The organism is Kitasatospora griseola, assembly GCF_044999035.1.
Classification (GTDB): domain Bacteria; phylum Actinomycetota; class Actinomycetes; order Streptomycetales; family Streptomycetaceae; genus Kitasatospora; species Kitasatospora griseola.
Window position 1 is genome coordinate 223,656 of sequence record NZ_CP173360.1, and the last position, 54,363, is coordinate 278,018.

57 protein-coding genes and 2 pseudogenes (1 of these 59 cut by a window edge) are annotated in these 54,363 nt (G+C 72.7%); 27 read left to right on the forward strand and 32 right to left on the reverse strand.

All coding sequences use genetic code 11. From position 1 onward, the window contains the following. From ACI1MP_RS01085 to ACI1MP_RS01110, 6 genes are all read left to right on the forward strand, one after another. On the forward strand, window positions 1–1,095 hold the 3' portion of the coding sequence (locus tag ACI1MP_RS01085; protein WP_404867396.1) for a universal stress protein. Its footprint begins 24 nt before the window's first position; the window shows 1,095 of its 1,119 coding nt (coding positions 25–1,119); its start codon lies off the left edge, out of view; the stop codon is at window positions 1,093–1,095. A gap of 138 nt (window positions 1,096–1,233) precedes the next feature. After that, complete coding sequence (locus tag ACI1MP_RS01090; RefSeq protein WP_404867397.1) at window positions 1,234–2,280, forward strand: trypsin-like serine peptidase; 1,047 nt, start codon at window positions 1,234–1,236, stop codon at window positions 2,278–2,280. 253 nt (window positions 2,281–2,533) lie between these two features. Beyond that, window positions 2,534–3,109 carry a flavodoxin domain-containing protein gene (locus ACI1MP_RS01095; RefSeq protein ID WP_404867398.1) on the forward strand — a complete coding sequence of 192 codons (576 nt, stop codon included), beginning with the start codon at window positions 2,534–2,536 and terminating at the stop codon, window positions 3,107–3,109. Window positions 3,110–3,455: 346 nt separating this feature from the next. Beyond that, a complete protein-coding gene (locus tag ACI1MP_RS01100) occupies window positions 3,456–3,875 on the forward strand; it encodes an Hsp20/alpha crystallin family protein (protein ID WP_404867399.1) in 420 nt (139 codons plus the stop codon). A 41-nt stretch (window positions 3,876–3,916) separates the two neighbouring features. Further along, window positions 3,917–4,366, forward strand: a complete 450-nt coding sequence (locus tag ACI1MP_RS01105; RefSeq protein WP_404867400.1) for a universal stress protein — start codon at window positions 3,917–3,919, stop codon at window positions 4,364–4,366. A 115-nt stretch (window positions 4,367–4,481) separates the two neighbouring features. After that, window positions 4,482–4,949, forward strand: coding sequence for an OsmC family protein (locus ACI1MP_RS01110; RefSeq protein ID WP_404867401.1), 468 nt, complete (start codon window positions 4,482–4,484; stop codon window positions 4,947–4,949). A 123-nt stretch (window positions 4,950–5,072) separates the two neighbouring features. Here the strand turns inward: ACI1MP_RS01110 and ACI1MP_RS01115 are convergent, their stop codons facing one another. Next, the gene (locus ACI1MP_RS01115) at window positions 5,073–7,199 is read right to left on the reverse strand and encodes a vWA domain-containing protein (RefSeq protein WP_404867402.1); all 2,127 of its coding nucleotides are present in this window, start codon (window positions 7,197–7,199) and stop codon (window positions 5,073–5,075) included. A gap of 396 nt (window positions 7,200–7,595) precedes the next feature. Here ACI1MP_RS01115 and ACI1MP_RS01120 point away from each other — a divergent pair, with 396 nt between their 5' ends. Beyond that, a complete protein-coding gene (locus tag ACI1MP_RS01120; RefSeq protein WP_404867403.1) occupies window positions 7,596–8,177 on the forward strand; it encodes a hypothetical protein in 582 nt (193 codons plus the stop codon). A 268-nt stretch (window positions 8,178–8,445) separates the two neighbouring features. On the opposite strand, the gene ACI1MP_RS01125 is transcribed toward ACI1MP_RS01120, so the two are convergent. The 6 genes and pseudogenes from ACI1MP_RS01125 to ACI1MP_RS01150 form a co-directional block, all read right to left on the reverse strand. Further along, a complete protein-coding gene (locus tag ACI1MP_RS01125; protein WP_404867404.1) occupies window positions 8,446–8,856 on the reverse strand; it encodes a hypothetical protein in 411 nt (136 codons plus the stop codon). A 101-nt stretch (window positions 8,857–8,957) separates the two neighbouring features. Further along, entirely contained in the window at window positions 8,958–9,560 is a 603-nt protein-coding gene (locus ACI1MP_RS01130) for a hypothetical protein (protein ID WP_404867405.1), read from the reverse strand. Window positions 9,561–10,337: 777 nt separating this feature from the next. Further along, a complete protein-coding gene (locus tag ACI1MP_RS01135) occupies window positions 10,338–11,024 on the reverse strand; it encodes a GNAT family N-acetyltransferase (protein ID WP_404867406.1) in 687 nt (228 codons plus the stop codon). Window positions 11,025–11,131: 107 nt separating this feature from the next. Then, on the reverse strand, window positions 11,132–11,680 hold the full coding sequence (locus ACI1MP_RS01140) for a hypothetical protein (RefSeq protein ID WP_404867407.1): 549 nt from the start codon (window positions 11,678–11,680) through the stop codon (window positions 11,132–11,134). 144 nt (window positions 11,681–11,824) lie between these two features. Beyond that, window positions 11,825–12,271: a universal stress protein gene (locus ACI1MP_RS01145; RefSeq protein ID WP_404867408.1), complete on the reverse strand. Its 447-nt coding sequence runs from the start codon at window positions 12,269–12,271 to the stop codon at window positions 11,825–11,827. Between the two features lie 11 nt (window positions 12,272–12,282). Next, a pseudogene (locus ACI1MP_RS01150) lies at window positions 12,283–12,522 on the reverse strand (hypothetical protein); the annotation flags it as partial. Between the two features lie 215 nt (window positions 12,523–12,737). Between ACI1MP_RS01150 and ACI1MP_RS01155 the strand changes: the two are divergent. The 3 genes and pseudogenes from ACI1MP_RS01155 to ACI1MP_RS01165 form a co-directional block, all read left to right on the forward strand. Next, entirely contained in the window at window positions 12,738–13,277 is a 540-nt protein-coding gene (locus ACI1MP_RS01155; RefSeq protein ID WP_404867409.1) for a helix-turn-helix domain-containing protein, read from the forward strand. Continuing rightward, window positions 13,274–13,747, forward strand: a complete 474-nt coding sequence (locus tag ACI1MP_RS01160; protein WP_404867410.1) for a hypothetical protein — start codon at window positions 13,274–13,276, stop codon at window positions 13,745–13,747. The genes ACI1MP_RS01155 and ACI1MP_RS01160 overlap by 4 nt, the downstream gene beginning before the upstream one ends. Window positions 13,748–14,187: 440 nt before the next feature. Then, window positions 14,188–14,292, forward strand: a pseudogene (locus tag ACI1MP_RS01165) (hypothetical protein); the annotation flags it as partial. A gap of 285 nt (window positions 14,293–14,577) precedes the next feature. Here the strand turns inward: ACI1MP_RS01165 and ACI1MP_RS01170 are convergent. Beyond that, window positions 14,578–14,910, reverse strand: coding sequence for a hypothetical protein (locus tag ACI1MP_RS01170; RefSeq protein ID WP_232733716.1), 333 nt, complete (start codon window positions 14,908–14,910; stop codon window positions 14,578–14,580). A gap of 89 nt (window positions 14,911–14,999) precedes the next feature. After that, window positions 15,000–15,680, reverse strand: a complete 681-nt coding sequence (locus ACI1MP_RS01175; RefSeq protein ID WP_189272958.1) for a heme oxygenase (biliverdin-producing) — start codon at window positions 15,678–15,680, stop codon at window positions 15,000–15,002. A gap of 143 nt (window positions 15,681–15,823) precedes the next feature. On the opposite strand from ACI1MP_RS01175, the gene ACI1MP_RS01180 reads away from it, so the two are divergent. Together ACI1MP_RS01180 and ACI1MP_RS01185 are read left to right on the forward strand one after the other, a co-directional pair. Next, window positions 15,824–16,597, forward strand: coding sequence for a methyltransferase domain-containing protein (locus tag ACI1MP_RS01180; protein ID WP_380330800.1), 774 nt, complete (start codon window positions 15,824–15,826; stop codon window positions 16,595–16,597). 219 nt (window positions 16,598–16,816) lie between these two features. After that, window positions 16,817–17,995 carry a serine hydrolase domain-containing protein gene (locus ACI1MP_RS01185; protein WP_404867411.1) on the forward strand — a complete coding sequence of 393 codons (1,179 nt, stop codon included), beginning with the start codon at window positions 16,817–16,819 and terminating at the stop codon, window positions 17,993–17,995. Between the two features lie 67 nt (window positions 17,996–18,062). Here ACI1MP_RS01185 and ACI1MP_RS01190 read toward each other — a convergent pair whose 3' ends face one another. Then, complete coding sequence (locus tag ACI1MP_RS01190; RefSeq protein ID WP_404867412.1) at window positions 18,063–19,091, reverse strand: methyltransferase domain-containing protein; 1,029 nt, start codon at window positions 19,089–19,091, stop codon at window positions 18,063–18,065. A gap of 138 nt (window positions 19,092–19,229) precedes the next feature. On the opposite strand from ACI1MP_RS01190, the gene uppS reads away from it, so the two are divergent. Continuing rightward, on the forward strand, window positions 19,230–20,006 hold the full coding sequence (uppS, locus tag ACI1MP_RS01195; RefSeq protein ID WP_387998952.1) for a polyprenyl diphosphate synthase: 777 nt from the start codon (window positions 19,230–19,232) through the stop codon (window positions 20,004–20,006). A gap of 20 nt (window positions 20,007–20,026) precedes the next feature. On the opposite strand, the gene ACI1MP_RS01200 is transcribed toward uppS, so the two are convergent. Continuing rightward, window positions 20,027–21,664 carry an alkaline phosphatase gene (locus ACI1MP_RS01200; RefSeq protein WP_100584199.1) on the reverse strand — a complete coding sequence of 546 codons (1,638 nt, stop codon included), beginning with the start codon at window positions 21,662–21,664 and terminating at the stop codon, window positions 20,027–20,029. A gap of 136 nt (window positions 21,665–21,800) precedes the next feature. Then, window positions 21,801–22,292 carry a DUF1877 family protein gene (locus ACI1MP_RS01205; RefSeq protein WP_404867413.1) on the reverse strand — a complete coding sequence of 164 codons (492 nt, stop codon included), beginning with the start codon at window positions 22,290–22,292 and terminating at the stop codon, window positions 21,801–21,803. A 73-nt stretch (window positions 22,293–22,365) separates the two neighbouring features. Here ACI1MP_RS01205 and ACI1MP_RS01210 point away from each other — a divergent pair, with 73 nt between their 5' ends. After that, window positions 22,366–22,956, forward strand: coding sequence for a hypothetical protein (locus tag ACI1MP_RS01210; protein ID WP_404867414.1), 591 nt, complete (start codon window positions 22,366–22,368; stop codon window positions 22,954–22,956). A gap of 186 nt (window positions 22,957–23,142) precedes the next feature. Here ACI1MP_RS01210 and ACI1MP_RS01215 read toward each other — a convergent pair whose 3' ends face one another. Beyond that, entirely contained in the window at window positions 23,143–23,349 is a 207-nt protein-coding gene (locus tag ACI1MP_RS01215) for a hypothetical protein (RefSeq protein ID WP_404867415.1), read from the reverse strand. 112 nt (window positions 23,350–23,461) lie between these two features. Here ACI1MP_RS01215 and ACI1MP_RS01220 point away from each other — a divergent pair, with 112 nt between their 5' ends. Next, a complete protein-coding gene (locus tag ACI1MP_RS01220) occupies window positions 23,462–24,262 on the forward strand; it encodes a GNAT family N-acetyltransferase (RefSeq protein ID WP_387998938.1) in 801 nt (266 codons plus the stop codon). A 115-nt stretch (window positions 24,263–24,377) separates the two neighbouring features. On the opposite strand, the gene ACI1MP_RS01225 is transcribed toward ACI1MP_RS01220, so the two are convergent. Further along, window positions 24,378–25,160 carry a class I SAM-dependent methyltransferase gene (locus ACI1MP_RS01225; RefSeq protein ID WP_387998936.1) on the reverse strand — a complete coding sequence of 261 codons (783 nt, stop codon included), beginning with the start codon at window positions 25,158–25,160 and terminating at the stop codon, window positions 24,378–24,380. 563 nt (window positions 25,161–25,723) lie between these two features. On the opposite strand from ACI1MP_RS01225, the gene ACI1MP_RS01230 reads away from it, so the two are divergent. Further along, a complete protein-coding gene (locus ACI1MP_RS01230; protein WP_404867416.1) occupies window positions 25,724–26,335 on the forward strand; it encodes a hypothetical protein in 612 nt (203 codons plus the stop codon). Window positions 26,336–27,215: 880 nt separating this feature from the next. Here ACI1MP_RS01230 and ACI1MP_RS01235 read toward each other — a convergent pair. After that, a complete protein-coding gene (locus tag ACI1MP_RS01235) occupies window positions 27,216–28,043 on the reverse strand; it encodes a class I SAM-dependent methyltransferase (RefSeq protein WP_404867417.1) in 828 nt (275 codons plus the stop codon). Between the two features lie 22 nt (window positions 28,044–28,065). Continuing rightward, a complete protein-coding gene (locus ACI1MP_RS01240; RefSeq protein ID WP_404867418.1) occupies window positions 28,066–28,563 on the reverse strand; it encodes an FBP domain-containing protein in 498 nt (165 codons plus the stop codon). Window positions 28,564–28,649: 86 nt separating this feature from the next. Between ACI1MP_RS01240 and ACI1MP_RS01245 the strand changes: the two genes are divergently transcribed. Further along, the gene (locus ACI1MP_RS01245) at window positions 28,650–29,219 is read left to right on the forward strand and encodes a TetR/AcrR family transcriptional regulator (RefSeq protein WP_404867419.1); all 570 of its coding nucleotides are present in this window, start codon (window positions 28,650–28,652) and stop codon (window positions 29,217–29,219) included. Window positions 29,220–29,333: 114 nt separating this feature from the next. Here ACI1MP_RS01245 and msrA read toward each other — a convergent pair whose 3' ends face one another. Beyond that, window positions 29,334–29,840, reverse strand: coding sequence for a peptide-methionine (S)-S-oxide reductase MsrA (msrA, locus tag ACI1MP_RS01250; protein WP_404867420.1), 507 nt, complete (start codon window positions 29,838–29,840; stop codon window positions 29,334–29,336). A 210-nt stretch (window positions 29,841–30,050) separates the two neighbouring features. Continuing rightward, window positions 30,051–30,629, reverse strand: a complete 579-nt coding sequence (locus ACI1MP_RS01255; protein WP_404867421.1) for a YbaK/EbsC family protein — start codon at window positions 30,627–30,629, stop codon at window positions 30,051–30,053. 146 nt (window positions 30,630–30,775) lie between these two features. Here ACI1MP_RS01255 and ACI1MP_RS01260 point away from each other — a divergent pair, with 146 nt between their 5' ends. Then, on the forward strand, window positions 30,776–32,041 hold the full coding sequence (locus ACI1MP_RS01260; protein ID WP_404867422.1) for a YhgE/Pip domain-containing protein: 1,266 nt from the start codon (window positions 30,776–30,778) through the stop codon (window positions 32,039–32,041). Window positions 32,042–32,077: 36 nt separating this feature from the next. Here the strand turns inward: ACI1MP_RS01260 and ACI1MP_RS01265 are convergent, their stop codons facing one another. Next, window positions 32,078–32,647 (reverse strand): maleylpyruvate isomerase N-terminal domain-containing protein, encoded by a 570-nt coding sequence (locus tag ACI1MP_RS01265; protein ID WP_404867423.1) that lies wholly within the window; start codon window positions 32,645–32,647, stop codon window positions 32,078–32,080. A gap of 43 nt (window positions 32,648–32,690) precedes the next feature. Further along, window positions 32,691–33,065 (reverse strand): VOC family protein, encoded by a 375-nt coding sequence (locus tag ACI1MP_RS01270; protein ID WP_404870748.1) that lies wholly within the window; start codon window positions 33,063–33,065, stop codon window positions 32,691–32,693. Between the two features lie 285 nt (window positions 33,066–33,350). Between ACI1MP_RS01270 and ACI1MP_RS01275 the strand changes: the two genes are divergently transcribed. Next, a complete protein-coding gene (locus ACI1MP_RS01275) occupies window positions 33,351–34,076 on the forward strand; it encodes a class I SAM-dependent methyltransferase (RefSeq protein WP_404867424.1) in 726 nt (241 codons plus the stop codon). A gap of 105 nt (window positions 34,077–34,181) precedes the next feature. Here ACI1MP_RS01275 and ACI1MP_RS01280 read toward each other — a convergent pair whose 3' ends face one another. The 6 genes from ACI1MP_RS01280 to ACI1MP_RS01305 all read right to left on the reverse strand — a co-directional run bounded on the left by ACI1MP_RS01280 (window position 34,182) and on the right by ACI1MP_RS01305 (window position 39,532). After that, window positions 34,182–34,589: a DUF6193 family natural product biosynthesis protein gene (locus ACI1MP_RS01280; protein ID WP_404867425.1), complete on the reverse strand. Its 408-nt coding sequence runs from the start codon at window positions 34,587–34,589 to the stop codon at window positions 34,182–34,184. A 110-nt stretch (window positions 34,590–34,699) separates the two neighbouring features. Next, window positions 34,700–35,470 (reverse strand): MerR family transcriptional regulator, encoded by a 771-nt coding sequence (locus tag ACI1MP_RS01285; protein WP_380330866.1) that lies wholly within the window; start codon window positions 35,468–35,470, stop codon window positions 34,700–34,702. Beyond that, entirely contained in the window at window positions 35,467–36,351 is an 885-nt protein-coding gene (locus tag ACI1MP_RS01290; protein ID WP_404867426.1) for an alpha/beta fold hydrolase, read from the reverse strand. The genes ACI1MP_RS01285 and ACI1MP_RS01290 overlap by 4 nt, the downstream gene beginning before the upstream one ends. Before the next feature lie 50 nt (window positions 36,352–36,401). Beyond that, window positions 36,402–37,343, reverse strand: coding sequence for a sigma-70 family RNA polymerase sigma factor (locus ACI1MP_RS01295; protein WP_404867427.1), 942 nt, complete (start codon window positions 37,341–37,343; stop codon window positions 36,402–36,404). Window positions 37,344–37,353: 10 nt separating this feature from the next. After that, entirely contained in the window at window positions 37,354–38,568 is a 1,215-nt protein-coding gene (locus tag ACI1MP_RS01300) for an NAD(P)/FAD-dependent oxidoreductase (RefSeq protein ID WP_404867428.1), read from the reverse strand. Window positions 38,569–38,647: 79 nt separating this feature from the next. Beyond that, window positions 38,648–39,532 carry a helix-turn-helix domain-containing protein gene (locus ACI1MP_RS01305; RefSeq protein ID WP_404867429.1) on the reverse strand — a complete coding sequence of 295 codons (885 nt, stop codon included), beginning with the start codon at window positions 39,530–39,532 and terminating at the stop codon, window positions 38,648–38,650. A gap of 124 nt (window positions 39,533–39,656) precedes the next feature. On the opposite strand from ACI1MP_RS01305, the gene ACI1MP_RS01310 reads away from it, so the two are divergent. Beyond that, entirely contained in the window at window positions 39,657–40,499 is an 843-nt protein-coding gene (locus tag ACI1MP_RS01310; protein WP_404867430.1) for an aldo/keto reductase, read from the forward strand. Window positions 40,500–40,952: 453 nt separating this feature from the next. On the opposite strand, the gene ACI1MP_RS01315 is transcribed toward ACI1MP_RS01310, so the two are convergent. Then, complete coding sequence (locus tag ACI1MP_RS01315) at window positions 40,953–41,117, reverse strand: hypothetical protein (protein ID WP_404867431.1); 165 nt, start codon at window positions 41,115–41,117, stop codon at window positions 40,953–40,955. Window positions 41,118–41,152: 35 nt separating this feature from the next. Between ACI1MP_RS01315 and ACI1MP_RS01320 the strand changes: the two genes are divergently transcribed. After that, window positions 41,153–41,863, forward strand: coding sequence for a hypothetical protein (locus ACI1MP_RS01320; RefSeq protein WP_404867432.1), 711 nt, complete (start codon window positions 41,153–41,155; stop codon window positions 41,861–41,863). Between the two features lie 15 nt (window positions 41,864–41,878). Here the strand turns inward: ACI1MP_RS01320 and ACI1MP_RS01325 are convergent, their stop codons facing one another. Continuing rightward, complete coding sequence (locus ACI1MP_RS01325) at window positions 41,879–42,487, reverse strand: TetR/AcrR family transcriptional regulator (RefSeq protein WP_404867433.1); 609 nt, start codon at window positions 42,485–42,487, stop codon at window positions 41,879–41,881. Window positions 42,488–42,596: 109 nt separating this feature from the next. On the opposite strand from ACI1MP_RS01325, the gene ACI1MP_RS01330 reads away from it, so the two are divergent. Continuing rightward, window positions 42,597–43,034: a DUF4345 domain-containing protein gene (locus ACI1MP_RS01330; protein ID WP_404867434.1), complete on the forward strand. Its 438-nt coding sequence runs from the start codon at window positions 42,597–42,599 to the stop codon at window positions 43,032–43,034. A 96-nt stretch (window positions 43,035–43,130) separates the two neighbouring features. Here the strand turns inward: ACI1MP_RS01330 and ACI1MP_RS01335 are convergent, their stop codons facing one another. Continuing rightward, window positions 43,131–43,481 (reverse strand): 5-carboxymethyl-2-hydroxymuconate Delta-isomerase, encoded by a 351-nt coding sequence (locus ACI1MP_RS01335; protein ID WP_404867435.1) that lies wholly within the window; start codon window positions 43,479–43,481, stop codon window positions 43,131–43,133. Window positions 43,482–43,591: 110 nt separating this feature from the next. Between ACI1MP_RS01335 and ACI1MP_RS01340 the strand changes: the two genes are divergently transcribed. From ACI1MP_RS01340 to ACI1MP_RS01350, 3 genes are all read left to right on the forward strand, one after another. Then, window positions 43,592–44,671 carry a hypothetical protein gene (locus ACI1MP_RS01340; RefSeq protein ID WP_404867436.1) on the forward strand — a complete coding sequence of 360 codons (1,080 nt, stop codon included), beginning with the start codon at window positions 43,592–43,594 and terminating at the stop codon, window positions 44,669–44,671. 393 nt (window positions 44,672–45,064) lie between these two features. After that, the gene (locus ACI1MP_RS01345) at window positions 45,065–45,913 is read left to right on the forward strand and encodes an ABC transporter ATP-binding protein (RefSeq protein ID WP_404870749.1); all 849 of its coding nucleotides are present in this window, start codon (window positions 45,065–45,067) and stop codon (window positions 45,911–45,913) included. 93 nt (window positions 45,914–46,006) lie between these two features. Then, a complete protein-coding gene (locus tag ACI1MP_RS01350; protein ID WP_404867437.1) occupies window positions 46,007–48,583 on the forward strand; it encodes an FtsX-like permease family protein in 2,577 nt (858 codons plus the stop codon). Window positions 48,584–48,746: 163 nt separating this feature from the next. Here ACI1MP_RS01350 and ACI1MP_RS01355 read toward each other — a convergent pair whose 3' ends face one another. After that, window positions 48,747–50,147, reverse strand: a complete 1,401-nt coding sequence (locus ACI1MP_RS01355; protein WP_404867438.1) for an oxygenase MpaB family protein — start codon at window positions 50,145–50,147, stop codon at window positions 48,747–48,749. A 246-nt stretch (window positions 50,148–50,393) separates the two neighbouring features. Beyond that, complete coding sequence (locus ACI1MP_RS01360) at window positions 50,394–51,254, reverse strand: DUF4253 domain-containing protein (RefSeq protein WP_404867439.1); 861 nt, start codon at window positions 51,252–51,254, stop codon at window positions 50,394–50,396. A 182-nt stretch (window positions 51,255–51,436) separates the two neighbouring features. Here ACI1MP_RS01360 and ACI1MP_RS01365 point away from each other — a divergent pair, with 182 nt between their 5' ends. Both ACI1MP_RS01365 and ACI1MP_RS01370 read left to right on the forward strand, forming a co-directional pair. Beyond that, complete coding sequence (locus ACI1MP_RS01365) at window positions 51,437–52,186, forward strand: transposase family protein (RefSeq protein ID WP_404867440.1); 750 nt, start codon at window positions 51,437–51,439, stop codon at window positions 52,184–52,186. A gap of 149 nt (window positions 52,187–52,335) precedes the next feature. Next, a complete protein-coding gene (locus tag ACI1MP_RS01370; protein WP_404867441.1) occupies window positions 52,336–53,373 on the forward strand; it encodes an NlpC/P60 family protein in 1,038 nt (345 codons plus the stop codon). A gap of 35 nt (window positions 53,374–53,408) precedes the next feature. On the opposite strand, the gene ACI1MP_RS01375 is transcribed toward ACI1MP_RS01370, so the two are convergent. Continuing rightward, window positions 53,409–54,356, reverse strand: coding sequence for an EamA family transporter (locus ACI1MP_RS01375; RefSeq protein ID WP_404867442.1), 948 nt, complete (start codon window positions 54,354–54,356; stop codon window positions 53,409–53,411). Between the last annotated feature and the right edge of the window lie 7 nt (window positions 54,357–54,363).

The following is a 54,363-nucleotide window of genomic DNA, read 5'->3' on the forward strand; positions in this document are numbered from 1 at the left end:
TACCTCGGGGCGGCCCCGGGAGTCGGCAAGACCTACGACATGCTCGCCGAAGGGCAGCGCCGCGCCGCGGAGGGCACCGACGTGGTGATCGCGCTGATGGAGGACTACGGGCGCCTGCCCACCCGCCGGATGGCGCAGGGCCTGGAGACCGTCCCCCGCCGCACGCTGACCTACCGCGGCGCGGAGTTCACCGAGATGGACCTCGACGCGACGCTCGCCCGCCACCCGCAACTCGCCCTGGTCGACGAGCTCGCGCACAGCAACGTCCCCGGCAGCCGTCACACCAAGCGCTGGCAGGACATCGAGGAACTGCTGGCTGCCGGGATCGACGTCATCTCCACGGTCAACATCCAGCACCTGGAGTCGCTGAACACGGTGGTGGAGCAGATCACCGGCATCCGCCAGCAGGAGACCGTGCCCGACGACGTGGTCCGCCGCGCCGACCAGATCGAAGTGGTCGACATGTCCGCCGAAGCCCTGCGCCGCCGCATGGCGGACGGCGACATCTACCCGCCGGAGCGGATCGAGGCCGCGCTCAGCCACTTCTTCCGGGCCGGCAACCTCACCGCGCTCCGGGAGATCGCCCTGCTCTGGGCGGCCGACCGGGTCGAGGAGGCGCTGCTGCGCTACCGCCACGACCACGGCATCCAGCACCCGTGGAGCACCCGGGAACGGGTGCTGGTCGCACTGTCCGGCGGCTTCGAGGGCGAGGCGCTGATCCGGCGCGCCAAACGCATCGCCTCGCGCGGGGCGGGCGGCGAGTTCCTCGCCGTGCACGTCGCCCGCGACGACGGGCTCGCCGGCGCACCCCCGGAACAACTCGCCCGCCAGCGCGCCCTGGTGGAGGAACTCGGCGGGACCTGGCACACCGTCAGCGGCGACGCCCCCGCGAAAGCCATCGTCGCCTTCGCCCGACAGGCCAACGCCACCCAGATCGTCATCGGCGCCAGCCGCCGCGGCCGGCTCAGGAGCATCTTCCGGCGGGGAACCGGCGAGGCCGTCGTCGAAGCCTCCGGCGAGGACATCGACGTCGACATGGTCACCCACCCCGCAGCCACCCACGGCCACCTCCTCAACCGCCGGCCACGCCACTGAGCGCCTTCCGGTAGGGCCGGGGGCCTCCGCCGGTCGCTCCACGGACGGTTGTCGGGCTGTCGTCGGGGAACGCTGCTCCACGGAGGGTCGCTGACGCGCTCCCCACGCGAATTCCATGACACGGCACACCGTTGCCAATTGCACCGGGCCACAGATGCCGCCGGCTCACGCCCGGCCCGCCCGGGGTCAAGCAGAGCAGCAGAAGAAATACATGCCAGATCGCTGGCAGAGAAACCTGACAGGACATGTCATGGCTACGGGAAAAACATCGAGTCGTTCTCCGCTCAAGAGCGGCAGGAGACACTGGAGTACTGGACCGACGAGCGCCTGAGGAGGGCGAAGCCGGTCGAGTCCCCGACGGCCCCTGCCGAGACGCCGCGGCGAATCCACGAGGAAAAGGAATCGGGGCAGGGCTCGACGGACGCGTCCGCCCCGCCTGCGGAGGAGGCCGAGGCGATTTCGACCGAAAATCCTGAAAAGGTCGATCCGAACGTCCGCCCCTTTTGGAACTGCGGAAAATTCTTCCTCACGCAGGTGAACCCGGCCGGGGGCACGCAGGACTACCAGGGAAGCGCCGCCTTCGTCGGGGACCCGAAGGTCGTGATGACCGCCGGTCACTGCGCGAGCGCCGGCACCTCGGGCCGGATCAACACAAAATTCCTCTTCATCCGGTCCGCCTGGAGCTCGATCTTCGGATGGGTCGGACAGAAAATTTCGTTCTCACACTGTGCGGTGCCCGACGAGTGGTCGGTCAACGGGAACTACGCCTACGACTACGCATTCCTCCAGGCCCACGAGAGATCCGAAGCCGGCTGGCTCGGCCTGGACTGCCGGCCGCAGAATTCAGGAATCCCGTCCATCTCCGTCGGCTATCCCCAGAACTACGGGAACGCCAATGACATGTATGCCGTGAGAGGGACTGCCGATTACGACATCGAAGGCATTGACAGGATGCCGCAGAACCCGTTCTCGCACGGCTGCAGTGGAGGACCTTGGATCATCTACTGGAGCAACCAGTACGCCCCGGACAACAACAGGGCGATCAGCCTGAATTCCTTCGGCGTCGCCGGGTATCCCGGTGTGTGGGGACCCCGCTTCGACGGGCGTACCTTCGACCTCTTCCGGGCGACCAGGGACTATCAGCCGCCATCGGCCGGAGACCTGCACTCAGCGGCGGGCGGATGAACCAGTAGGGGACCAGCACCTGCCCGGTCGCCGCCCCGGCCTCGGCCGTCAGCGCCGCGGTCGCGCCCCCCTCCACTGCCAGACCGCCACCCAGATGGCCGCCCACCCCGAAGGCCGGCTCGAAGGCCCGTCTTCTCAGGCAGGGCACACGTCGGTGGAGCGGGACGGGGCGGCCTGACACCGCGCGGTGGACCCGGCCGCGTCAGGGTGCGCGTGGTCGCGGCCGGACACCCGGCCGATGAGACTGGTGAACGTGACCACTGCCCCGGGGACCGCCGATCGGCACGGCGCCGCCCGTGTGCTCGTCGCGTACGCCGGCGTCCACGGCTCGACGCGGAGCATCGCCGAACGCCTCGCGGCACGCCTGCGGGAGCAGGAGTGCGAGGTCGACACGCTCGCCGTCGACGTCGTCACCGATCCAGCCGGATACGACGCTTACGTGGTCGGCAGCGCCGTTCACGACATGGTGTGGCTCCCGCCCGCGTCGCGCTTCGTCCGCGCGAACGCCGGCCTGCTCGCGGGCCGGGATCTCTGGCTGTTCACCGTGGGGATGCCGGATGCGCTGCGGGGCCCGTGGCGGGCGCTGGCCGCCCGCGAGGAGGAGCACGTGGTGGGCGACCTGATCGCCGAGCTCCGGCCTCGCGGGCACCGCCTGTTCTCGGGGGTCGTCGAACCTGAGCACCTGACGCGCGCCGGACGCGTGAAGTTCCGGGCGATGGGACTGCGGTACGGCGACCACCGGGACTGGTCCGCGGTCGACGCCTGGGGGCGGGAGATCGGCCGGAGCCTGTCGGGGCGTGGCGAACATGCCGGCGGCACGCCGGGATGACCGGGCCCTGTTCCCGCCGCCCGAGGTGGGCCGAGCTCCCCTGAACGGCTGCGTTGCCAACAACACAGCCCGCTTCACGCAGGGAGATCACCGAGGCGATCGCCACCACGTGCCTCTGATGACGGTCGGATCCGACCCGGACCGGCCCCCACGGTGTGCGGCGGGCGCTCCAGGGTGTCCACCGCCGGGCAGTCCCTCGCCGGTCCGCCTCGCAGGCGTCCTCCGGCGTCTGCTCCGCACGGCAAGGGCCCAACGGCCCATACGCCGACCCCCGGGCGGCCCATGTCCACCCACCGCCCCGGCCGCGAGGCTGGGAGGAGATGGAACAACGTGCGAGGAGGTTGTGATGGCCGGCGATCCTACCCAGCAGCGGCGACACTGGTGGCCGTTCCCGGACCTGTTCGAGGACTTCCCGTTCGACCTTCGCCCGTCCTCGGGCGATCACATGATCCGCGTCGAGGAGTGCGTGGAGGACGGCACCTGGGTGGTACGCGCCGAACTGCCCGGCATCGACCCCGACAAGGACGTGGAGATCACCGTGCAGGACGGCGTACTGCGGATCAAGGCCGAGCGCACCGAGGAGAAGAAGGACAAGCACCGCTCCGAGTTCCGCTACGGATCCTTCGAGCGCGCCGTCCGGCTGCCCGGTGAGGCCAAGGAGAAGGAGATCACCGCGAGCTACGACAGAGGCGTCCTGACTGTCCGTGCCCCCCTCGGCACGACCGACAAGCAGCCACACACCGTGCAGATCACCGGCGGCAGCTGACAAGGGGCCCGGGACCCGGGCCGGATCGGAAGGACGGAGCCATGGCCGAGGAACCGGCCATCGACGGCAAGATCGTCGTCGGGGCGGACGGATCGGAGCAGTCGAGGAGGGCCCTGCGCTGGGCGGTGCGGCAGGCCGGGTTCACCCATGGCGTGGTGGAGGCGGTGATGGCCTGGGAGCCGCCGTTCTCCGGGTGGGGCAGTGCGGTGCCGGCCGGCGACGAGGCGCGCTTGGGGCAGCTGGCACGAAAGGCCCTTGCCGAGAACGTCGAGAAGGCCGTGGGCGCTCGACCGCCGGTCGATGTCCGGCTCAGGGTCGAGGAGGGCACCCCGGCCTGGGTCCTGCTGTCCGCCGCCCGGGAGCGGGCGTCCCTGCTGGTCGTCGGGCACCGTGGCCTCGGCGGTTTCGAAGGCGCCCTGCTGGGCTCCGTCGGACAGTACTGCGTGCAGCACTCGCCCTGCCCCGTCGTGGTCGTACGCACCGCCGAATGACGGCGCACCGCCCGCCGCTCGGGACGAGCCGCTCCACCGGCCCGCCGTCGCCGTGCGCCCCCAGCCGAAAGTCCCGATGAACGCACCTCTGCCCGACCGACCTGTGGAGAACACCGTGTCCGACGTCGAACCGCCCGTCCGAACCCCCGGGACCGACACCGCCCTGCCACCGGGGCGCATCCGGGTGGACCACCTGTCGGGGGACGCCTACCAGGTCGCGGTCCGCGGCCACCGGCTGGTGGTGGACCAGCCGTCCGACGCGGGCGGCGACGACACCGGTCCCACGCCGACGGAGCTGTTCGCGTCCTCCCTCGCGTCCTGTGTGGCGTTCTACGCCGGCCGCTACCTGGCGCGCCACGGCGTGGCCGCCGACGGCCTGCGGGTGGAGGCGCAGTTCACCATGGCGACCGACCGGCCGGCCCGGGTCGCGGAGGTCACCGTGACGGTCGACGTACCGCCCGGGCTCGACACGGCGCGCCGTGACGCGCTGCTCGCGGTGGCCTCGAACTGCACGGTCCACCATTCCCTCCAGCAGCCGCCGACCGTGCGCATTGCGCTGGGACCGGCCCTGGACGAGCGGTGAACACCATCACTCTGCGTGAAAAAGCTGCTGCGCCCGTGGCCCCCCAGGGGGCGGGTGGATGCGGTGACGGCCGGGTCGTAGGGCCCGCGTGGCGGGCCCCGTCGTCCGGCGTGTCACAAGCGCCTACCGCCGGCTCCGGCGACGGACGGTGGCCAGGCGCAGGATCGTGCCGCCGAGGGCGGTGGCAGCGGCGGCCCATCCGATGAGGGAGGGCAGGGCGGGGGTTCCGGTGGCCGGTAGCGCGCCCGCGGTGGCACCCGGCGGACGGATGGGCGGGGGCTCCGGTGCGGTGGGCGGCGGTGTGGGCTCCGGTGCGCAGTCGACCACGTTGGTGACCTCGGCCGTCAGGTGCTCGCCGGTCAGTTCCTCGGTGTCGGGGAGGGGGAGGTCGGCGGGGGCGCCGTCGAGGCGGGTGAGTCGGGACGAGACGAGGGTGCACCCCGGGCGGTCGACGGTGGCGGTCTCGGTGATCGTGATCTGTTCGCCGATCCGGTAGCCGGTGCGGGCCGTGTTCCACGGCTGCGGGGTGGCATCGGCTCCCCCGGGGCCGGTGAGCCGGAGTGCCGCGCTGAGACCGGCCGGTTGCTGCCCGTCGGGCAGGAGCCGGCCGTCGACCTGCCAGGTCTTGGTGACGGTGACGTCGGCCGGTCGGGCGGGGCGGTTGTGCACCAGGCAGCTGATGGCCTCGTTGCTCTGCGCGGTGACGGTGAAGGCGGCGCCCTGGTCGGTGACGGCGGCGGGCGCCCCGGTGTTCAGGTTGGTGCAGACCGCGTTCCGGCCGCCCTGGGTGACCAGTTCGTAGCCGTCCTGCTGGACTTCGGCGATGGTGACGGGGCCGCTGTCGGTGCCGGTGAAGGTCGGCCGGAAGGCGACCGAGCCGGTGCCGTCGTCGGTGGTGGTCGCGGTGGCCGGGAGGCCGCCGATGCCGGGGTCGTCGGTGGTCGCGTCGAAGGTCCAGCCCGGCCCCGCGTTCACCGAGCCGGTGACGTCCTCGCCCGTGGTGTCGGCCGGCGCGATCTGCTTGACCACCGAGATGCTGCCCTGGCAGCGCGACAGTGCGAGATCGTGCAGGTCCTGGCCGGCGGAGGGGAAGTCGGCGGTCTGGAAGTAGTCGGCGCTCAGCAGGTTCGTCCCGTCGTACCGGGTCGGACCGGACAGTGCGCGCAGGTTGAGTCCGGACACGCCCTCGACGCCCTTGCCGACGCCGACCGCGATGATCCGTGCGCCGGTGGCCTTGACGGCGTTGGCGGAGAAGATGCCGTTCTCCACGTCCCGGAAGTGCGTCCGGGAGCCGTCGCCCTGCGCGTCGTCGGCGAACCGGGTGGGGTTCCCGTCGGTGATCACCACGACCGCCTGGTACCGCTCGGTGGCGGCGGCCACCGCCGCCAGGCCCTGGTCCCAGTTGGTGCCCTTGCCCAGCGTCCACCCGGCGTAGAGCTGCTTGAAGGCGTCGGCGCCGGCCTTGGTGGAGACCGGGACCAGCTCCGGGTGGTTGCGGTCCACGGTGGTCGCGGGGGACGCCTGGTCGAAGGAGAAGAGGGCCATCCGCGACGGAGTGCCGGTCAAGGCGTCGGCGAAGGTGTCGGTGGCCGCCTTCAGCTGCGGGAGCGCGCTGCCCACGGAGGCGGACAGGTCGAGCACCACGGCGACGTCCAGGCCGCAGCCGACGGTGGGGACGGGGTTGGTCCGGGAGTCCTGCCACACGCCGCCGGAGGCGGTGTAGTTGGTGCCGTAGGTGTCACTGATCATGAAGCCGTCGGGGCCGGTGTCGGTCGACGAGTACGTCCGGCCGGCCGCCAGGGCCGGAGTCCGGAAGGTGTAAACAGAGGCGATCGAGTCGCTGCCGCTGCCCGGCCCGGTGCGCAGCACCGGGTTGGCGAACCAGCCAGCGGGCACGCCGTCCGGGAGCTGCCGCACCCAGAAGCGCGCGCCCGCGTTGGCCCCGCCGTCTGCGGTGTCCGGCACGACGAAGGAGCAGTCCCCGTCCGCGTCGGCGACGCAGACGCCCCAGCCCGGGTCCACCGGGACGTCGGACGCCTCGTCCGCGTACAGGCCCAGTCGTACGCCGGCCAGTGGGGCCACCGCCTGCGCGGCCGTCCGGTCCCCGCCGGTCCGCACCGTCACCACGGAGGTCTCCACCCCGGGCGGTGGCACCGCGCGGTCGGCGAGAGGAACGGCGGCGACCGCCGAGGCACTCAGGAACAGCAGGACCGGCACGGCGAGGAACGGCCGGCGACAGGAAGCACACATATCGGACACCACGCCATATTGACCAAGAACTGGACGATATTGGTCGATTTCCTTCCAGGGACACGCCGACGACGATCCGGACACCCCTGCGAAAGTGGCAACACCGGGCAGCGCACCCCGCACCGCCCGGTCGACGAGCCCGCCGTCCGGCAGGCTCCACAGGACGATCTCCTGGCGGGGGCGGCCTGCCCTGCGCGGGACGGAACGTTCATCGCCGAGCGGTTCGACCAGCGGCGGTCACCTCGCAGTGGTTCCTGCTCCGGCCGGGGACGCGTCCCGTCGATCAGCGCGGGGAGAGCGCAACGGTGTCACTCGAACGGTGGAAACCGCTCAAGTGATTCGTGAACGAATCCGACGAAAGACGCAGGAGACCCATCACACGAACGGAGTCACCCGATGCGCCGGATCAGCACCGCGCTCACCGCCCTCGCCGCAATATCCACCGCCCTCCTGCCCGCCACCACCGCCGCCGGCACCGACCGTCCGACGGTCCGGACGACTGCCGCGCCGAACCCGAACTTCACCGTCCGCTGCATCACCACGATCAGCGGTGTGCAGCAGACCGAGAGCTGGCTGTTCCAGCCCGGGCCGACCACCGCGGGCCGCACCGTCTCGGCGACCCACCGCACCAGCTACCGCGGCTGCTCGGGCAGCGCGAGCAGCACCCTCAACCAGAACGCCCCCGTCATCTGGGACTCCACCTGCCAGGACCCGTTCCCGGGGTTCAGCACCGAGACGGTCACCTACACCTGGGACACCGGTGACACCACCACCGTGGAGTACCGCCAGGTGGTCGCGACCCACGAGGCCCGCGGCAACCTGATCCGCACCCGGATGAAGAGCGACGGCGTCGTCACCGCCGGAAGCGGCCTCGGCAAGACGGTCACCCGAAGCACCCTGTTCGACCCGGTCGGCAGCGGCTGCAACCGGGACACCACCGAAGTGTTCGGCGTCACCAACGACTTCAGCATCGCCTGACGAACCCGCCCGGCCCGTGCCCGCCCCGCTCCGGGGTGGGCACGAACGCGTCCGCGGAATGCCCGACCCGGGGGCCGCCCCTACCACCGGTGTCGACGCCCGCCTCCGGGGGGCCGCCCCGGCTCCCGGCCGCCGCCGAGGACCGCCCGGAGGGCCTGGTCCGCGCGCCTCCGCCCGCACCAGGCACGGCGGGTGTCTCACCGGTAGCGCCAACAGCCGTGTGCCCCACCGCCCGGAAGCGCTGGGGCACACGGCCGCGGTGCGACTGTCAGCCGTTGAACGGGAGGGAGGGCTTGAACCAGGCGGACCAGTTGCCGTTGTGGTCGCGCTCTCGGCCCCAGGTGTTGTTGTCCGTGCCCATCGCGATGATCAGGAAGTTCCACGGGTCACTGGTGGGCGTCAGAAACGACACGCTGCTGCGCACGTTGCCGCCCATCGAGATCCACGGACCCCAGACGTTATTGGTGTCGGTCCACCGGGTCCACACCGCGTAGTCGGCGCCGACCACGAAGTTCTGCTTGGTGTTGTTCGGGAGGTTGTACGTGGCCACCTTGTACTCGCAGATGTACTCGCGTCCGGCGGAGGAGCAGACGCTCGCCTGGGCGGGTGCCGACGAGACGGCAACGCCCGCGGCGACGGCCGCTGCGACGACGACGGCCTTCAACTTGCGGATCGACATGGTTTCCTCTCGATGGTCGCGCCCCGGCCTTCCTCGGCCGGGCGCGCTGAATGTCTGCGGTCTGGCACGACCGTGCCGACGCCCCGGCAGGGGGCGCGCGGTCACGGGTGGTAGAGCTGGGTCGCGGTGGTGATCCGGCCCTGCGCGTCGAGCTTCAGCGCGAGCTGGTTGCCGTAGCAGTGCTGCAGATCGGGCGCCGAGTTCGGGTCCTTCGCGCAGGCCTTGACGAGTGCGGCCAGGGCCTGCGGGGTGGCCTGCTTGGGCTTGAGGTCGATCAGGACGAATGCCTGCGCGCCGGACGCGAACTCGTAGGTCTTCGCATCCCCGGCAGCCTCGAAGTAGCCCTCGCCGGGCACGTCCGGCCCGCAGACGAACTTGGCGGCCCGAGCCTTCAGGACGGTCTTCGGGCTCTCGGCAGCATCGACCGCGACAACCACCGTGCCCAGGGCGGCGGCGCCCGCGGCGCAGTCAGCGGCCGGCGGGGAGGCCTTTGCGGTGCCCGCGCCGGACTTTCCCGGGCTCTCGGCTCCGCCGGCCGGCTTGGACGTGGCGGGCGACGGGGCCGCCGCGCCGCCGGCGGTGGGGGCGGCGGCGGAGGCCGTACCGGGCGCGGCACCGACGGGGCTGCCGTCCGGATCGCAGGCCGCGAGGGCGAGGGCGGACGCGGCCAGGACTGCGGCCGTGGTGAAGCGGTTGAGACGCATGGTGAAAATCCTCAGTGGATGGTGGGTGGGCATGACGAACCGAGCCGTGAATTCGTCGGCGCCCCCGCGGCCCGACCTTCACTTCCAAGATCCATCGGATGGACATCCTGCCCGGTTCGATGAACCCCACCACGCCGGTTCGGCCCTTGACCGTTCCATGTGGAACCAACTCGTGACACCTGTTGCATACCCCGCCCGGTATATTGCGGACAGGCAACAGGTCTGTACCAACGCCACCGAAAGCACCCCCACCCGCCACCGCCCGTCCCGCAACAGGCCGTCAGAGCACCCCCGGCCGACGACCGTTCACCACCTTCCCCCCAAACACCGACCCACCCCTCCGGACAGCCCGACCCCGGGCGACCGCGCTCGCGGAGGACCGGAACATCGCACAGGTCGCGGCGAGCAGCACGGGTTTCCGCTCCTGGCGACGGACGCGATCGGCATGGTCGCCGTAGTCGGCCAATGCCGCCAGGCCAAGGACAACGCGGCGACCCACCACGCCTACGCCCACCAGGGCAGCGCCGACCGTCCTGCTCGGCGGCGCGGACGTCGGCCCCGGGAACGGAGGCCGAGCCGGGGAAAGCGTCCTCCAACTCCCCGTCGCCACGGCCGGGCGAACTCCAGGGGGGACTGCCGCCGGACATGCTCGGCCTCCGTTCCCAGGGCCATCGCTCGCCCGGGCCGGCCGTTCGCGGTCTCGGCTGCTGAAAGGCGGCGACGGCCCCCGGAGTCACTCCCGGCTTCTGGGGTCCTCCAGCGCCATGTCGCGATCATCTACGGTTGGCGTGAGTACGACGCGAGTCGACCGATTTCCCGGAATCCCCGTGCGCCGAGCAGGTGGCTTGCGGCGGTCGTGTCGCACTGCTGGCCACCGGGCGTTGCGTCCTCGTCCAGGTAGGCGATCACCTCGTGCGCTCCGTTGGCGGCCAGGACGCTGCAGCACTGCTCGGCCAGGTTGGCCCCGAGCCCGCGGCCGCGGTGCTGCGGGTCGATGGCGATCCACCAGAGCACGCCGATCCCGTCCACCGGCTCGCCGACCACGGCCTCGCCGACCGGCGCGCCGTCGGGCTCGCGCAGGCGCAGTCGCCGGTCTGTAGGGCAGCTGGTGGCGGTGACCTCGGCGATCGGGTACGTACGGACCTCACCGGCGTCCCCGCGGTGGGGCAGGCTCCGGTGGAGGTAGCGCCACTGGCGACCGGTGGAGAAGCCTGCCTCCTCCAGAGCCTTGCGGGTCACCGGGCGGCTGCGCACCGGGAGGCCCCTCATGCCCAGCGACAGGGGGATCGGCAGCTCGAACGCATGCACTGTTCTCCTGCCCAGGCGGTTGAGCGCGAGTTTGACGAGTGCGCGGGTGGCGGCCAGGTCCTCGCCGGCATGCAACCACAGAATGAGTCCGGCCTGGTCGGTGCGTCGTGTCGCACAGTTGACGGCCCCGAGCACCTGCCCGGTCTCATCGCACACGACTTCGGTATGCGGGGTGTCCAGCTCCGCCCACCGTTCGGCGTCCACTGGGGAACGTCCTTCGAGTGCCTCGGCGAGCATCGCCGGGGTCGTTTCCGGCTGGCCCGTCAGTCGGGGCCGGCCCGAGCAGCGCGGTGGGCCAGTGGCAGTGGCGGACGTGGTGGTCGACGTCGACGGGGAAGGCCCGGCTCCGCCGGCGTGCGCGAGGGACCGTGCCGACCGGGGTTTCGGGCTCGCTCTCCAGGACGCCGGGGCAGTGGCGAAAGCGCGCATGCCTGAGCGGCATCGGGGCCGGGTTTCTCACTCTCAGTGCTTTCCGAGGAGATTCCGAGTTCCACCACTTGGGCGCGGAGCTGGTCGAAGGTGTTGATGAGAGGGTGGATCTTGTCGTAGGTGGTGGTTCCGTTCTGCAGTTCGTACTGGGCGTCGAGCAGGTCGCCGTAGACGGGGCCCATCTGTCGGCTGAGCTGGATGAGCAGGCTCTGACGCTCGCGGATGCCTAGAGCGGTCGGTACGGCGCCGAGTGCAGCCGCCAGGAACGTGAAGACGCTCGTCACGACCTGCGCCCAGAGTTCGGAGCTGTGGGCGATGAGGGGCCAGACGCTGACGCTGGTGACGGCGCTGACGAGGACGGCTGCGACGTTGTAGCGACGCATCGTCACAGTGGTCCGGTAAATTTCTTCAGGTAGGCGGTGGGTCCATTTCCTGGCCGAACAGATGCATGCCGAAAGGTTCCTGGGAACCGGAGGGGGAGTGTGTTCAAGGGTGCCTCCCATGGGTTGTGCCTCTTTTCGGGCTCATCAACTGCAGGGACCGACCGCGACGGGGCAGCGGGCGTGATGCGGAGCTGCCTGGGTGACGGGGCCGAGGTGCGGTCCGCTCGGGACGTGGCGGGTCCGCCGTCCAAGCGCCAGTGGTTCGGCCTCGTCGGCGGCTTCGACCACGACGAGGGTCCGCGGGCCGCGGATGGCATAGGGCGTCACCGGAACGTCCGGGTGACGCCGCTGCGCCGGCTCCAGCGCCTCGATGGGCCGCCGCTGCGCGTCGCCCTCCAGCTCCGTTGGCGCGGCGGCGCTTGCCGTCTCCAGCGCTTTCGCCGAGTCCTCGGGGACATGGACGGCGGACACCTCGACGCCCGACAGGCCGCCGCGGAGTTCGGCCCCCTGCCGGACCAGTTGCTGTCGCGCCCAGCGCTCGGCGCTCGGCGCTCGGCGTCGGAGGTGGCGAGGGTGTGGGGGCCGCGCCACGGCCAGACCTGAAGAAGTTCCAGCGGCAGGCCGCGCGGTGCCGCTTCGCGGGCGGCCCAGTGTGCGGCCGCCGCGCTCTCGGCCGTGCCGTCAAACCCGACGACGACGGGCGCGTTCATCAGCACCTCCTCCGCTGGCTCCCGCAGAATCGGCCGTTGCCGGGTCACCGTCCGCGCCACGCGGTCGGTGGGTGTCCACAGGTCGAGCGGGGGCGGGGGCGATCCGGTCGGGCGCAGTGCCTCCTCCTCCATGAGGCGACGTCTTCATCCTCCCGGCTCGCCCGCCGGTCGCTCCCTGCCGCCACGCGGTCCGTCCCCCGCCCGGCCGCCTGTTCCCGCTGATCCGGGTGCGGGCACCGATCACTTGGCGGAGACGTCGGCTCGAACGGCCGGCTCCTGCGGTCGGCCCCGGCCGACTCGTCCTTGTCGGAAGGCACGCCTCCTGCGCGTCGTCCGGGCCGTTCCCGATGGACCGGTGCGCGCGCCGTACGGATGCTGGTCCGATCAGGGCACGGAGTTGGGGGGACATCAGGGTGGGGGCGAGGCAGTGCGGGCATTGCGGCCGCGGGCATTGCGGCTGTGCGCTCAGCAGGTGCAACATCAGCGACAGCGTGTGCGGCCCTGCGCGCGAGCGGCCTTCGGGCCGCCGTCCGAGGCAGTGCCGGCGTGGGTGTGGCGCGACGCGCTGGTGCGCTACAGCCCTCGCCGAACTGGACTTCGGCGGGTTGAGCAAACGCCTGCGCGACCTCCTCCAGCTTCACCAGGACGAGGTTGCATACATCATCGGGGTGACACAGGGCTACCTGTCCCGGCTTGAGTCGGGCCGAGCGAGGCTGACGCACATCGATCGGATCGTCAGCTACCTCGCCGCGGTCGGAACCCCGCCCGATCTGGCCCGTCTTCCCCTCCGCGCTGCCGACGAGCGCGCCGCCGCCCGCGGACCGCCTCTCGTCCCTGTGTCGAACGCGGCCCGGTCTCGCTGCGGCCGGCTACGGTCGCCGACATGACGCTCGCTGACACGGACGGTCGGCCGGTGGGCCTTCGGAAGGAACCGGTCGATCACGTCCTCGAACTGGTCGAGGAGCGCCTCGGTACGGCCCCGGACCGAGGCCGCCTTGTCTGCAAGCGCAGGACGGTCGGAGCGCCCACTGATCGCTCGACCTGGGTACGGATCGAGCGCCGCCTGTGGAGCAGAGCGCGCGAGCAGGGCTGGGCCGGTGCCGAGACTGCCGCCGTGCTGACCGGTGTGGTCATGCTCCGGTGGACCGGTTCGGTCGCCTGGCCGGAACCGGGCGACGGGGCGATCTGGCGGGCGGACGAGACTTCCTTCCTCCCGGGCGCGCCGGTCGGCACAGCGATCCTGGCCGCCGAGCCAGGCCTTCCCGACAACTGGTTCGTCGTGCACACCGCCGCAGTCAGCGGCCCGAAGACGTCCAAGTGCGGAATCTGCCGTGCGGGACCGGCCGCGCGCTCGTAGGCGGTGAGGAACTCGGCGGGTGCCCGGAGTTCCACCAACTCCCGCGCGGGTCGAGTGCCGGCATCAGTCGCTCGGCGGGCCCGAACACCACCATCAGCAGCCAGTCGGACTGAGACACGACCAACCGGCAGGTCGGCTCCGCCGTCGCTGTCCCTCGTGGCTCGGTTTGCGGCATTGCCCTGACGTCCACGAGTGGACGCGAACAATGGGGCGCCCGCCACCCCCCCCCCTCTGCGGGCGCGGCGGTGACCGGTGCGGGGGTTCCCGCTCGTGTGGTGCGGGCGTGTCCGTTGTCATCGCGGGCGGCCACGGCAGGGTCGCGCTTCTGACGTCCCGTCTACCGGCAGACCGGGGCCACCGGGTCACAGGGATCGTCCGGCGCTCCGACCACGCCGACGCGGTGCCGGTCGTCGCCGACCTCGCCCGCGCAGCTCGCACCGGTGCTGGCGGGCGCACACGCCGTGCTCTTCGCCGCCGGCGCAGGTCCGGAGACGCCCCGGGACGGGCGAACCCGGTCGACCGCAACACGATCCTCGCTCGCGGACGCGGCCCGACCGCCCGGGGTGCGGCGTCTCGTCGTGCTCTCCGTCACGGGCGCGGATCCCACCCCGATCCGCCGGCGGAGGCCTTCCTCCGGGACCTGCCCTCCCGCCCGGACCTGGACTGCACGGCGGTACGCCCGACCTCGCCGAACACACCGGCCCCGGCCAGATCGACCAACCCCCCCGCCCTGGAACCGATCTCCGGCTCGACCCGCGTCCCCGAGGCCGTCGAACGCGTCGCCTGGCACTCCGGCACCGCCGACGACGGAAGACCACGAGGACGGCCGCTCAACTCCCCTGCCGGGACGCCCCTTCCGGGGACTGGCGCTCGACGGCGAGGACGGCGAGTTCGCGGAGGCGGGTGAAGTAGTCGCAGGCCTCGGCGTCGTCGGCGAGGGCGGGGAGGATGCGGTGGACGGCGGCGATGCCGTGGTGGAGGGCCTCGCGGCGGCGCCGGTCGAGGGGGCCGGTCAGGGCGGCGGACACGCAGCCGGCCAGGTGGCTGTCGAGCAGGACCAGGTCTTCGCCGGCGGGGGCCTGCCGGTAGCAGCTGCGCGGGAAGGGCAGGGCGAGGAAGTCCTGCCACAGCCGGGCCAGCCGGTCGGGGTGCGTGTCGCTCATGGCGTCGATGATGCCCGAGCGAACGTCGGGCGCGTCACCCCGTCCCGGCCTGCGGAAGAACGACCGGTGGAGGAACTGCCGGCGAGCGCTCAGGCCTGCCGGGACGCCGGGTGGCGTTCGGCGAGCTCGGCGAATATCGCCCCGTTGAGGCCGAAGGCCGCCTTGCACTCCTCGGCGACCCGGTCGCGCTCCGCCCCGTCCATCAACTCGCCCGCGGCGTCCAGCTTGGCGCGGTAGTCGCGCTTGAACGCGGCGGGGTTGTCGATCTCCTCGAAGACGTAGAACCGGACGCCGTCGCCCTTGCGCGCGAAGCCCCAGGTGCGTTCGGCGACGCCGCGGATGATCTGACCGCCCGACAGGTCGCCGAGGTAGCGGGTGTAGTGGTGGGCGAGGTAGCCGGCCGGCCAGTCGGTGGCGAGGGTGCGGATCCGCTCGGCGCAGGCCGTGGTGGCCGGCAGCGGGGCGAGGGTGTCGCGCCAGTCGGGGCCGGCCAGGTGGTCGAGGTCGCGTTCGATGGCGGCGGTGCGCAGCAGGGCGCGGTCGGCGAGCGGTCCGGCGACGGGGTGCTCGGCGAGGGTGTCGAGGTGGGCCTCCAGGGCGCGGTAGACGTACCAGAGCTGGCCGGTGAGGTCGGTGTAGGCCTCGATGCCGAGCCGTCCGCCGAGCAGGTCGCTCATGAAGGAGGACTGCTCGGCGGCCTGGTGTTCCTCCGCGCTGGCGGTGCGGAGCTGGGCCGAGAACGGATTGACGACGGCGACGGACGCGGACATGGGCGGGCCTCCAGAGATCGACTTCCCCTGATTATTTAGGTGAGGCTTGCCTAAGTCAAACCCTTGCCGACACCCTGTCGGGAAAATCTCGGACGCGTCAATTCGCTCGTCCGCACCGCGTCCCACGTGCTTGGATTCCCGACATGAACAGCTCATTCGACGATCTTCTCGCCGAGGCCGAGGCCGCCCCGGTCGACGGCTGGGACTTCTCCTGGCTGGCCGGCCGGGCCACCGAACAGCGCCCGTCCTGGGGGTACCAGCGGCTGCTGGGCGAGCGGCTGTCCGCGGCCTCGGCCGCGCTCGACGTGCAGACCGGCGGCGGCGAGGTGCTGGCCGGCGCCGGGGCGGCGAACTTCCCGCGCACCATGGTCGCCACCGAGGGGTGGCCGCCGAACGCGGCGAAGGCGACCGCCCTGCTGCACCCGCTCGGCGCGGTGCTGGTGACCGTCCCGGAGGACGCCCCGCTGCCGTTCGCCGACGGCGCGTTCGACCTGGTGACCAGCCGTCAGCCGGCCGTTGTGCACTGGGCGGAGATCGCCCGGGTGCTCGCCCCGGGCGGCAGCTACGTCGCGCAGCACGTCGGCGGGCGCACCAATGTCGAGCTGAGCGCGTTCTTCCTCGGCCCGTTCGAGGTGGGCGACACCCGCGAGCACGAGGTGGAGGCGGCGCGGGCGCGGGCGGCGGGGCTGGAGGTGGTGCAGCTGCGCAACGAGCGGCTGCGGCTGGAGTTCTTCGACGTCGGCGCGGTGGTGTGGTTCCTGCGCAAGGTGATCTGGACGGTGCCGGACTTCTCCGTGCAGCGCTACCGTGAGCGCCTGCGCGAGCTGCACGAACTGATCGGGCGCGAGGGCGTGTTCGTCTCCACCATGTCCCGCACCCTGATCGAGGCCCGCCGGCCCGCCCGGCCCGACGCCTGACACCTGACACCTGACACCTGACACCTGACACCTGACGCCTGACGCCCCGCCGGCGCTCCCCGCCGATCGACGGGGGGACCTCGAATCCCGTTACCTCCGGAGAAGGATCTTCCGGGTCGGGGGCTCCTCCCGACGAGCGATGCCGCAGGGACGACCGAGCCGTGAGGCTTGCGGTCGACGAACCCCCTGATCAGAGAGCGTTTGTCGAAGGAGACTCGTGTGAAGAACTACCGATCCGCACTGCGGCTGGCCGCCTCCCTGGTGGCGGGTGCGTCCGTGTTCGCCCTCGCGCCCGGCGCGGGGGCGGCCACGCCGCCGTCCGTGCCGGTGCCGCAGCGGGCCGCGCTCCAGCAGGGCCTGGACGCCCTGACCGGGCGGGCGGGCGCCAGTGGCGCGATCGCCGAGGTGCGTGACCACGGGCGGGCGGTGTGGCGCGGCACGTCCGGCGTCGCGGACCTCGCCACCCGGCAACCTGCGCCGGTGGACGGCGAGTTCCGGGCCGGCAGCATCACCAAGACCTTCGTGGCCACCGTGGTGCTCCAGCTGTCGGCGGAGCACCGGATCGACCTGGACGAGCCGATCGAGCGCCACCTGCCCGGCGTGGTCCCGAACGGCGGGAACATCACGGTCCGTCAGGTGATGAACCACACCGCCGGCCTGGCCGACTTCCTGGAGGACCCGCGGTTCGCGTACGAGTCGGACGACGCGCTGCGCCGACTCCTCGCGGTGGACCGGTGGAAGACCCTCCGGGCCCGGGACTTGATCGCGATCGGCGTCTCGCGGCAGCCGTACTTCCCGCCGGGCCAGGGCTGGCACTACTCGAACACGGACTACCTGGTGCTGGGCGAGCTGGTGCAGCGGGTGACGGGCAATGACTGGCGCACCGAGGTGAACCGCCGCGTCCTGCAGCCGCTGGGGCTGCGCCACACCTTCCTGCCCGGTACCGCGACCGGCGTTCCCGGGCCGCACAGCCACGGGTACCTGGCGCTGTCCGACGGCCCGGCCGACATCACCGAGCTGAACCCGTCGATGGCGGGCGCGGCCGGCGAGTTGATCTCCACCACGGACGACCTGGCGCGCTTCGACGCGGCGCTGCTCGGCGGCCGGCTGCTGGCCCCGGCGCAGCTCGCCGAGATGACCACCACGGTGGCGGCGGACGAGCAGCCGCCGACCCGTTACGGTCTGGGCCTGATGCAGCTGCGGACCTCCTGCGGCGAGGTCTGGGGCCACCCGGGCGGGATCCACGGCTACGTCACCTACCTGTTCGGCGACCGCTCCGGCACCCGCCAGATCGCCGTTTCGGCGAACCCGTACGACCCGCAGAAGGGCGCCGAGTTGACCCCGGCGGTCCTCGACCTGATCGATCTCACCTTCTGCGGCCCGAAGTCCACCTCCTGACCCTTCCCGCGCAGACACCGCCGAGGCCGCCCCGCTCCCCGTCCGAGCGGGGCGGCCTCGCCGTCCGTCAGCGCCGGGGTTTCTCGGCGGTCACCACGTGCAGGGTGACGGAGGCCAGGAACGGTCCGCGGGCGAGGTGGTCGAGGAAGTCGTCGGCCTGGCTGCGGGTCAAGTAGCCGCCGGCGACGGCGCGTTCGGTGTTGCGGTGCAGCCCGAGCACCTGGTCGGCGGCACGCACCTCGCGGTACACCGAGGTGACGGGGACGACGGCGCGCACGTCGAGGCCGGACTGCGCGGCGAGCCGGGGCAGTTGACGGCCGATCACGGGGTTGCGGACGATCCGGTCGGCGAGGTGCCTGCTCCAGGCGCGGGCGATGTCGAGGTCGGGGTGGTCGACGGCCAGGGTGTCCCAGTCGGGTTCGGCGGCGACCAGCCGCCCGCCGGGGCGCAGCACCCGGTGCGCCTCGGCGAGCGCCCGGGGGACGTCGGCGAGGTGCTGCAGCAGCCGGTCGGTGCGGACCCGGTCCGCGCTGTCGGCGGCGAGCGGGAGCCGGTGCACGTCGGCGTGCAGGACGTGGGCGAGCGGGAGGGCGCCGGCCCGCCGGACCATCTCCGGGTCGTGGTCGATGCCGAGCACCCGGCCGCGGGCGGTGACGGCGCGGGCCAGGGCGTCCAGGTCGGTGCCGGGGCCGCAGCCCCAGTCGAGCACGAGGTGTCCGGGGCGGGCGTCCAGGGCGTCCAGCAGGACCTGCTTGTAGGCGCGGACCTGGTCGGTGGCGGCGAGCCGCTCCTGGTAGGCGATCCGGTCGGGGACGACGGTCTCGAAGAGCCGGCCGGTGACGTCGGCGAGCGCGCCCAACTCCCGTCCCAGCGCGGCCCGTCCGTCGTCGGTGAGCCGGACCGGGCGGCGTCGGCCGTCGCCGTCCAGGTAGGCGATCAGGCCTTTGCCGTGCAGTCGGGCGAGGGCGCCGGAGAGGCTGCCGCGGCCGAGCCGGGCGCCGGTCATCCGCTCGATGGCGGTGTTGACGGCGTAGCCGTGCAGCGGGCCGTCGGCGAGCGCGGACAGCACGAGCATCTGGGCGTCGTTGGTGCGCACCTGATTCCTGTTCCGGTGGCCGGCCTCCCGGTCGGCCTCTCCCGTTTCTCGATGACACGCGTCGCGTGCTATTCATGTCCCAGTATGCACCGGGCGGGCCGCCGCCCGTCACCCGTCCCCTCCCTGAAGGGCCGTCACATGCGCCTCACCGCCCCGCTGTACGCGCTGTACACCCGCCGCCTGCGCCGTCGGCTGGCGGGCGCCGAACTGCCCCGGCACATCGGCCTGATCATGGACGGCAACCGCCGCTGGGCCCGCGAGCGCGGACTGGCGGACACCCGCCTCGGGCACCGCTTCGGCGCCCAGCACGTGGGCTCGGTGCTGGGCTGGTGCGAGGCGCTGGGGGTGCGGCACGTGACGGTGTTCGTGTGCTCGGCGGAGAACCTGCAGCGGCGCGGCGACGACGAGATCGCCTTCCTGATGCGGGTGATCGAGGAGGTGCTGACCGCGCACCTGGCGGTCCCCCGCCCGCGCTGGCAGGTGCACCTGGCAGGCGATCTGGACACCCTGCCGGATTCGACGGCCCGGGCCCTGAAGCACGCGGTGGAGGCGACGGCCGACTGCCCGACCGGCGCCCAACTGACCCTGGCGGTCGGCTACGGCGGCCGCCAGGAACTGGTCGACGCCGTCCGCGACCTGCTGCACGAACAGGCCGACGCCGGACGCCCGACGCGGGAGATCGCCGACGCCCTGACCGCCGAGGACATCGCCCGCCACCTGTACACCGCGGGCCGCCCGGACCCGGACCTGGTGATCCGCACCAGCGGCGAGCAGCGGATGTCCAACTTCCTGCTGTGGCAGAGCGCCTACGCGGAGCTGTACTTCTGCGAGGCCTACTGGCCGGCCTTCCGCGAGCTGGACTTCCTGCGCGCGGTGCGCGCCTACGCGGCCCGCCGGCGCCGCTACGGCGCCTGACGGACCGCCAGGGGCGCGGATCAGGCGGGCTTGACGCCCGGGTTGCCCGCCTCGGTGACGAAGGAGGCGGCGGTGAGCAGCGTGCCGTCGGGGCGGGTGATGTGGCTGACGGCCCGGTAGTCGGCGCGGGCCTGGTGGCGGTCGAGGGTGACCACGGTGTAGCCGCGCCGCCCGTCGTAGAACTTCATGTGCGGGTTGGCGGCGGTCAGGGTCGCCCAGTTGGACGGGTGGGCCGCGCCGTCGCCGTCGCTGCTGATCGAGGTGCCGACGAACTCGACGCCCACGGTGCGGGAGTTCGGGTCGTCGAAGTTCCGCTTGACGTCCAGCGCGTAGGCCACGTGCACGTCGCCGGTGAGCAGCACCAGGTTCTTCACGCCGGCCTGCTCGACGGCCGTCAGGAAGCGCTCGCGGGCGGCCGGGTAGCCGTCCCAGGCGTCCATGGACAGCTTGGAGCTGGCGGCGGTGGTGTTCTTGCGGCGGGAGAACACCACCTGCTGCGGCACCACGTTCCACACCGCCTTGGAGCGGCGCAGCCCGTCGGCGAACCAGCGCTCCTGGGCGGCGCCCATCAGGGTGCGCTTCGGGTCCTCGGACTCGGGCGTCGGGTACTGCCAGCCGTCGCCGTTGGCCTGGTCGTCCCGGTACTGGCGGGTGTCGAGGATGTCGAACTGCGCCAACTGCCCGTACTGGAAGCGGCGGTAGAGGGTCAGCTCGGTGCCGTTGGGCTTGGGCGTCCGCAGCGGCTGGTTCTCCCAGTAGGCGCGGTAGGCAGCGGCGCGGCGGGCGACGAACGGCGCCGGGTCCTGGTTCTTCTCGGGGATTCCGTTGGCGTAGTTGTTCTCCACCTCGTGGTCGTCCCAGGTGACGTACCACGGGTGCGCGGCGTGCGCGGCCTGCAGGTCGGGGTCGGTCTTGTAGAGCGAGTACCGCAGCCGGTAGTCCGCCAGCGTGGTGGTCTCGTGGTTGAGGTCCGCGGGCAGCACCCGGTCGGTGTACTGGCGGTCGCCGCCCACCGAGTCGATGCCGTACTCGTAGATGTAGTCGCCGACGTGGAACACCGCGTCCAGGTCCTCCTGCGCGAGGTGCCGGTAGGCGGTGAAGTAGCCGTCCTCGTACGCCTGGCAGGACACCAGCCCGATCCTGGTGCGGTCCAGCTTGCGGCCGTGCGAGGGCGCGGTCCGGGTGCGGGCGGCCGGGGTGCTCCACTGGCCGACGGTGAACCGGTACCAGTACTCGCGCCCCGCCTCCAGCCCGTCCACGTCCACGTGCACCGCCCAGTTGAACTCGGCGTGCGCCCGCGCGCTGCCGCGCCGCTCGACCCGCCGGAACCGCTCGTCCCGGGCGACCTCCCAGCCCACCTTCACGTTCCCCGCCGGCGGCATCCCCGCCCCCGGCTCCAACGGACGCGGCGCGAGCCTGGTCCACAGCACCACCGCGTCCGGCAGCGGATCACCGGACGCCACCCCCAGCGTGAACGGGTTCTCGGTGAGGGTGCGCGGCGCGAGCTCGTTCTCCTCGGCGTGCGCGCCGGGCAGATTGACGCCGAACGCGAGCGCGGCGGCGGCCGAGGTGACGGTCAGGAACCGCCGGCGGTCGAGCCGGGCGGCGGCGGCACGCAACTGCTGGTCGGGCGTGGGACGGTCGGCACTGCTGCTCATCGAACGGGCGCCTCTCACTGAACGGGTCGGTGTGCGAAGGAAATTCGAACCGTCCTGGTGGTCTGCCCGTGGTCATCGTCCCGGCAAACGAATGATCATTTGATGGCAAAGTCGTGAAGAGCCGCCCCGAGAACGCTCATTGATCGACCGTGAACACCACCGCCCGCCCCTCCTCGGCCGCCCGCCGGTAGAACTCCCGCAGATCCGGCAGGAAGCAGACCGTGTACGCCAGATCCTCCTCGCCGCGCACCCCCTGATACTCCTCGAACTCCAACTCCGCGTACCGCCTCCGCACCCACCCCTCGTCGACCCGCCCCAACGCACCCGCCACCGCCCGCACCTCCCCCGGCTCCACGTAACAGACCACGTAGTCCTCCCCCTCGTACATCGCCCGCCCGCCCAGAATCACGTGCGACAACGGGAACTCCCCGTTCCCGTACTCCAGCCGACCGTCCGTCAGACACCGGTGCAACGCATCCCACGCCTTGTCCACCTCACACACCCACGCCTCGTCCCACGCCTCCTCCACCTCCTCGACCAACGCCATCACCTCCCCGTCGCCACCACACCCCAACAGCCGCGCCCGCTCCCCCTCCGCCAACGCGAACAACACTCCCCGACCCGCCATCCCGACGCCTCCTCTCCGTTGCCGGGATTGAAGCCCAGGGCACTGACAGCGGCCACTGACAGGATCAACCCCCATGACGAACAGCGCAGGCCTCTCCCCGAACGGAATCCCGGGCTACGAGGGCGGTCCCCTCGCCCACCTCCCCGAACTCCTCGACGAACCCCTGTTCTGGCTGGGGCACCTCGCCTCCTGCGCACATGACGAGGAGGTCCAGGAACTCCTGCTCGACGCGGACTACGACGCCGCCGAGGACTTCCACCGCCGGCTGGTCGAACGCCCGGACTGGCCGACCTTCACCATCCCGTCCACCCTGGGCCGCCTGTACATCGTCTACCGCAACCTCGTGGGAGACATCGGGACCGACTACCTCCTCCAGCACCCCGACCGGACCCACGCCCACCTGCTCGCCACCGATGACGTCCACTCCCCCGGCCCCGGCCTCACCTGGCCCGAGCTGACCACCATCGCGGACAACGGCCCGCCCGGCGGCTCGACCACCGACCCCGACAGCCGCCTCCTCCTCCTGCTCCCCGCCATGCGCGACACCGCCATCCCCCCGACCGCCACCCCCCGCCTCGCCGCCGCCCTCCGCACCCACACCGCCGCCGAACACCCCGAACGCCTCGCAACCGCCCTGCTCCACCCCCGGGACCTGACCCGATGAGGCACCGAATCGCAGGCCTGCGCGGGGTCCGGTCACTTCCCGACACCAGGTGCTGCCGGAGCGCCCGAGGCCCCTGTGGCCGAACCGGCGAGAGTAAGAGGCGGTTCAACGCGTGACGCGCGCACGGTGTCCTGAGTAGGCCTCGCTGGATCCGGCGTTCGCATGGTTCCGTGCCGGCGGTGACCGTTACGCGGTCACCACGGGTATGCCGTCCGGGCCGTCGGTGAGCAGGGCCGCGATGTGGTCCGCGCAGTGGAGGGCCGCCGCGGCCATGGCGGTTCCGGTCATCCCGGCGACGTGCGGGGTCAGCAGCGCGTTCGGCAATCCGGAGAGCGGTGAGGCGAAGGCGGCGTGCCGCCGACGAGCCTCGACCGTCGACGAACGCGCGGGCATCCGCCGAGCGCCACCGGCGCACCGTCACAGGGACGCCGGGCTGTGTCACCGTCAGGTCTTGATCTTGCAACAGCGCCGTGCGGACACGCACCGTCCCCGTACGCTCCTCCGCATGAGCCTGTCAGTTGCTGATGTCGCCGCCGCAGGTGCGGCCTGGGTGTGGATGCCGGACGACGCCGAGGTCGTCGCCGACGAGGAGTACACGATCCTCCGGCTGCCCGACTATGTCGCCTTCGACCTCTCGGTGGTCTCCTTCACGCCGACTCGCCCGCTGGGTCAGGCCGTTGACGCAGTGGTGGAGCGGGCCCGCGCCTTCGGGCTGCCCACGCTCGACTGGCAGGTGCTGCTCGGCGACCCGGCGGGGCTGCCCGCCGAACTGGCCGCCCGTGGCGGGCAGGTGAAGATCGAACTGGAGATCGTGGCCGCCGACCTGAGCGAGGGCGCGCCGGCTCTCCGGCCTCCGACGGTGGACGTCTCGCTGCGCTGGGCCACGGACGTGGCGACGGCCCGGGACGGGCTCGCCATCGAGGCCGCCGGCTTCCGGGGTGAACTCCCGCCCGCCGAACGGATCGAGGCGGTCGCGGCCAGGAACGCGGAGACCGTCCCGGCCGGCCGCGGCGGTCTGATCGTCGCCTACGTGGACGGCGAGCCCGCCGGCACCGGCGGCGTGGCGATCGTGGACGGCGTGGCCCGGCTCTCGGGCGGCGTGGTGGCGCCGCACTGGCGCGGACGCGGGGTGTACCGGTCGATACTCGACGCCCGGCTGTCCTACGGAGTGGCGAACGGCGCGACGATGGCGCTGGTCAAGGCGAACCCGACCACGTCCGGCCCGATCCTGCGCAAGGCGGGCTTCACCGGCTTCGGCCCGGAGCCGGTCTACGCCGTCCCGCTGAACGGCGACCAGCCCCAGTAGTCCTCCAACTCCCGGGTAAACATGGGCACAAGGCCGGTTTCACGGGCTTCACCCCGGGAACCGGCCTGGCACACCCGTACCGACCCCGGCCGCCCGCAACCGTCCTGACGGCCCGTCACAGCCGCCGGGCCCGCAGCACGCCCGTCCGCATCGGCAGCACGAACTCGCCGTCGGCCGTCTCCGGTCGGCTCGCCAGGTAGGCGCGGGCCCGGTCCAGCCTCGACCGGCGTTCGGCTTCCGGCATGACCAGCATGCCCGCCTTGGTGCCGAGCGTGGCCACCAGCGACTCGGCGGTCCGGCGCTGGCCGTGCGGGAATTCGGCCTGTTCGGCCGCACCGAACCGGGCTGGCCCGCCGGACGGGGGCAGGTGGAGGGCGGCCGTCCCGGTGCGCCAGCTGGCGGGGACGTCGCGCGGGCCGATCGCCGCGCTCCCGCCGACCTCGGCGAGGCCGGCCACCCAGCCGACGCCGTCGTCGAACAGGTTCCAGAGGCCGGCCAGCACCCCGCCCGGGGCGAGCACCCGGGCGATCTCGGGGCCGGCCGCGTCCATGTCGAACCAGTGCATCGCGTTGCCGGACAGCACCGCGTCGAACGACCCGTCCGGCAGCGGAATCGACTCCGCACTGCCCGTCAGCGCCCGGACGTCCGGCAGCTCCCGGCGCAGCTCGGCCAGCATGGCCGGGTCGGGTTCGACGGCGACGACCTCGACGCCCGCCGCGAGCAGGCAGCCGGTGAGTTTGCCGGTGCCGGCCCCGAGGTCGAGCACCCGGCGGCCGGGGGCCGGGTCGAGCGCCCAGCGGACGGCCGCCGGGGCGTAGTCCGGGCGGTGTGCGGCGTAGGCGTCGGCGGCCGCGCCGAACGACTGCCGGTGCCGCAGGTGTTGGTCGCTCTCCGTCATCGCCTGTTTTCCCCTCACTGGATCGGACCTGGTCGGTCGCGGCCTTCGACGTCCGGCTCGCTGCGCCGGGCCGGGCGGTTCCGTCGACGCGGACGCAGATGCCGAAGACCCGGTCGTCGCTCGTCCAGCCGTTGACGCGGCCGCGGTTGTTGCTGATCTGCACGCGCCGCCGGGCCGGGTCGAGGGCGGAGACCAGGTGCAGGTACACGGTGCCGGCGACCCGGGCGAGCACGATGTCGCCGACCGTCAGCAGCGTGGGGTCCACCGGCGCGACGATCACCGGCTGCCGACTGCGGATCAGCGGCACCATCGACGAGCCGCTCGGCCGGAACTCCACGGTGGCCCCGCCGGCGACCCTGGCCGCCACAGCGTCCAAAGCTCCCATCCGTCGATCGTGTCGGCCCCGCTCGACACCCGTCCACGCAATTTCGGACCACCGGGCCCGCCCCTGGTCGCAGATCCGAGTACGGATACTCTGGCGGGCGGTGCATCGCACACGGAAGGATGCCCATCCGGGGGGACGGGCCGTCCGGGGCCCGCCACTGTCTTTTGGAGTTCTCGCCGTGAAGCGTCCCGTCCTGGTCCTCGCCGCCGCTCTCGCCACCACAGGGGCACTGACCGGCTGCGGCAGCACGCACGTGACCGGCTCCGGGTCGGCCCCGGCGCCGGACCCGCAGGTGTCGGCGAGCATCAGCAGGATGCAGCAGGAGGCGCAGGAGCGGTGGCAGCGCGAGATCGCCGAGGCGGACCTCGAGTTCCCCGAGGTGGCGAAGCTCTGCGCGGGGAAGTCCACCGTCCCGCCCACCCCGGTGGCCACCGCGGGCGGCGAGGGCGGGGCGAACCCGGAGAACTCCAAGTACGCGGAGAACCACGCCTACTTGCAGATGGCGACCCTGACGGAGAGTCAGCGCTGCCGCGGCGAGGCCCACGCGGCCCGGATCACGGCGGCCGCCGCGAAGAACACCCCCGCCGACGAGACCCAGGCCCGCACCCTGATGACCGGCCTCGCCTACCCCGGGGCCGTCCTCTCCGCCTACGGCGACGGCGTCCACTTCACCCTCGCCGTCCCCGGCTCGGGTGGCTGCCTCACCGGCGTGCTCTCCGGCACGGGCCGGATCGAGGTCCACGGCGCCTACCTCGAGGGCGGCTGCGAACGCCCGCGCGGCGGCCACTGATCCGGAGCCTGTTCCTCCCGTTCGCCGCGCGGCCCCTCGGAGTGCTCGGCGATCCACGGCAACGCGCCGGGCGAGATCCGCACGCCCTCGCCCTGCGCCTCCCGCGCAGCCAGCCGACGCAGCAACTCCGGCCGCTCCACCGGGAAGCACCACAGCCGCCACCGCGCCGAGCCCGACGACCAACCGCTTGTACTCGTCGCGCTCGGCGCGCGTCCCCAGCCCGTGGTCCAGCACCACCGACCGCCCGGCCCCCACGACTTCCACCAACTCCGCCCGGACTTCACCCACCACGCTCTCCAGCAGCGCCAGGTGCTCCGGCTCCGGACAGTCCACCCCGAGCCGCCCGTACCGCGCCACCACCCGCTCATCGACGGACAGCCGAACCACCCCTCCCGCTCCAACTCCCGCGCGAACGTGGTCCTCCCCGCCCCCGGCAACCCGGACAACGGATGCACCACCGGCTCCGATCCCCGCATGCCGGCCACGCTACGCTCCGGACAGCCCACACCCGCTCGGGGATTCGGAGCCCGGAGCGGGCCGAACAGAATGCGACGGACGACGAACTCCACGCCGCAGCACGCGGGTTGGCATGCCGATCCAGGTGGGCGACAAACGGGCCGACCTGCTCATCCAGTTCCTGGAACCCGGCCTCCGCCGCTTCTCCGAACTCCGCGCACCATCGCCCCCGAGGCGCTCACCGCCTCGCTCCGCACGCTGGAACGCGACGGCTTCGCCCTCGGCACCCCCAACCAGGCCCGACCCGCCACGTCGAGTACCTGCTGCCCATCCGCCTCGCCATCCTGGCCCCCGCACTCGGGCCGAGACCCACCTCGAAGAGCTCCTGACCGCTCGCGAAGCGGCCGACGGCACGGGCCTGACCTCAACGCCGCGCCGACACCAGCAGTGCGGCGTGCGGCAGCTCCAACTCGCCGTCCTCGGAACGGAATTCGGTGGCAAGCCGGTCGAACTCCCGCCGCGCCCCGGCCCGGACCTCCGGCGGCTGGTGGCGCAGGAGTTCGCCCAGGAATGCGACGCCGCCGGCCGGGCCGCCCCACCAGACCTCGCTGCTGGTCCGGTGGTTCCAGCGCAGCAGTCGGCCGTCCGGCTCCGCCAGTCCGGCGGTGGCGAGCAGGGCACGGAAGGCGGCGAGGTCGGTGACGGCTGCGAGTGCGGCGGGCGGGGCGGGCAGGTCGGCGGGGCGGGTGGCTCCGGCGGCTTCGAAGGCGCGGGCGAGCAGGGTCTGTCCGGGTGGGGCGGGGGCGGCCCAAGTGGTGAGGACGAGCCGTCCGCCGGGGCGGAGGACGCGGCGCAGTTCGGCGAGTGCCTCGTCCGGCCGTCCGACGTGGTTGAGGACGAAGTTGCCGACCACGGCGTCGAACGCGCCGTCGGGGAAGGGGAGTTCGGGGAGGGTCGCGACGCTCACCACCGCCTCGGGCGCGGCGCGCCGGGCTTCGGCGAGCATGCCCGGTTCGGCGTCCACGGCCGTGACGCGGGCTCCGCGGGCGCAGGCCGCCGCAGCGACGGTGCCCGTTCCGGTGCCGACGTCGAGCACCGTGCTGCCGGGCCGGACCTCGGCGGCGTCGAGCAGCGCGGGTACGGGGTGGGCGCAGAGTCGGGCGACGCTCGCGGCGTAGGCGGTGGCGCTCCGGGCCCAGATCCGGCGCTCCAACGCGTCGAACGCCTCGACGTCCACCTCGACCTGGCTCATGCCCGCTCCCTTCGACGACCCGTCAGCCCGTCTCCCCGCCCTGCACCTTGGCGAGGAAGCCTGCCAGATTCTCCCTCAACCGCTCGATCCGCTGCTCCCGCGTCAGCGACTCGTGGATCCGGGTGCCGGTCTCGCGCAGGCCGCGGACGTACAGCGGGCAGGCGAGGTCGCTGCACATGTAGGCGCCGACGGAGTTGCCCTGGCGCCCGGCGGGGCCGGCGAGCGGGGCGACCAGCAGGGAGACCCCGCCGGTGTGGGTGGTGACGCAGAGGGAGCAGATGCTGCGGCGGGGCTGCCAGGTGGCGGCGGACGAGCTGCGCAGGACGACGGCCTGCGGGCGGTCGTCGAGGACGGTGACCAGGTAGGCGCGGTCGGGGGCCTGCGGGTCGCGCCAGCCGAGGAAGTCCAGCTCGACCCAGGGCTGGTCGGCGAGCTCGCGGGGCAGGTTCAGTCGTTTCGCCTCGCCCTTGGAGCAGTTCAGGAACGCGGCGCGGATCTCGGACTCGGTAAGCTCTCTCACGAAACGCCACGTTAATTTGCCTAAATCGTTTAGGCAAATGGATAATCGTGGACGTACGGCACGAGAGAACAGCAGGAGGCGGTCCGGTGGCGCGTGCAGGTCTGTCGGCGGAGATCCTCACCAAGGCGGGCGCGGAGCTGGCCGACGAGGTGGGCTTCGACCAGGTCACGGTGACGGAGGTGGCGCGGCGCTTCGACGTGAAGGTGGCCAGCCTGTACTCGCACGTGAAGAGCTCGCAGGACCTCAAGGTGCGGATCGCCCTGCTGGCGCTGACCGAACTCGCCGACCGGGCCGCCGACGCGATCGCCGGACGGGCGGGCCGCGACGCGCTGGCCGCGTTCGCCGAGGCGTACCGCGGCTACGCCCGCGAGCACCCGGGGCGCTACCAGGCCACCCGGCTCCGGCTGGACCCGGAGACCGCCGCGGCCAGTGCGGCCCCCCGGCACGCCCAGCTGACCAGGGCGATCCTGCGCGGCTACCACCTGCCGGAGCCGGACCAGACGCACGCGGTGCGCCTGCTCGGCGGCGCCTTCCACGGCTACATCGAGCTGGAGGCCGCCGGGGGCTTCGCCCACACCCCGGTCGACCCGCAGGCGTCCTGGGACTGGATCGTCGACTCGCTGGACGCCCTGCTGCGCGCCCGCGCCGACCGCTGACCCACCCCGCCCGCAGGCACCCGCCCGCCGACGCCCGGCCACAAGCAGCGGCCGCCGACCGGGCGTACCCGGTCGACGGCCGCAGACGCTCCCCCGCCGAATCCCGACGAGCCGTCAGGCCCCGTCGCGCACCGGCAGCTTCCAGCCGGGCCGCGGGAAGTGGCAGGTGTAGCCGTTGGGGTAGTGCTCCAGGTAGTCCTGGTGCTCGGGCTCGGCCTCCCAGAAGTCGGCCACCGGCGTCACCTCGGTGACGACCTTTCCGGGCCACAGACCGCTCGCGTCGACGTCGGCGATGGTGTCGAGCGCGGTGGCGCGCTGCTGCTCGTCGCCGTAGAAGATCGCGGAGCGGTAGCTGCTGCCGATGTCGTTGCCCTGCCGGTCCACGGTGCTCGGGTCGTGGATCTGGAAGAAGTACTCCAGCAGCGTGCGGTAGCTGATCCGCTCCGGGTCGTAGACGATCTCCAGCGCCTCGGCGTGGCCGGGGTGGTTGCGGTAGGTGGCGTGCGCGTTCTCGCCGCCGGTGTAGCCGGTGCGGGTCGACTGGACGCCGGGGAGCTTGCGGATCAGGTCCTGCATGCCCCAGAAGCATCCGCCGGCCAGGACGGCCCGGTCCGTGGTCATCTCGTTCTCACTCCTCGCGTGGGGTGTCCGCACCCCTGGTGCGGTGCGTGGCCCGCCCGCCCGGGCGCCGCCCGGCGGGGACCATCCGGTCCAACCGCCGTCGCCCGCCCGGTGTTCCCGCCGCCCGGTGTTCCCGCGACCCGGTGTTCCCGCCGCCCGGTGTTCCCGCGACCCGGTGTTCCCGCCGCCCGGTGTTCCCGCCGCCCGGGATCAGCCGGCCAGCCCGTCCAGCACCTGCGCGCCGGGCAGTGCGGCCAGTGCCGCGCCGGGCAGGATCAGCTTGCCGCGCCGCCGTCCGCTGCCGATCAGCACCCACGGGGTGGCGGCGACGGCGGCGTCGATCAGCAGTGGCCAGTGCGCGGGCAGGCCGACGGGGGTGATGCCGCCGTACTCCATGCCGCTCCCGCCGACCGCGGTGTCCATCGGCGCGAACGAGGCCTTGCGCGCACCGAGGTGGCCGCGCACCGCCTTGTTGACGTCGAGCCGGGTGGTGGCCAGCACCACTCCGGCGGCCAGGGTGGTCTCGCCGCCGCGCTTGGCGGCGACCACCACGCAGTTCGCGGACGCCTCGACGGGGACGTCGTACGCGGCGCAGAACACGGCGGTGTCGGCGAGTTCCGGGTCGGTGTCCACGTACCGCACGGAGCGGGCGAGTTCGGCGTCCCACTGCTTCAGCGCCTCGGCCACCGGCCCGGCCAGTTCGGCAACGGCGTCCACCGCCCGCCGCACCTCGGGGAAGTTCCCGAACGGTGCCGTGACCTGCTCGTCCGTCGAAACCTGATCGTCCATGGTGCCCACCCTAGCGAACCGTTCGGGCTGGCCCGTTGGGGTGAGCGCCGCCGGTGTCGCGGCCGCCGAGACCCGACCGCGCCCTAGCCTCGTCGGAGGCCCCGGTCCGAGCGCCGGGAGGCCGTCGGGCGACTGGGCGGAGTGGCATGGCAACCGGAGTTCCCCCGCAGGCCCGCGCGGGGCAGGTGCTGCGCCGGTGGAAGCTGTGGCTGATCCCGGGGGTGCTGAGCGCGCTGGTGGCGCTGGTGCTCTCGCTGCTGTACATGGGCGGCATCCTGACCCCGTCGGAGCACCTGCACCGGATGCCGATCGCGCTGGTGGACGCGGATGCCGGCCCGCCGCTGCCGGGGCAGTCCGCGCCGCTGGGCGCGCAGGTGACGGACGCGGTCGCGGCGGGGACGCCGCCGGGCCAGGTGCAGTGGCAGCGGGTGAACCGCGCGCAGGCCCAGGAGCAGCTGGCCTCGGGCCGGGTGTACGGGGCGCTGGTGGTCCCGGAGGACTTCTCCCGCACGGTGGCCGCGCTGACGACCGACCAGGCCTCGGCCCGCCCGGTGCTGTTGGCGCTGACCAATCCGGGCACCGGCTCGCTGGCGTCCTCGCTGGCGAGCCAGATCACCCAGCAGGCGGCGCACCGGTCCTCGACGGAGATCGGCAGGCAGCTGACGGCCGCGGCGCCGAACGCCCCGGCGACGGCGCGGCTGCTGCTGGCCGACCCGGTGGACGTGCAGGTGCAGCAGGGGCATCCGATCGCCCGGCACACGGGGCTCGGCCTGAGCGCCTTCTACTACACGCTGCTGCTGGTGCTGGCCGGGTTCCTGAGCGCCAACCTGGTGCACAACGGGGTGGACACGGCGCTCGGCTACGCGGACAGCGAGATCGGGCCGTGGCACTCGCGCCGGCCGACGGTGCCGATCAACCGGACGCAGACCCTGCTGGTGAAGATGGGGATGACGGCGGGGCTGTCCGTCGTCACCACCACGATGATCATGCTGGCGACGATCGGCATCCTCGGCATGGACGCCCCGCACCTGCCGCTGCTCTGGGTGTTCTCGTTCGCCGCCTGCGTCACGGTGGGCCTGGGCGTGCAGGCGATCAACGCGGCCTTCGGCTCGCTCGGCCAGCTGGTGGCGATGTTCGTCTTCATCGCACTCGCCCTGCCGTCCTCCGGCGCGACGATCCCGCTCCAGGCCACCCCGTCCTTCTACCGCTTCCTCGGCGCGTTCGAGCCGATGCGGCAGGTCGCGGGCGGGGTGCGGGCGATCCTGTACTTCGACGCGCAGGCGGACGCGGGGCTGACCCGGGCCTGGGTGATGATCGCGGTGGGGTTCGTGGTGGCGCTGGTGTTCGGCTTCGCGATGACCTCCTACTACGACCGCAGGGGTCTCCACCGCATGGTCCCGACGCCCTCCTGACGATCCCGCCCTCACCCGCCGTCCCGCCCTGCCGGATCAGGCGGGCAGCGCCGCCTTCCAACCCCAGGACTCGCGCCGGGCCAGGCCCGGCAGTTCGCCGCGCCCGGTGCACCACAGCAGCACCCGGACCGGGTCGCCGGCCGGCGCGTCGGGGAACAGCCGGGCCAGCACGGCGGCGTACAGGGCGGGCGGCGGGGTCCGGTCGAGGCCGAGGCCGGTGGCGATGTCGTGGGTGTGCAGCAGGATCTCGGCGACGCCCATCGCGGCGAAGCCACTGGGGTCCGCCGGGCCCCAGTGCCAGGCCCGCACGGCGGGGTCGGCGGCGGCCAGCGCAAGAGCGAGGAGTTCGCCGCAGGCCAGCGCGATCTGCAGTGTGGTGGCGGGGTCGGTGCCCGGACGGACCGTCAGGTCGAAGGGCAGGTAGCGGTTGGCGGGGCGGGCCGCCAACTGGCCGGCGTAGGCGAGCAGGTCGTGGCCGATGTGCGCCAGGGTCTCCTGGCACGACCACTCCAGCCCGCCGGCCGGAACGCTCCAGTCGGCGTCCAGCTGCGGGGCGACGGTGAGTTGCAGCTCCGCGAGGGCTGCGCGCAGATCCTGATGGTCCATCGGCTCATCCTCGCATCCGCGCCGCCGACCGCCTGCACCGTTTCTACAAGTAGGGCCGGGTGATCAGTTCCAGGCCGTGGCCGGCCGGGTCGAGCAGGTAGACGCCGCGCCCGCCGTGCTCGGTGTTGGTCTCGCCGGGGCGCTTCATCTGCGGGTCGGCCCAGTGCGGGATCCCGCGCTCGCACAGCAGCGTGTAGGCACGGTCGAAGTGCTCGTCGTCGACCAGGAATGCGTAGTGGTGGCTCTGGATCTCCACCGGCGGCTCGGCGAACTGGAGCAGCACGCCGTCGGCCAGCGTCAGGTTGGTGAACGGCCCCCAGGACGGGGCCTGTTCGGCCTCCAGCAGCTCGCGGTAGAAGCGCGCGGAGGCGAGGCGGTCGGTGGCGGGGATGATGGTGTGGTTGAAAGCAGCGGGCATGGCTTCGGGTGAACCTCGTTCCGGGTCGGGGATGTTGAAGACGGCCTGGTCGGCCTGGGAGAAGAACTGCTCCCAGGACCGGGCGGCCCCCGAACCGGCGGGCACCCCGAGGGCGCCCGGGGCGGCGTCAGCCGCCCACCGGGTCACCGATCCGTGCGTGGCTCATGGCCGTTCCGGTGTTCACCCGCACACCGTATGCAACGCCCGTCCCGGCAGCAACGGGTTTTCCGGACTCCCGGCGAAAACCCGAGGTGCCCGACCTGCCGACGAACGTACCCTCGCCCCATGGCCGACGAGTGCTTCACCGATCCCCGACTGGCCGCGCTCTACGACGCGTTGGACCCGGACCGCTCCGACCTGCTCCCCTACCTCCGCCTGGCCGCCGAGCTCGACGCGCGCAGCGTCCTCGATCTGGGCTGCGGCACCGGCGTGTTCGCCCTGCTGCTCGCGGAGCGCGGCATCGAGGTGACGGGGGTGGACCCGGCGGCGGCGTCCGTCGCGGTGGCCCGGGCCAAGCCGGGCGGCGACGGCGTCCGCTGGATCTGCGGCGACGCGACCGAACTGCCCCCGCTGCAGGTCGACCTGGTCACCATGACGGCCAACGTCGCCCAGGCGATCACCGACCCCGCGCACTGGCTCGCCACCCTGCGGGGCGTCCACGCGGCGCTGCGCCCGGGCGGCCACCTGGTGTTCGAGACCCGCGACCCGTCCCGTCGCGCCTGGGAGAGCTGGACCCGCGACGCCACCCACCAGATCGCCGACCTGCCGGAGGTCGGCCGGGTGGAGGCCTGGCTGAGCCTGCTGGACGTCACCGGCCCGCTGGTGACCTTCCGTTCGCACTACGTCCTCGCCTCGGACGGAGCGCACCTCACCTCCGACTCCACGCTGCGCTTCCGCGAGCACGACGAGCTGGCCGCCGACCTTCGAGCCGCCGGCTTCGACCTCCGCGAGGTCCGCGACGCACCCGACCGCCCGGGCCGCGAGTTCGTCCTCCTGGCCCGCCGCCCCTGAGGGCCCGTCAGCCGGGCCTGTTCCGGCGCGAAGTCGGCCTCGTCCTCCGCGTCGGCGCGCTCCCGGACGGTGGTCCAGCCGTGGTACTCGAACATGCCGGGGAGGCTATCCGTCGGCCCACGGCCGCAACGGACTGCCCAGTGTCACCGGACCGAGGTCGGGCGGGAGTTCACGGACGGCGCACGCCACGGCCGCGCGCGCGCTGGCGAACCGGCCGAGGTTGGGGACGACGATGCCGGTGCCCACCTCGAACACGCCGTCGCCGTCCACCGACAGGACCGGTCCGACGACGGACATCGCGGGCCCGGTGGTGGTGGAGAAGCGCAGCGCCCAATGACTGGTGAAGGGATACAGGGCGTGCAGCGCCGGCTCGGCGTGCGCGGCTTCGATCAGCTGTCGGTAGGCCGCGGCCCAGGGCAGTTCCAGTGCGGCTGCCTCCGCGCGCAGGCGTTGCCAGGCGTGCTCCGCCAGTTGGGCGGCGGAGAGTTCGGCGGGGTTCGGTGAGTCGGGCACGGCGCCGATTGTTCCCGATCCGGGACGACCCGCGAACAGCGGAGCGCCCCGCCGCCCCGACCCGCAGGTCACGGGCCCCCTGGCGGGTCGGCTCGGTCGGCGGGCGGCCGTCAGGGCGGTTCGGCGCCGGCCGCGCGCAGCTTCTGCTCGATCAGCGCGGTGAGCCCGGCCCAGCCGGGGCGGTCGGCCTCCCCGTGGTGGGTGAGCAGGTCGCGCCGGGTGGCGGCGTCGTCCGTCTCCCGAAGGCCCGTCAAGGTGGGCAGCAGGGACGGGTCGGCGAGGAAGTGCCGGGCCATCTCCTCGGCGAGTTCCTCGATCCGGGGGTCGTCGGCGGGCCAGTTGCCGGCGCTCCAGGTGAGTTTGATCAGGGCGACGTGCCGGGGGTCGTCGAGGCCGTGCTCGATCTGCGCGAGGTAGTCGTCGAAGCCTTCCGGCATCAGGGCACGGACCAGGATCAAACCCTCCCGGGCGGTGGTCACGTCCTCGGCGGAGAAGCCCAGTCCGGGCATCCGGTCGAGGACGGCGCCCGCCCGGTCGGGCAGCAGCACCCGGTCGCCGGTGGTCAGGCGACGCAACGTGGCGCGGCGGGCGGTCAGTTCCTCGATCCGCCGGGTGAGGTTCTCCTCGACCTGGTCGAGCGCGGTCGTGAAGTCCGCTCCCTCGGCGTCCAGGATCGGGCCGATCTCGGCCAATGGGACGCCCGCCCCGGCCAGGGTGCGGACCTGGACCAGGCGCAGCAGTTCGGCGGTGCCGTAGCGCCGGTAGCCGGAGCTGTCGCGGCGGGGTTCCTCGACCAGGCCGCTGCGGTGGTAGACCCGGATGGTCTTCACCGTGATGCCGGCGAACGCGGCGGCCCGGCCGATGGTGATCCCGTCTGTCATTCCGTCAGAGAACCTCGCTGCGCGGCGTCCTGACAAACCCCGCCCCCGCGGACCCCGCGGACCTCGCGGACCTCGCAGACCTCGCGGACGGCGGTGGCGATCGCCCGGAAGTCCTTGCGCACGATGGTGGTGTGCTTGCTCGGCACGGTGGCGCTGACCTGCACGTGCGGATTGCGGGCGAGGATCGGGGCGAGGGTGGCGCGCATCGCCGTCAGCCCTTCCTCGGTGCCGCCGAGGCCGGCGCCGGAGGCCACCAGGAACCGCATGGGGAAGGTCACCAGGTCGAACACCGGGTCGCTGTCAGCGACGATCTCGTTCAGTTCGATGTTGATCTCGGCATGCTGTTCGGCGGACATCCGCGCGGCCAGGCCCAACGGCCGGACCAACGGCATGATCCACCCGAACTTCCGGAACATGGTGCGGATCTGCTCGCGATCGGCCTCCCGGCCGCCTTCGACGGTGGCCAGGTAGTCCCAGGGGTAGCCGCCGTCGACCATCACAGCGCCGACCGTCCGGTCCGGGTTGCGGGTGCTCCAGTGCAGGGCCAGTGCCGCGCCGTAGGACCAGCCGACCAGCAGCGGCCGCCGCACCCCGGTGGCGTCCAGTACGGCGTCGACGTCGCGCAGGCAGGCCGCGAACGAGTAGTCGGCGGACTGCTCCGAGCGGCCGCGGGCGCGTTCGTCGAAGGTGATGTGCCGGTAGCCGTCGCCGAGTTCGGCGATGACGTGCCGCCAGTTCCGCTGCGTGGCGTACGAGCCGTTGAGGTAGACCACGGGCTGCCCGGGGCCGCCGGTGTCGGTGACGGCCAGCGCCGTGTCCTCCACCGGAACCGGTCCGGACCAGGCAGCCTCGTGGGACGTCGGGTTCGCGTTCTCCGTCATGCCTTCAGCGTCGGGCTTGACCTCGGGTCAAGGTCAAGCCCGGCCTCCGGTCACCAGGCGGCGGCCACCGGCGGCACGACGTCGAGCCGCTGCCAGGCCGCGTCGACCCGGGCCAGCCGGTCCGCCGAGGCGATTCCGCACAGGCGGGCGACCTTGCCGTCGCGCAGTTCCAGCACCACGGCGCCCCGCACCCGGCCGTTGACCACCGCGACCACCGCCGGCGCCCCGTTGACCTGCGCGATGTGCAGCACGGGCGCACCGCCGGCCAGCCGGATCTTGGCAGGGGTGGGCCGGAAGCCGGCCCGCGCGGCCGTGGCGATCTGCTCCCGACCGGTGAACCGCAGCAGCCGCTTCGCCAGCCCGGCGCCGTCCGAGACCATGGTGGCGTCGTCGGTGAGCATCGCGACCAGCTGGTCGACCCGCCCGGAGGTGGCGGCGCTCAGGAACTCCTCGACGACCCGGCGCGCGGCCGCCGGGTCGGTCTCCGCGCCGCCGCCGCGGTGTTCGGCGGCGACCCGGCGGCGGGCCCGGTGGACGTGCTGCTGGCTCGCGGCCTCGCTGATGTCGAGCATCCCGGCGATCTCGGCGTGCCGGTAGGAGAACGCCTCGCGCAGCACGTACGCGGCCCGTTCGACCGGCGCGAGTCGCTGCATCACCGTCAGCACCGCCAGCGACACCGACTCGCGCTGTTCGAAGGTGTCGGCGGGGCCGAGCATCGGATCGCCCTGCAGAAGCGGTTCGGGCAGCGGGTCGCCGACGGCCCGCTCGTGCCGGGCGCGGGCCGAACGGAGCTGGTCCAGGCAGAGGTTGGTGACCACCCGGGTCAACCACGCCTCGGGCACCTCGATGCGGTCGCGGTCGGCGGCCTGCCAGCGCAGGAACGCGTCCTGCACGGCGTCCTCGGCATCGGCGGCCGAGCCCAGCAGACGGTACGCCAGCGAGGCCAGCCGGCCCCGGCTGGCCTCGAAGCGGTCGACGGCGACGCTGTCCATGCACAACAACTTAGGCGGCGCTCCGCACGGAGTTCGGCGCGGGGGCCTGCGTGGGGCTCTGCGCGGGGACGGCCGTCAGGTGGCGCCTGCGCTTGGGCAGGCCGTAGGTCGGGTGGGCGATGGTCCACACGGAGCCCTTCAGGACGCCCGCCTTGAACTGCACCGCGGTCCGGCCGCCCAGGTACCAGGACTTGGAGCGGACCTCGCCGTCCACCATCTGCACGAGCGCGTCCCGCTGCCCGAGGCTGATGTGGTTGCCGTAGTACTTCAGCCCGGAGACCGGGACCTCACGGCCCGTCAGCCGCGCGATGATCGCGGAGGTGGCCTGGAGGGCGGTGAGGCCGGCCGACGCGCAGGACATCGGCAGCGGGCGGCCGTTCACGCCGATCGCGTGGGCGCTGTCCCCGGCCACGTAGATGTCGGGGTGCGAGACGGAGCGCATGGTGCGGTCGACCGTGATCCGGCCGTCCGCCGCGACCTCCAGGCCGCTCGCCGCAGCCAGCGGATTCACGGCGAAGCCGGCCGTCCAGACGGTGACTTCGGCGGGCAGCGCGCTGCCGCCGGCGGCGATCGCCCGGCCGGGTTCGACGGCCTCGACGGCGGTGTGCTCGTGGACGGTGATGCCGAGCCGCGCGTAGGACCGGCGCAGGTACCGGCGGGCCTTCGGGGAGAGCCAGGTGCCGAGTTCGCCGCGGGCGGCGAGTGCCACCTTCAGGTCGGGACGGGCCTCGGCGATCTCGGCGGCGGTCTCGATGCCGGTCAGGCCCTCCCCCACCACCAGCACGGTGCCGCCCGCGCCCAGCTCGGCCAGCCGTTCGCGCAGCCGCACCGCCGAGGGCAGGCCGGCGACGTCGTACCCGTGCTCGGCCACACCGGGGACGCCGTGCCGGTCCACGGCGCTGCCGAGCGCGTACAGCAGGGTGTCGTACTCGAGTTCGTCGTCGCCGTCCTCGCCGGTGACGGCGACGGTCCGGCGCTCGGGGTCCAGGCCGGTGACGCGGGCCACCCGCACCCGCACGCCGGTGTCCGCGAACATCTCGGTGAGCGGGCGGAGTTCGACCCGGTGGCCGCTGGCGAGCTGGTGCATCCGCATCCGCTCGACGAACTCGGGGGCGGCGTTGACCACGGTGATCTCGATGTCGTCGGCGGACAGCCGGCGGGCCAGGTTTCCGGCGGCGAAGGCTCCGGCGTAGCCGGCGCCGAGGACGACGATGCGGTGCCTCATGAGGGTGCTCCTTCTGGTTCGCGTGCCCTCTGAACGGGGCGGCGCACCGATTGCTGACAGCACCCCGATGTGACGCCGCTCACCCCGACGGCGCGTCGAGCCGCTGCTCCCGACCGGCCGTTGCGGACCAACTGGCGAGCAGGGTGAGCGCGTCGGTGGCGGCGCTGCCCGGCGCGGCGCTGTAGACGACCACGCTCAGCCCGTCCTCGCCCGGGAGCAGCATGCTCTCGTGGTCGAGCTCCAGCTCACCGACCACCGGGTGCCGGAAGCGTTTGACGCCCTGCCGGAAGACGTGCACGTCACGGGCACCCCACAGGCTGCGGAACTCCTCGCTGCGGGTGGACAGTTCACCGATCAGCCGGATCAGCTCCGGATCGTGCGGGTTCTTGCCCGCCGCGACCCGCAGCACTCCGACCGCGTCGCGCGTGACGCGTTCCCGGTCGACGTAGAACCGGCGGGAGGCGGGGTCGAGGAAGGCGAAGCGGGCGGTGTTCGGCGAACGGGTGGGGTCGGCGAACATCGGGGCGAACAGCGCCCGGCCGAGCGGGTTGGCGGCCAGCGTGTCGAGGCGGTCGTTGGTCACGAAGGCCGGCAGGTCCGACATGCCCTCGATGATCCGCCGCACGCTCGGCCGCACCACCGACGCAGCATCACCTCGCGCTGCCCGTCCGCGAGTTGCCGAGCCGCCGGCGGCGCGGGCCAGGTCGTACAGGTGCATGCGTTCGGTGTCGTCCAGGCGCAGCGCCAGCGCGACGGCGTCCAGGACACTGCCGGAGACGCCCTTCAGGTTGCCGCGCTCCAGCCGGGTGTAGTACTCGACGCTGACGCCGGCGAGCATCGCGACCTCGCCGCGGCGCAGCCCCGCCACCCGCCGCAGGCCGTACACCGGCAGCCCCGCCTGCTCGGGGGTGATCCGGTCGCGGCGGGAGCGCAGGAACGCGGCGGCTTCTTCCCGGTTGTCCATGCCCGCCAGCCTAGGCAGCCCCCGCCCGCGGTGGGGGTCCCTGCCAGTACCCCTCACGACGCGGCCTCCCACCGCACGGCTGCCCGGAGTTGGCTGAGCCGCACCACCGAACCGAGGAGAGACGATGGAATTCATCACCCTGAACAACGGCGTGCAGCTGCCCGGCATCGGCCTGGGCGTCTTCCGGATGACCGACGAGGAGGTCGCCCGGACCGTCCCCGCCGCGCTCGACGCCGGCTACCGGCTGATCGACACGGCGTCCCGCTACTACAACGAGAAGGCCGTCGGCGCGGCCCTGCGGTCCCACGGCATTCCGCGCGAAGAGGTGTTCGTGACCACCAAGCTGTGGTTCAAGGACTACGGCTACGAGAAGACCAGGCGGGCGTTCGAGGTCTCCCTCGACAACCTGGGCCTCGACCACCTCGACCTGTATCTGATGCACCAGCCGTTCAACGACTACTACGGGGCCTGGCGGGCCATGGAGGAACTCCTCGACGAGGGCCGCGTCCGGGCCATCGGCGTCTCCAACCTCTACTCCGACCGCTACCTCGACCTGATCACTCATCACCGCGTCGTGCCCGCGGTCAACCAGCGCGAGGTCCACCCGTTCCACCAGCAGGACGAGGCCAAGGCCGTGCAGGACCGGCACGGCACCGTCCTCCAGGCCTGGGGCCCACTCGCCCAGGGCAACCCCGACCTGTACTCCCACCCCGTCCTCCAGCACATCGCCGCCACCCACGGCCGGTCGATCCCGCAGATCGTGCTGCGCTGGCTGCTCCAGCGCGGCATCCCCCTGGTCGCCAAGAGCACCGACCCCGCACGGCTGCGCCAGAACCTCGCCGTCTTCGACTTCCGGCTCACCGCCGACGAGATGACCGCCATCGCCCAACTCGACCGCGGCCGCCCCGGCCTGGGCTTCACCCACCAGGACCCGCGGATGCTCGAACTCCTCCTGAAGTACGCGTAGCACCAACTCGCTTGCTGTGCGGCGCGGCTCTTCGATAGGGTCGAAGGTTTTCCACTGCGACCGACCGACGTGACCGATCGAGGAACGGAGCCTCACCGGTGTACTACTGGGAGCCGCCGGCCACCGCCTCGCCGGTTGATCGCCGAGCACCCTCAACCGGACAGCTTCGGCGGGTGCCGGGAAGACTGCACCGGCGCAACCGGTCCGTTCTGCGGCGCCGACACCGAGGGCAGACGACCGGTCCGCGAGGACACGCCCCTCCACCTCGCCCACGACGACGACCACGAGCCGCTGGGCAAGCGGGAGTTCCTCCACCTCCGGGCGGCCCCACCTGGCGCACACCCACGACCTGCCGAGCGGCCGCGTCTCCGATTCGCGGCGGTCTCGCCGTGGACGGCGACGAGCACGGGACCGTCCCGGCGGTACGCGAGCGGCGGCAGGACCGCGGCCGGATCAGCGCACGGGCCGGCCCGGTCGCCACCGCCGGTCGGACGCCCGGGGCGGGTACGCGCCGCACCACCGGGACGCCCCCGCGGACTTCACGCCCGCCTCGTCCACCTCGGCCACGGGCTGGAAGAGCACCTGCCCGGCCACCTCCTCCGGCTCGCCGAGCGACACACCACCGCCACCGACTCCCCTACCCGGGAACCTCCATGACGCCGAATCACCAGTCCCGACCGACCCCGCCCGACACCCTCCTCGCCGGGTGGTTCGTGGCCGTCCCCGAGCGGGTGACGGGCGGGAACCTGCCCCCGACCGAGCGACTGACCACCGCCTCCGCCTGCCTGATCGACCAACTTCCCGAGGACGACAGCTGGTTCGCCACCGCCGAGGAGGCCCGCGCGGCCTGCGCGCTGCTCCCGATACCGGCCGCGGCCCGCCTGTACGCCCTGCTGATCCCCGCCGACCACGCCGCCGGCTTCGTCGCCGACATCCGCGCCTCCGGCATGCACGAACCGGCCCTGCTCTCCTGCCTCGACGAGAACCGCTCCGAACCCGCCCCGCAGCCGACCGAAGGCGGGACCGAACTCGGCTGGGAGGTGATCGGCTATGACATGGGATGGGTGCACACCTGGCTCTGCAACGACCTCTACTCCGACGCCGTTCGCGAGCTCGGGGTGCACACCGACGAACGCGGTCTGCTCCCCGACCGCCACTCCGCCGAACGCCTCGCCGCCTGGGCCAACGCCCGCAACGACACCAAGCCCGTCACCTGGGTACCGGCCCGACTGATCGAGTGGGACACCCCGCTGGAAGGCCTCCCCGCACCTGCCGCCGGCGCCCGCAACGTCCCCGCATCGCCGTCCCGACTGCGCGGCCTCTTCCGCCGCTCGGCGGAGCTGGGTACGGCCGGCCCGCCGTGACCTCTCCGCGCATGCTCAGCGCGGCCAGTCCGGAGCGGGGTCCTGGTCGAGCAGCGGCCTGATCGCGCCCAGCACCGCGCCGATGCACACGTCGCGCAGTTCGACCCGGGTGCAGTTCGGTTCGATCAGCCAGTCGACGCAAAGGACTTGGACGAACACCAGCCAACTCTTCAGGACTCCCGACACGGCCTCCCGGGTCCGACCGTCGGTGGGCGGGAGCACGCCGAGCAGCCGCTCGCGCAGGGCGTCGAGCTCGTCGGCCATGATCGTCTGAACCAGCCGGTCGCCGGCCAGCACCCGGTTCGCCGCCAGCACGGTGTTGCGGTTCTCCGCGAAGTACTCGATGTGCGCGTCCAGCCCCTCGGTGAGCTGCTCGACCAGCGAGTCGGCAGGGTCGAACCGGGTCTTGGCGAGGAGCTGCTCGGCGACCTGCTGGTACAGCGCCGCGAACAGGTCGCGCTTGCTCGGAAAGTGCCGGTAGAGCAGCGCACGGGAGACACCGGCGCGCTCGGCGACATGCTCCATGAGCACCTCGTCGTACGCGTGCGCGGCAAAGAACTGCGCGGCGACGGCAAGAAGTTGGGCGCGACGGTCGGCCGGACTGAGTCGTTGACGGGGAGGCATTCGGTCATGCTACTTGACGCGCGTCTACTAACGGCGCGTAGCCTGACACCACTGGTTGACACATGTCTACTAGCACCGATCGGCGCTACTGACCGGGGGTGGCGCTGTCATGACCAAGGTCAAGGCACTGCGGGGGCTCATGCTGGCCATGGGGTACGTCTGCACGGCGATCGGACTGTTCCACGTCCTGCTCGGCAACGCCGCGATCCCCGGCGAGAGTTCGGCCGACGCGACCGTGGACAGCCTCGGCCGGTTCTTCGGCGCGGTCTTCGCCGGATACGGCCTCGCCTGGCTCCACGCGGCCCGACAGACTCCGATCCGCGCGACTTCCGTACGCCTGCTGGCCGGCATCCTGCTACTGGGCGCCGTCGGGCGGATCCTCTCACTCGCCGTTCACGGCTGGCCGCACTGGTTCCAAGTGGTCCTGACCGTCAGCGAACTGGCCTTGCCGCCCCTGTTCCTCCGGCTCGCCCGCGCCGCCGAACAGCCGCCCCGACCGGCCGGAACCGACCCCCTGCACCTCGACGAATCCGCCCCTGGCCTCTGACAGCGGCTCGCCCCCTCCCGCTCGACCAGCCTCCCCCGGGGCCGAGACGAATCACTCCGTCCTGGCCCCGGGCAGGCACTCTTCCCCCTGACCGGCTCAGTGCCCGGCGTGGTGGACGAACACGTAGGTCTCCCGCTCCAACTCGCTCACCTGGACGCAGAACGCGGCCGGCACCCGAATGTGCGAGCGCAGCAGATCGGTGACTCGCACGGACAGCTCGCTGCGGGCCTCGACGCTCCGCCCGGCCAGAATCTTGATCTCGACGAGTACGACCGCCTCGCCCGACGAACCGTCACCGACCAGGTGAGTGGCGGCCGGTCGCACCAGCGTCTTGCAGTCGGCCGTGGCGGTGTCGATCACCTCGGGGATCAGCTGGTGGACCTCCTTGGCGAACGCCGTCGCGTCGAAGTCGAGGCCGGGCGAGTGGTCGATCAGGATCTGCGGCATGGCGGGCGTCCTCCTGGACGTGCGGCAGCCCGGGACCCTCCCGGGGACGGCGGCGTCCGTGATCGAAAACATAGCCCCGCAATGTCCTCGGCGGCAGGCATACTGGCGCAATGTCCGACCATCGCCCGCCCGATGCCATCGAGCCGCCGGACCCGTTTGAAGGTCTGGTCCTGGACGAGGAGTTCGTCCGCTCCGCCACCGTGAGCGAGCCGTCCGCGCGGGCCCGAATGCTGGCCGAGCGCTGGCGTCACGAGCCACCGGTCGACCCGGGCGGCCGCCGCTGGTCGCCTGGCACGGCCGCCCCGGCCCGCGGCGGACGGGCCCGTCGCCGGTTCCACCTCCCGTTCCGCAGCCGATCCCCGCGCCCCGACCGGGACCAACGCCCCTACCCCACCGGCCGCTTCGGACGGCTGCGCCGGTTCGGCTCGCTCAGCCGGGGCGAGCAGTGGACGGTGGCGCTCGGGCTGCTGATCGTCCTGCTGGTGGTCGGCGGGGTGCTGTTCGAACCGCAACGCGCTCACACCCCGCAACTGGCCCGCGCGGGCCGCGGCCCCGGCAGCCCCGCTCCGTCCACAGACCGAGCGCTGCCCGGCGGCGGCGTGTTCACCGGCAGCCGGTGCGGAACGCGCGGCTACCACCGTTTCCCGACCGCGCCCGCCGAGCTCACCGTCGACGGATCGTCAGGACCGGCCCTGCTGCTGTCCGCCTACGGCTATCAGCGTCTCGGCGCCGACCGGCCCGGCGAGTTCGTCCTCGACCTTCGGCTCAACTCCGGCTCCGCGACACCGCTGGCGCTGTCCGCACCGCTCGGCTCGGACGGTGTGGCGGTGGAGATCGAGGGACCGGACGGCCTGGTGGCCGCCGCGTACGGACTGCCCGCGACCGTCGAGGGCGCACCGCACACCCCCGACGGCCAGGGGTGGCTGGTCTCCGCCCACGGCGCGACCGCGCACGCCGTACTGCCGGTGGCGGCACTCTGCCCCGGCGTGGACCCGCAGGCCCTCGCGTCCGGCCTGATGCTGCGCACCGACGGCCGCAACACCGTCACCGGCCCGGCGCCGTACACCCTCACGGTGTCGGTGTCCGACCCGAAGGTGGCCGAACTCCGGCGCGCCACCGGCGTGCAGCCCCAGGGCGAGGTGCTGGCGGTCACCAACCAGATCCCGGTGCACGCGAGCAAACCGGTCTGATCCTGCGACACGCTTCCCGGATCCTGATCCTGCCTCAGGCTCCGGGAGCCGTCCGGGGGTTGGCTGCCGGATGAAGGTGGGGATATCCCCACCTTGAACCCTCTGGCCCCCTTCATGGCGGTTGACCTGCGGTTTTCCTAGCGTTGGCGATGCCCCGGGAGAGAGGACCACCGGGGCGTCACCTCCGAGGAAGGCTTCACCATGTCGCCCCGCCTGCGCCGCTCCCAGCCCGGCCGGCCCGCCCAGTCCGCCGCCTCCGACGCTGCCGCCGCACCCGGGTCGCCCTGGCCGAACTCCACCGCACCCACCTCCGGGCCACCCACCTCCGGGCCACCCCCGTCCGGGGTGCCCGCGCCTGCGCCCGCGCCCCGGCTGTCCGGAGCCCACCTGCCCATGGACGGGCGGCGGCCCACCGCTGGAGTGCCCACCACCGGAGTACCCAGCACCGGAGTACCCACCGCCGGAGTGCCCGCGGTCGAGCTGCGCGGGGTACGGCGGAGCTACGGTCGCGGTGCAGGTGTGGTGCACGCCCTCGGCGGGATCGACCTGGCGCTCGCCGCGGGCAGCTTCACGGCCGTGATGGGGCCGTCCGGCTCCGGCAAGAGCACGTTCCTGCAGTGCGCCGCCGGACTCGACCGGCCCGACGCGGGGCAGGTGCTGCTGGCCGGGCAGCCGATCAGCTCGCTCGGGGAGGAGTCGCTGACCAAGCTGCGGCGCAGCCGGATCGGCTTCGTCTTCCAGGCGTTCAACCTGCTGCCTTCGCTGACGGTCCTTCAGAACGTGCTGCTTCCGCAGCGCCTGGCCGGCGGTCGGCCGGACAAGGCCCGCGCGCACGAGCTGCTCGCCCGGGTCGGCCTGGGCGAACACGCCTCGCGTCGCCCCGGCCAGCTCTCCGGCGGTCAGCAGCAGCGGGTCGCGCTGGCCCGGGCTCTGATCACCCGGCCCGACGTGGTCTTCGCCGACGAGCCCACCGGTGCGCTCGACACCCGCAGCGCGCACGAAGTCCTCGGCCTGCTGCGCAACGCGGTGGACGGCCTGGGCGCGACGGTGGTGATGGTCACCCACGATCCGGTGGCCGCGTCCTTCGCCGACCGCGCGGTCTTCCTGGCCGGCGGCCTCCTGGCGGGCGAACTCCACCACCCCGAACCGCGCACCGTCTCCGATCGCATGCTCACCCTCGCCGCCCGGCCCGGCGGTGCTCCTGCCCAGGACGCCGCCTCGCCCTCGCACCCGCGGAGTTGACCGCATGACCGTCGATCCGACCCGCGCCGCCGCACCCTTCCGGCCGGCCGCTGCCGTCCTTCCCGCCCGTTCCTGTTTCCCGGAGTCGACCGCATGACCAACGGACTGGCCCGCGCCGCCGTGCGCTTCCGGCCCGCGTCGTTCGCGGGCACCTTCCTGGCGCTGCTGTTCGCCTCGGCCGTCGTGACGGCGTGCGGCGTGCTGTTGCAGACCGGGCTCACCGCGACCGTCAGGCCCGACCGGTACGCGGATGCGCCGATCGTGGTCGCCGCCGACCAGCAGGTGAAGATGACGGTCGTTCACGGCAAGCGGCCCGACACCATCACTCAGACGCTCCCCGAACGGGCCCGGCTGGACGCCTCGTTGACGGCCGCCGTGGCCGCCGTACCGGGTGTCGAGCAGGCCCGGCCGGACTCGGCGTTCCCGGTGTCCGTCGGGCGATCCGGCCTGCCCGGGCTCACCGGGCTGACCGGACGTGGCTGGGCCGCACTGGGCATCGCCCCGGGCGAGCGGCTCACCGAGGGGCGCGCCCCGGCCGACGGCGAGCTGGTACTGGACGCCGCCAGCGCCCGCGCCGCCCACCTCGCCCCCGGCTCGGACCTCACCGTCGACACTCCCGTCGGCACCGCCTCCTACCGGGTCTCCGGCCTCGCCGAGGCGCAGCCCGGCCGCGCCACCGCCTGGTTCTCGGACGGCACCGCCGACCGCATCTCCGGCCACCCGGGCCGGATCGACGCGCTGGCCGTCCGCCCCGCGCCGGGCACCTCTCCGGCCGCGTTGGCCGACGCCCTCCGCCGCGCGCTGGACGGAAAAGCCCAGCCCGAACAGATGCAGACCGAACAGGTGCAGGCCGAACAGGTGCAGGTAACGACCGGTCAGCAGCGCGGCACGGTGGAGCAGCCGGCACTGCTCGAGGCGAAGGACGTCCTGACCGGGATCGGCGGGTCCTTCGGCGGGACGGCCGCCACGGTCGCCGTGTTCGTGCTGGCCGGCACCATCGCACTGGCCACCGGCCAGCGGGCCCGCGAGTTCGCGCTGCTGCGAACCATCGGGGCGACGCCCCGTCAGATCCGTCGCTCGATCGCCGCGGAGGCGGTGCTGATCGCCCCGGTCGCCGCCGCGATCGGCGTGCTGCCCGGGCTGGCACTGGCCCGCTGGTGGTTCGGCGAACTGGTCACCCGCGGTGCGGTGCCCGCCGGGGTGTCGCTCGACACCGGCCCGCTGCCGCTGCTCGTCTCGGTCGCCGCCTGCACGGCAACGGCATTGGCGGCCGGTCTGATCGCGGCCCGGCACAGCTCCCGGTTGCGGCCGACCCAGGCACTCGGCGAGGCCGAGACCGGGCCCGGTACGCCGGGCGCGGTGCGGGCGGTGATCGGTGCGCTGTTCACCGCTGGCGCGGTCGCGCTGGCGGTGGCCGCGGCCAACGTGGCGGGTGCCACGGCCGCGAACCTGGCCCTGGGCGTGGTGCTGTGCTTCCTGGTCGCGGTCGGACTGCTCGGCCCGTGGCTGGTGCGCGGTGCGGTCGGTCTGGTGGGTGTGCTGCTGCGCGCCGCCGGAGCCTCGGCCTCGCTGGCCGCCGACAACGCCCGTTCCTCCTCGCGTCGGCTGGCTTCGGCGGCCGTCCCGATCGTGATGGTGACGGCCTTCTGCGGGACGCTGCTGTTCCTGCAGTCCAGCCTCGATCACGCCGCCTCCGTGCAGGTCCGCGAGGGACTGAAGGCGGACCGGGTGGTCACCGCCGAAGCCGCCACCGGACTGCCCGCCGACATCGTGGGGCGCGCCACCGGGCTGCCGGGGGTGGAGGCCGCGATCGGTCTGCTGCCCACCGGTCTGGTGTACTCGTCGTCCGGCGCGCTCAGCGCGGCCAGCGCCCAGGCGGTGGACGGCGATCCGGCCGCACTGGCGAAGGTACTGGATCTGGGCGTGACATCCGGTTCGCCGGCCGACCTGGCCCGTGCCGTCGACACGATCGCGCTGGACGACCTGCTGGCCGAGAGCCTGCACGTGAAGGTCGGTCAGCGGGCCGCGCTCTGGCTCGGCGACGGCACCCGCGTCGAGCCGACGGTGGTCGCGACCTACCGCCGTGGACTCGGTTTCGGACAGGCCCTGCTGCCGAAGGCGGCGGTCGTCGCGCACGCCGATTCGCCGTACTCGACCCGCCTGCTGGTCGCCCAGGCCCCAGGCACGAGCGGCACCGCTGTCGCGAAGGCCCTGCCCGGGCTCGCCCCGGCGGGCCTGTCGGTGACAGGCCGTCAGGACTACGCGGCACAGGCCGATCAGGATCGCGAGCTGAACGGCTGGGCGAACAGGGTGATGGCGGGCGTGCTGGCCGGGTTCGCGGCGCTGACCGCCGCCAACACCCTGGTGATGACGGTGCTGGACCGCCGCCGCGAGATCGCCCTGCTGCGGCTGGCCGGCTCCACTCGCCGTCAGGTCCGTTCGATGCTGCGCTGGGAGGCGCTGCTGATCGCTGCGATCGGCCTGGTGACGGGTGCCGCGATCGCCTGGACGACGCTCACTCCGATCACCCGCGCGCTCACTTCCGCCACCCCACACGTCCCGCTCACCTCCGCCCTCCTGCTGGGCGGCGCGGCCACCCTGCTCTGCCTGGCCGCAACCGCCCTCCCCGGACGCGCCCTGCTGCGCACCCGTCCCACCACTGCACTCTGACCACCACACCCACACGTTCCCCGTGGCTGGCCCTCCTCGGGGGCGGCCCGTGCCGCTTCTCCTGATGCCCATGCTCAGCCTCCTGTGACCGACCTCCTGCCCTTCACTCTCTGTGGGCCGCCCCGGACGTCCGCGCGCCGAACGTCCGGGCGCCGGGCGGCGGTCATGGTCGACCGAGGAGTTGGGTGCCGGCCACGCCGACGGTGCGGGCGGTGAAGAACTCGGTGAAGCCCCGGACGAACTCCTCCTCGGTGATCTGCCCGTCCCCGTCGGTGTCCAGTTGGCGGAACCCGTGGGTGAGTTCCGCCGGGTGGACGCGGGAGCCTCCGAACAGGGTGCGGTACTCGTCGGCGCACAGCTGGCCGCTGTGGTCGACGTCGGCGGCGTGGAACATGGCGCGGACCGCGATGTGCAGGCCCTGCTCCAGGTAGTCGGGATCGCGGTCGATCCCGGCCAGCATCGCCGTGACGAACTCCTCGCAGGAGATCTCCCCGTCGCCATTGGCGTCCATGGTGGACAGCAGGTGCCGCCACCAGGTGTCGAAGGCGCTGTAGACGGTGGCCTCGGTCTCCTCGTCGCGCTCCAGCGGCCAGCAGACGTTGTGCGCCATGGCCTGGAAGTCAGCTGCGGTGAGGCGGCCGTCGCCGGTCTGGTCCATCACTTGGTGGTAGAAGGCGGCGATCCGGGCCGACCGGTCGTCCCGCCGTGGTGTGCGCGGCGGCCTGGGTGGTTCGGCGGTGATCGGCCGGGACTGCTCGCCGCTGGGCGCGGTGCGGTAGCGGAGCCGGTCGGGCAGCCGCTCGACAATCAGGCGGGCGCCGCGGTGGACCGTCCAGGAGAGTGCGGCGGCGCTGCGACTGCGTGGCAGGCCGCACTTGGCACTGAACTCGGCGGGCAGGTCGGCCAGGGTGAGCGCGGTGAGGAAGCGGGCGACGAGTCGGCGCAGCAGGGGCCAGGCGGGTCGGAGCCGGCCGAGGCGGCGTGGGGCGGGGGCGCGGGTGAGGACGGTGTACAGCATGTCCTGGGCGGCTTCGGTGAGTTCGAGGGTCTCCCGGATAGTGTCGCTGAGGTAGCCGGGCACGTCGGCGGCGGTGGGCGGGAACAGCTCGTCGGGGAGCCGGAAGGCGGTGCAGACCTCCCTGAACTCCCGGTAGAGCTGGTTCAGTTCGGCCGGGCTCAACGGATGGCCGGAGAGGGCCCGCAGCGCCGTCATGGCCTCGTACAGGGTGACCAGCACCCAGACCCGGACGGCGGGGTCGAGGGCCGTGTAGGGGCGGCCTCTGTTGTCGACCCCGACGATCCGGCGATGGCTGCGTTCCAGGCGCGCGATCTCGCGGCTCAGCGCCTCCTGGTCGGAGAAGAACAGACGCCTGCCGCTGTCCATGGTGTGTTCGATACGCCGCCAGGGGTGGCTTCGGTAGGTGGACAGTTGGTCGACTCCGGCGCCGACGGCGGGGTGCGCGTTCTGCAGGACGAGCAGCCGCCAGGCGACCAGGGCGATGCGCCGCTCGCCGAGGGTGCGGCGCAGCATGGAGTCCGCTTCCGCTCGTGCGGTGTGCGTCATAGGTCCGTACCCCCTTTCGCTCCGGTGGCCCAACGGCCGCCGATGGCCGTTCGGCTTCGGCCGTTCCGGATGTCCCGAAGCCTAGGGGTGGCTCCTGACCAAACCTGCTGGTCAGGGCCCCAAACCACCCGGCGGGGTGAGTCGGTGGGCGATTCTCCGCCCGCACAGGTGGATCTGGTTCGACCGGAGTTGACGTTCCGTCACTTCATCTGGGGCGATCGGCCCCACCGCACGACCGCGCCCCGGTCAGTCCCACCAGAAGGACCACTGCTCGGCGTTGACCAGGCCGGGCGCGTAGTCGGCGATCGTGCCGGCGCCCTGGAAGATGTTGTCGGGGCAGAACGCGAGGTGCTCGGCGGCGATCCGGAGCGCCAGGTCGTCGTCCTCGGGCGGCGCGCCGACGCTCAACTCCAGGTCCGCGAAGCCGACCTGGACCAGCCGGGTGCCGTAGCGGCGTTCCCAGTCGAGCAGGACGGCGGAGACCTTGGCGATGTCGTCCTCGTGGTTGACGGGCCCGGTCCAGCCGCAGGCGGTCAGCGCCTCGGCGCCGGTGGCGGCGGGGACCAGGCCTATCCGCAACTGGGCGTTGCTGGCGAGCAGTTCGCGGGCCAGCGCGCGGGCGGCCCGATCGGGGTCGCTGGGCTGTTCGGCAGCGGGTGCCGTTCCGGGCCAGCCGTCGGTGAACGGGGCGATGCTCTCGGCGAGTTCGGCGCTATCCTCCGGGTCGATCTCGTCCGCGCTGTCGGGATCACCGTAGAGCGTGGTGGAGTACTCCCATCCGGTGCGCAGCAGTGCGGCGGGATCGTACAGGTCGGGTTCGCCGGCGCTGCGCGGCTGGAGTTCGCCGGTGCCCCAGGGGCGGAAGTCGGCGTCGGCGGCGGAGAGCGGGGCGAGCAGCAGCGGCCACAGTCCGCTGTCGGGATGCTCGCGGTGCAGTCTCTCCCACAGCCCGAGGGGCGCCGGTCCGTCGCTCATCCAGAGCACCGGGGCGGAGTCCGGGTCGTTGTCGTCCGGCTTCACCAGGTGTCCGGCGGGCAGCAGTGCGGCGACCGCAGACAGGTCGGCGTGGGGCCGGAGCTGGTGCAGATCATGGAGGGCGTCGGTCATGCGAACACGCTAGCGAGCCACGCCGACAGGGCTTTTCCTACTGAAAGGTAGTCAATGAGCCTTTTCAAGGCGGGCACCGATCGGGTGACGGCCGGGTGCTCGGGACGGGGGCAGAACGAACGAGGCTTCCGGGCGGTTGAGCGAGATGTCTCACGTCTCAAGCAACCAGCCAGGGAGCCTCGTTGGTCACCTATCCTGCCGCACTGGATCTGCCGCACGCGCTCGTCGAGTGGGTCACGATGCTCATCGTCACCCGCGAGGGTGACCGCCCCTGCAAGCTCCGGCCCTCGCAGCGGGCTCTGGTCGCGCTGGTCTACCTGCGCAAGCACGACACCCTCGCCCAGATCGCCGCCGGCTTCCGGATCAGCGTCGGCACCGCCCATGCCTACGTCCACCAGGTCACCGACCTGCTCGCCCGGAAGGCGCCCGGCCTGACCCGGGCCCTGCGCGAGGCCGATCCGGAGTACGTCCTGGTCGACGGAACCCTCGCCGAGTGCGACCGCGTCGGCGACGGCCGGGCCGACTACTCCGGAAAGCACCGCCGCCACGGCGTCAACCACCAGGTCATCACCAGCCCGACAGGCAAACTCGTGTGGATCTCCCGCGCCCTGCCCGGCCGTACCCACGACCTCACCGCCGCCCGCACCCACCGCATCGTCAGGACCTGCGTCCGGCTACGTATCCCGGCCCTGGCCGACATGGCGTACACAGGCGCCGGCGGAACGTTCGCCGTGCCGACCAGACGCCCCGCCCGCAAGGAGCTGACCACTGGGCAGCGGTCGCTGAACCGGGCCCACGCCCGGCTCCGTCACCCCGTCGAACGCGGCGTCGCCACCGTCAAGCGCTGGCGAATCTTCCGCCACGCACGTTGCAGCCCGAACTGGCTGACGTCAGCAGCCAAGGCAGTCCTCACCCTGGAGCTTCACCGCTGAAAAGGCTCAATGTCGGTGCCGGCCGAACCGGTTCACGGACCTGCGCAAGTGGACGCGGGGGCCCTGACCTGATTACGGTCTGGCCTCAAACTCATTGTCGGATGATCACGCAAGCAGAAGCATCCGACCGGAGCAGAAAGCAGGAGCCCATGGCTTCCCATCGACGCCCGAAACAAGCGAGCCGCGCCCGCGCCTACGTCCTGACCGGTGCCGCTGCCACCGCGGTGGCGCTGACGGCGCAGGTCAGCGCGCACGCTGCGCCGGCCCAGCCGAACAAGAACGAGGTCAAGGCGCAGGTCGACAAGCTGCTGGAGGAGCAGGAGCAGGCCACCGAGAAGTACAACGGCGCCGAGGAGAAGGCCGACCAGCTGCGCAAGCAGGCCGACCAGCTGCAGGACCAGCTGGCCCGCGGCCAGGAGCAGTTGACCGAGCTGGCCTCCGGGCTGGCCGCGGTGGCCGCCGACCAGTACCGCCAGGGCGGCATCGACCCGTCCGTACGCCTGATGCTCTCGTCCGACCCGGACAGGTACCTGGACCAGGCCTCGTCCTTCGACCAGGCGGCCAGCACCCAGACCGCGACCCTGAAAGCGTTGGAGGCCCAGCAGCTCCGGCTGAACCAGCAGAAGCAGGAGGCCGCGACCGTCCTCGCCGAGCTGGACGGCCAGACCCGGGCGCTCAACGACGCCAAGGGCACGGCGCAGTCCAAGCTCCAGGAGGCGCAGCAGCTGCTGAACACGCTGTCCGCCGCCGACCGGACCGCGATCGTGCGGGGCACCGACGGGTCGGCCTCGCGCGGTGCCTCCCGAGTCGACCCGACCACCCTGCCGAAGACCACCGGCGCGGCCATGGTCGCGGTGAACGCCGCACTCGACAAGCAGGGCTCGGACTACGTCTCGGGCGCGACCGGCCCGAACACCTTCGACTGCTCGGGCCTGATGGTGTGGGCCTACGCGAAGGCCGGCGTCTCGCTGCCGCGCACCTCGCAGGAGCAGGCCACGGTCGGCGCCAACGTCGGCACGGACTGGCACAACGCCCAGCCCGGTGACCTGGTGATCTACAAGGCCGACCGGAGCCACGTCGCCATGTACATCGGCAACGGCATGGTGGTGCACTCACCCAAGGCCGGTGATGTGGTGAAGGTCATGAAGGTCGACGCCATCTCGATCAACGTGATCCGCCGGGTCTGACCGTCGGGGCCGAGGCCCCGGCGCCTGATCGCCGATCAGCTCCGAGCGGGGGCGGGGCGGCGATCGGGCAACTGTCCGGCGACGATCGAGGCCAGCGCGAGAGCGAAGCCCACCAGTTGGACCGGGCCGAGGGTCTGGTCGAGCACCATCGCACCGAGGAGGGCGGCCACCAGCGGAGAGAGCAGTCCGAGCACCGCGACGTTGGTGACCGGAAGGCTGGTGATGCCCCGGAACCACAGCGCGTAGGTGAGCAGTCCGCCGATCAGGCCGAGCCACAGGTAGCCGAGTGCGGCTCGCCCGTCGACGGCCGGCGGGGCGCCTTCGAACAGGAAGGTCAGCGGCAGCAGGAACAGGCCGCCGGAGGTGAGTTGCCATCCGGTGAGCGCGAGCGGGGAGACGCCTTCGGGGCGGCCCCAGCGCTTGGTGAGGGTGATGCCGAACGCCATGGTGGCGGCGCTGCCGAGTCCGGCCGCCACGCCGACGGCGTCCAGGGCCGCGCTCGGGCCGATCACCACCAGTCCGGTGCCGAGTACGCCGACCAGGCCCCACAGCAGCCTTCGGCCGGAGAGGCGTTGGCGCAGCACGACCACGGCCAGCACGGCGACAATCATCGGCTGGGCGGCCGCGAGGGTTCCGGCGACTCCGCCGGGCAGGCGTTCGGCGGCGGTGAACAGCAGCGGCAGGAACAGTCCGATGTTCAGCACGCCGAGGACGGCGGCCTTCCCCCACCAACTTCCGCGCGGCAGCGTCCGGGTGACGGCCAGGGCGATCAGGCCGGCGGGCAGGGCGCGCAGCAGGGCGGCGAACATCGGGTGCCCCGGGGGCAGCAGTTCGGTGGTGACCACGTAGGTGGTGCCCCACACCGCGGGGGCGATCGCGGTCAGCGCGGTGCGTGGCAGGGTCCCGCGGCCACGGCCCGAACTGCCGGACGGCGCACGGGTGGTGAGCGGGTCGACGGACGGGGTGGTGCCGGTCGCTGTCATGCCGGAA

Coding starts and splice junctions, on each gene's coding strand:
- ACI1MP_RS01295 (WP_404867427.1), bottom strand. CDS start 37,343: ATGGACAGCGTCGCCGTCGACCGCTTCGAGGCCAGCCGGGGCCGGCTG.
- ACI1MP_RS01160 (WP_404867410.1), top strand. CDS start 13,274: ATGACGCTCGCTGACACGGACGGTCGGCCGGTGGGCCTTCGGAAGGAA.
- ACI1MP_RS01325 (WP_404867433.1), bottom strand. CDS start 42,487: ATGCCTCCCCGTCAACGACTCAGTCCGGCCGACCGTCGCGCCCAACTT.
- msrA (WP_404867420.1), bottom strand. CDS start 29,840: ATGACCACGGACCGGGCCGTCCTGGCCGGCGGATGCTTCTGGGGCATG.
- ACI1MP_RS01300 (WP_404867428.1), bottom strand. CDS start 38,568: ATGAGGCACCGCATCGTCGTCCTCGGCGCCGGCTACGCCGGAGCCTTC.
- ACI1MP_RS01225 (WP_387998936.1), bottom strand. CDS start 25,160: ATGACGGAGAGCGACCAACACCTGCGGCACCGGCAGTCGTTCGGCGCG.
- ACI1MP_RS01105 (WP_404867400.1), top strand. CDS start 3,917: ATGGCCGAGGAACCGGCCATCGACGGCAAGATCGTCGTCGGGGCGGAC.
- ACI1MP_RS01120 (WP_404867403.1), top strand. CDS start 7,596: ATGCGCCGGATCAGCACCGCGCTCACCGCCCTCGCCGCAATATCCACC.
- ACI1MP_RS01360 (WP_404867439.1), bottom strand. CDS start 51,254: ATGACCGACGCCCTCCATGATCTGCACCAGCTCCGGCCCCACGCCGAC.
- ACI1MP_RS01140 (WP_404867407.1), bottom strand. CDS start 11,680: ATGCGTCGCTACAACGTCGCAGCCGTCCTCGTCAGCGCCGTCACCAGC.
- ACI1MP_RS01350 (WP_404867437.1), top strand. CDS start 46,007: ATGACCAACGGACTGGCCCGCGCCGCCGTGCGCTTCCGGCCCGCGTCG.
- uppS (WP_387998952.1), top strand. CDS start 19,230: ATGCGCCTCACCGCCCCGCTGTACGCGCTGTACACCCGCCGCCTGCGC.
- ACI1MP_RS01375 (WP_404867442.1), bottom strand. CDS start 54,356: ATGACAGCGACCGGCACCACCCCGTCCGTCGACCCGCTCACCACCCGT.
- ACI1MP_RS01370 (WP_404867441.1), top strand. CDS start 52,336: ATGGCTTCCCATCGACGCCCGAAACAAGCGAGCCGCGCCCGCGCCTAC.
- ACI1MP_RS01320 (WP_404867432.1), top strand. CDS start 41,153: ATGACGCCGAATCACCAGTCCCGACCGACCCCGCCCGACACCCTCCTC.
- ACI1MP_RS01355 (WP_404867438.1), bottom strand. CDS start 50,147: ATGACGCACACCGCACGAGCGGAAGCGGACTCCATGCTGCGCCGCACC.
- ACI1MP_RS01100 (WP_404867399.1), top strand. CDS start 3,456: ATGGCCGGCGATCCTACCCAGCAGCGGCGACACTGGTGGCCGTTCCCG.
- ACI1MP_RS01210 (WP_404867414.1), top strand. CDS start 22,366: ATGACGAACAGCGCAGGCCTCTCCCCGAACGGAATCCCGGGCTACGAG.
- ACI1MP_RS01330 (WP_404867434.1), top strand. CDS start 42,597: ATGACCAAGGTCAAGGCACTGCGGGGGCTCATGCTGGCCATGGGGTAC.
- ACI1MP_RS01275 (WP_404867424.1), top strand. CDS start 33,351: ATGGCCGACGAGTGCTTCACCGATCCCCGACTGGCCGCGCTCTACGAC.
- ACI1MP_RS01235 (WP_404867417.1), bottom strand. CDS start 28,043: ATGAGCCAGGTCGAGGTGGACGTCGAGGCGTTCGACGCGTTGGAGCGC.
- ACI1MP_RS01310 (WP_404867430.1), top strand. CDS start 39,657: ATGGAATTCATCACCCTGAACAACGGCGTGCAGCTGCCCGGCATCGGC.
- ACI1MP_RS01200 (WP_100584199.1), bottom strand. CDS start 21,664: ATGAGCAGCAGTGCCGACCGTCCCACGCCCGACCAGCAGTTGCGTGCC.
- ACI1MP_RS01285 (WP_380330866.1), bottom strand. CDS start 35,470: ATGACAGACGGGATCACCATCGGCCGGGCCGCCGCGTTCGCCGGCATC.
- ACI1MP_RS01215 (WP_404867415.1), bottom strand. CDS start 23,349: ATGCCCGCGCGTTCGTCGACGGTCGAGGCTCGTCGGCGGCACGCCGCC.
- ACI1MP_RS01130 (WP_404867405.1), bottom strand. CDS start 9,560: ATGCGTCTCAACCGCTTCACCACGGCCGCAGTCCTGGCCGCGTCCGCC.
- ACI1MP_RS01345 (WP_404870749.1), top strand. CDS start 45,065: ATGGACGGGCGGCGGCCCACCGCTGGAGTGCCCACCACCGGAGTACCC.
- ACI1MP_RS01305 (WP_404867429.1), bottom strand. CDS start 39,532: ATGGACAACCGGGAAGAAGCCGCCGCGTTCCTGCGCTCCCGCCGCGAC.
- ACI1MP_RS01335 (WP_404867435.1), bottom strand. CDS start 43,481: ATGCCGCAGATCCTGATCGACCACTCGCCCGGCCTCGACTTCGACGCG.
- ACI1MP_RS01125 (WP_404867404.1), bottom strand. CDS start 8,856: ATGTCGATCCGCAAGTTGAAGGCCGTCGTCGTCGCAGCGGCCGTCGCC.
- ACI1MP_RS01270 (WP_404870748.1), bottom strand. CDS start 33,065: ATGCCCGCTGCTTTCAACCACACCATCATCCCCGCCACCGACCGCCTC.
- ACI1MP_RS01265 (WP_404867423.1), bottom strand. CDS start 32,647: ATGGACCATCAGGATCTGCGCGCAGCCCTCGCGGAGCTGCAACTCACC.
- ACI1MP_RS01220 (WP_387998938.1), top strand. CDS start 23,462: ATGAGCCTGTCAGTTGCTGATGTCGCCGCCGCAGGTGCGGCCTGGGTG.
- ACI1MP_RS01180 (WP_380330800.1), top strand. CDS start 15,824: ATGAACAGCTCATTCGACGATCTTCTCGCCGAGGCCGAGGCCGCCCCG.
- ACI1MP_RS01115 (WP_404867402.1), bottom strand. CDS start 7,199: ATGTGTGCTTCCTGTCGCCGGCCGTTCCTCGCCGTGCCGGTCCTGCTG.
- ACI1MP_RS01175 (WP_189272958.1), bottom strand. CDS start 15,680: ATGTCCGCGTCCGTCGCCGTCGTCAATCCGTTCTCGGCCCAGCTCCGC.
- ACI1MP_RS01170 (WP_232733716.1), bottom strand. CDS start 14,910: ATGAGCGACACGCACCCCGACCGGCTGGCCCGGCTGTGGCAGGACTTC.
- ACI1MP_RS01260 (WP_404867422.1), top strand. CDS start 30,776: ATGGCAACCGGAGTTCCCCCGCAGGCCCGCGCGGGGCAGGTGCTGCGC.
- ACI1MP_RS01255 (WP_404867421.1), bottom strand. CDS start 30,629: ATGGACGATCAGGTTTCGACGGACGAGCAGGTCACGGCACCGTTCGGG.
- ACI1MP_RS01155 (WP_404867409.1), top strand. CDS start 12,738: ATGGACCGGTGCGCGCGCCGTACGGATGCTGGTCCGATCAGGGCACGG.
- ACI1MP_RS01340 (WP_404867436.1), top strand. CDS start 43,592: ATGTCCGACCATCGCCCGCCCGATGCCATCGAGCCGCCGGACCCGTTT.
- ACI1MP_RS01290 (WP_404867426.1), bottom strand. CDS start 36,351: ATGACGGAGAACGCGAACCCGACGTCCCACGAGGCTGCCTGGTCCGGA.
- ACI1MP_RS01205 (WP_404867413.1), bottom strand. CDS start 22,292: ATGGCGGGTCGGGGAGTGTTGTTCGCGTTGGCGGAGGGGGAGCGGGCG.